49 protein-coding genes (1 of these 49 running past the window's edge) are annotated in these 57,671 nt (G+C 59.8%); 19 read left to right on the top strand and 30 right to left on the bottom strand.

What is annotated here, in order from left to right; all coding sequences use genetic code 11:
• The 7 genes from FJ320_04055 to rpsB all read right to left on the bottom strand — a co-directional run.
• Nucleotides 1-185: the 5' end (the start) of a 1-deoxy-D-xylulose-5-phosphate reductoisomerase gene (locus tag FJ320_04055; protein ID MBM3925148.1), read on the bottom strand. The gene continues 955 nt to the left of window position 1, outside the view; the window shows 185 of its 1,140 coding nt (coding positions 1-185); it begins with the start codon at nt 183-185; its stop codon lies beyond the left edge, outside the window.
• 76 nt (nt 186-261) lie between these two features.
• Nucleotides 262-1,077 carry a phosphatidate cytidylyltransferase gene (locus FJ320_04050; GenBank protein MBM3925147.1) on the bottom strand — a complete coding sequence of 272 codons (816 nt, stop codon included), beginning with the start codon at nt 1,075-1,077 and terminating at the stop codon, nt 262-264.
• A 3-nt stretch (nt 1,078-1,080) separates the two neighbouring features.
• Nucleotides 1,081-1,773 (bottom strand): di-trans,poly-cis-decaprenylcistransferase, encoded by a 693-nt coding sequence (uppS, locus tag FJ320_04045; protein ID MBM3925146.1) that lies wholly within the window; start codon nt 1,771-1,773, stop codon nt 1,081-1,083.
• Between the two features lie 90 nt (nt 1,774-1,863).
• Entirely contained in the window at nt 1,864-2,451 is a 588-nt protein-coding gene (locus tag FJ320_04040) for a ribosome recycling factor (protein MBM3925145.1), read from the bottom strand.
• 3 nt (nt 2,452-2,454) lie between these two features.
• The gene (locus FJ320_04035; protein ID MBM3925144.1) at nt 2,455-3,180 is read right to left on the bottom strand and encodes a UMP kinase; all 726 of its coding nucleotides are present in this window, start codon (nt 3,178-3,180) and stop codon (nt 2,455-2,457) included.
• Nucleotides 3,181-3,186: 6 nt separating this feature from the next.
• Nucleotides 3,187-3,690 (bottom strand): elongation factor Ts, encoded by a 504-nt coding sequence (locus FJ320_04030; protein ID MBM3925143.1) that lies wholly within the window; start codon nt 3,688-3,690, stop codon nt 3,187-3,189.
• Between the two features lie 31 nt (nt 3,691-3,721).
• Nucleotides 3,722-4,555, bottom strand: a complete 834-nt coding sequence (gene rpsB / locus FJ320_04025; GenBank protein ID MBM3925142.1) for a 30S ribosomal protein S2 — start codon at nt 4,553-4,555, stop codon at nt 3,722-3,724.
• Between the two features lie 179 nt (nt 4,556-4,734).
• Between rpsB and FJ320_04020 the strand changes: the two genes are divergently transcribed.
• The 3 genes from FJ320_04020 (at nt 4,735) to FJ320_04010 (ending at nt 6,980) form a co-directional block, all read left to right on the top strand.
• On the top strand, nt 4,735-5,937 hold the full coding sequence (locus tag FJ320_04020; protein ID MBM3925141.1) for a PLP-dependent aminotransferase family protein: 1,203 nt from the start codon (nt 4,735-4,737) through the stop codon (nt 5,935-5,937).
• A 182-nt stretch (nt 5,938-6,119) separates the two neighbouring features.
• Nucleotides 6,120-6,671, top strand: coding sequence for a redoxin domain-containing protein (locus tag FJ320_04015; GenBank protein ID MBM3925140.1), 552 nt, complete (start codon nt 6,120-6,122; stop codon nt 6,669-6,671).
• Between the two features lie 36 nt (nt 6,672-6,707).
• Nucleotides 6,708-6,980: a hypothetical protein gene (locus FJ320_04010; GenBank protein MBM3925139.1), complete on the top strand. Its 273-nt coding sequence runs from the start codon at nt 6,708-6,710 to the stop codon at nt 6,978-6,980.
• A 402-nt stretch (nt 6,981-7,382) separates the two neighbouring features.
• Here FJ320_04010 and FJ320_04005 read toward each other — a convergent pair whose 3' ends face one another.
• Nucleotides 7,383-11,744 (bottom strand): DEAD/DEAH box helicase, encoded by a 4,362-nt coding sequence (locus FJ320_04005; GenBank protein MBM3925138.1) that lies wholly within the window; start codon nt 11,742-11,744, stop codon nt 7,383-7,385.
• Between the two features lie 226 nt (nt 11,745-11,970).
• On the bottom strand, nt 11,971-13,257 hold the full coding sequence (locus FJ320_04000) for an MFS transporter (protein ID MBM3925137.1): 1,287 nt from the start codon (nt 13,255-13,257) through the stop codon (nt 11,971-11,973).
• Nucleotides 13,258-13,337: 80 nt separating this feature from the next.
• Between FJ320_04000 and FJ320_03995 the strand changes: the two genes are divergently transcribed.
• The 5 genes from FJ320_03995 to FJ320_03975 all read left to right on the top strand — a co-directional run bounded on the left by FJ320_03995 (nt 13,338) and on the right by FJ320_03975 (nt 17,917).
• Nucleotides 13,338-13,787, top strand: coding sequence for a nuclear transport factor 2 family protein (locus tag FJ320_03995; protein MBM3925136.1), 450 nt, complete (start codon nt 13,338-13,340; stop codon nt 13,785-13,787).
• Between the two features lie 120 nt (nt 13,788-13,907).
• Nucleotides 13,908-14,783 carry a xanthine dehydrogenase family protein subunit M gene (locus tag FJ320_03990; protein MBM3925135.1) on the top strand — a complete coding sequence of 292 codons (876 nt, stop codon included), beginning with the start codon at nt 13,908-13,910 and terminating at the stop codon, nt 14,781-14,783.
• 7 nt (nt 14,784-14,790) lie between these two features.
• Nucleotides 14,791-15,273, top strand: coding sequence for a (2Fe-2S)-binding protein (locus tag FJ320_03985; protein MBM3925134.1), 483 nt, complete (start codon nt 14,791-14,793; stop codon nt 15,271-15,273).
• A gap of 2 nt (nt 15,274-15,275) precedes the next feature.
• On the top strand, nt 15,276-17,651 hold the full coding sequence (locus tag FJ320_03980; protein ID MBM3925133.1) for a xanthine dehydrogenase family protein molybdopterin-binding subunit: 2,376 nt from the start codon (nt 15,276-15,278) through the stop codon (nt 17,649-17,651).
• Between the two features lie 2 nt (nt 17,652-17,653).
• Nucleotides 17,654-17,917, top strand: a complete 264-nt coding sequence (locus tag FJ320_03975; GenBank protein MBM3925132.1) for a MoaD/ThiS family protein — start codon at nt 17,654-17,656, stop codon at nt 17,915-17,917.
• A gap of 60 nt (nt 17,918-17,977) precedes the next feature.
• Here the strand turns inward: FJ320_03975 and FJ320_03970 are convergent, their stop codons facing one another.
• From FJ320_03970 to FJ320_03935, 8 genes are all read right to left on the bottom strand, one after another.
• Nucleotides 17,978-19,093: a hypothetical protein gene (locus FJ320_03970; protein MBM3925131.1), complete on the bottom strand. Its 1,116-nt coding sequence runs from the start codon at nt 19,091-19,093 to the stop codon at nt 17,978-17,980.
• 92 nt (nt 19,094-19,185) lie between these two features.
• Entirely contained in the window at nt 19,186-19,629 is a 444-nt protein-coding gene (locus FJ320_03965; GenBank protein MBM3925130.1) for a type II toxin-antitoxin system VapC family toxin, read from the bottom strand.
• A 2-nt stretch (nt 19,630-19,631) separates the two neighbouring features.
• The gene (locus FJ320_03960) at nt 19,632-19,940 is read right to left on the bottom strand and encodes a hypothetical protein (GenBank protein ID MBM3925129.1); all 309 of its coding nucleotides are present in this window, start codon (nt 19,938-19,940) and stop codon (nt 19,632-19,634) included.
• Nucleotides 19,941-20,010: 70 nt separating this feature from the next.
• Nucleotides 20,011-21,219, bottom strand: coding sequence for a CoA transferase (locus FJ320_03955; GenBank protein ID MBM3925128.1), 1,209 nt, complete (start codon nt 21,217-21,219; stop codon nt 20,011-20,013).
• Entirely contained in the window at nt 21,216-22,517 is a 1,302-nt protein-coding gene (locus FJ320_03950; GenBank protein MBM3925127.1) for a CoA transferase, read from the bottom strand. Before FJ320_03950 ends, FJ320_03955 begins: the two co-directional genes overlap by 4 nt.
• 211 nt (nt 22,518-22,728) lie before the next feature.
• Nucleotides 22,729-23,859 (bottom strand): acyl-CoA dehydrogenase, encoded by a 1,131-nt coding sequence (locus FJ320_03945; protein MBM3925126.1) that lies wholly within the window; start codon nt 23,857-23,859, stop codon nt 22,729-22,731.
• A gap of 2 nt (nt 23,860-23,861) precedes the next feature.
• Nucleotides 23,862-25,304, bottom strand: coding sequence for a hypothetical protein (locus FJ320_03940; protein MBM3925125.1), 1,443 nt, complete (start codon nt 25,302-25,304; stop codon nt 23,862-23,864).
• A 74-nt stretch (nt 25,305-25,378) separates the two neighbouring features.
• Nucleotides 25,379-26,380 (bottom strand): enoyl-CoA hydratase, encoded by a 1,002-nt coding sequence (locus FJ320_03935; GenBank protein ID MBM3925124.1) that lies wholly within the window; start codon nt 26,378-26,380, stop codon nt 25,379-25,381.
• A 347-nt stretch (nt 26,381-26,727) separates the two neighbouring features.
• Between FJ320_03935 and FJ320_03930 the strand changes: the two genes are divergently transcribed.
• Nucleotides 26,728-27,861, top strand: a complete 1,134-nt coding sequence (locus FJ320_03930) for an amidohydrolase (GenBank protein ID MBM3925123.1) — start codon at nt 26,728-26,730, stop codon at nt 27,859-27,861.
• A gap of 496 nt (nt 27,862-28,357) precedes the next feature.
• Here the strand turns inward: FJ320_03930 and FJ320_03925 are convergent, their stop codons facing one another.
• The 3 genes from FJ320_03925 to FJ320_03915 form a co-directional block, all read right to left on the bottom strand.
• Entirely contained in the window at nt 28,358-28,981 is a 624-nt protein-coding gene (locus tag FJ320_03925) for a hypothetical protein (GenBank protein ID MBM3925122.1), read from the bottom strand.
• 316 nt (nt 28,982-29,297) lie between these two features.
• Complete coding sequence (locus tag FJ320_03920; protein ID MBM3925121.1) at nt 29,298-29,903, bottom strand: cytochrome c; 606 nt, start codon at nt 29,901-29,903, stop codon at nt 29,298-29,300.
• Entirely contained in the window at nt 29,731-30,561 is an 831-nt protein-coding gene (locus FJ320_03915; protein MBM3925120.1) for a hypothetical protein, read from the bottom strand. The genes FJ320_03920 and FJ320_03915 overlap by 173 nt, the downstream gene beginning before the upstream one ends.
• A 494-nt stretch (nt 30,562-31,055) precedes the next feature.
• Between FJ320_03915 and mftG (FJ320_03910) the strand changes: the two genes are divergently transcribed.
• The 4 genes from mftG (FJ320_03910) (at nt 31,056) to FJ320_03895 (ending at nt 38,067) form a co-directional block, all read left to right on the top strand.
• Complete coding sequence (mftG, locus tag FJ320_03910) at nt 31,056-32,579, top strand: mycofactocin system GMC family oxidoreductase MftG (GenBank protein MBM3925119.1); 1,524 nt, start codon at nt 31,056-31,058, stop codon at nt 32,577-32,579.
• A gap of 279 nt (nt 32,580-32,858) precedes the next feature.
• The gene (gene mftG, locus FJ320_03905) at nt 32,859-34,376 is read left to right on the top strand and encodes a mycofactocin system GMC family oxidoreductase MftG (GenBank protein ID MBM3925118.1); all 1,518 of its coding nucleotides are present in this window, start codon (nt 32,859-32,861) and stop codon (nt 34,374-34,376) included.
• 420 nt (nt 34,377-34,796) lie between these two features.
• Nucleotides 34,797-36,314: a mycofactocin system GMC family oxidoreductase MftG gene (gene mftG, locus FJ320_03900; protein MBM3925117.1), complete on the top strand. Its 1,518-nt coding sequence runs from the start codon at nt 34,797-34,799 to the stop codon at nt 36,312-36,314.
• A gap of 229 nt (nt 36,315-36,543) precedes the next feature.
• Nucleotides 36,544-38,067: a mycofactocin system GMC family oxidoreductase MftG gene (locus tag FJ320_03895; GenBank protein ID MBM3925116.1), complete on the top strand. Its 1,524-nt coding sequence runs from the start codon at nt 36,544-36,546 to the stop codon at nt 38,065-38,067.
• Nucleotides 38,068-38,171: 104 nt separating this feature from the next.
• Here FJ320_03895 and FJ320_03890 read toward each other — a convergent pair whose 3' ends face one another.
• The 4 genes from FJ320_03890 to FJ320_03875 all read right to left on the bottom strand — a co-directional run bounded on the left by FJ320_03890 (nt 38,172) and on the right by FJ320_03875 (nt 42,908).
• Nucleotides 38,172-38,939, bottom strand: coding sequence for a response regulator transcription factor (locus tag FJ320_03890; GenBank protein MBM3925115.1), 768 nt, complete (start codon nt 38,937-38,939; stop codon nt 38,172-38,174).
• A gap of 644 nt (nt 38,940-39,583) precedes the next feature.
• Nucleotides 39,584-40,756, bottom strand: coding sequence for an LLM class flavin-dependent oxidoreductase (locus FJ320_03885; GenBank protein ID MBM3925114.1), 1,173 nt, complete (start codon nt 40,754-40,756; stop codon nt 39,584-39,586).
• 333 nt (nt 40,757-41,089) lie between these two features.
• Nucleotides 41,090-41,872 carry an SDR family oxidoreductase gene (locus FJ320_03880; protein ID MBM3925113.1) on the bottom strand — a complete coding sequence of 261 codons (783 nt, stop codon included), beginning with the start codon at nt 41,870-41,872 and terminating at the stop codon, nt 41,090-41,092.
• 265 nt (nt 41,873-42,137) lie between these two features.
• The gene (locus FJ320_03875) at nt 42,138-42,908 is read right to left on the bottom strand and encodes an SDR family oxidoreductase (GenBank protein ID MBM3925112.1); all 771 of its coding nucleotides are present in this window, start codon (nt 42,906-42,908) and stop codon (nt 42,138-42,140) included.
• Nucleotides 42,909-43,354: 446 nt separating this feature from the next.
• Between FJ320_03875 and FJ320_03870 the strand changes: the two genes are divergently transcribed.
• The 5 genes from FJ320_03870 to FJ320_03850 all read left to right on the top strand — a co-directional run bounded on the left by FJ320_03870 (nt 43,355) and on the right by FJ320_03850 (nt 48,482).
• Nucleotides 43,355-44,104 carry a glucose 1-dehydrogenase gene (locus FJ320_03870; GenBank protein MBM3925111.1) on the top strand — a complete coding sequence of 250 codons (750 nt, stop codon included), beginning with the start codon at nt 43,355-43,357 and terminating at the stop codon, nt 44,102-44,104.
• 278 nt (nt 44,105-44,382) lie between these two features.
• Nucleotides 44,383-46,188 carry a hypothetical protein gene (locus tag FJ320_03865; protein MBM3925110.1) on the top strand — a complete coding sequence of 602 codons (1,806 nt, stop codon included), beginning with the start codon at nt 44,383-44,385 and terminating at the stop codon, nt 46,186-46,188.
• A gap of 240 nt (nt 46,189-46,428) precedes the next feature.
• Complete coding sequence (locus tag FJ320_03860; GenBank protein MBM3925109.1) at nt 46,429-46,902, top strand: emp24/gp25L/p24 family protein; 474 nt, start codon at nt 46,429-46,431, stop codon at nt 46,900-46,902.
• Between the two features lie 404 nt (nt 46,903-47,306).
• On the top strand, nt 47,307-47,801 hold the full coding sequence (locus tag FJ320_03855; protein MBM3925108.1) for an emp24/gp25L/p24 family protein: 495 nt from the start codon (nt 47,307-47,309) through the stop codon (nt 47,799-47,801).
• Between the two features lie 171 nt (nt 47,802-47,972).
• On the top strand, nt 47,973-48,482 hold the full coding sequence (locus FJ320_03850) for a hypothetical protein (GenBank protein MBM3925107.1): 510 nt from the start codon (nt 47,973-47,975) through the stop codon (nt 48,480-48,482).
• 90 nt (nt 48,483-48,572) lie between these two features.
• Here FJ320_03850 and FJ320_03845 read toward each other — a convergent pair whose 3' ends face one another.
• The 3 genes from FJ320_03845 to FJ320_03835 all read right to left on the bottom strand — a co-directional run bounded on the left by FJ320_03845 (nt 48,573) and on the right by FJ320_03835 (nt 53,231).
• Nucleotides 48,573-49,796, bottom strand: a complete 1,224-nt coding sequence (locus FJ320_03845) for a Glu/Leu/Phe/Val dehydrogenase (GenBank protein ID MBM3925106.1) — start codon at nt 49,794-49,796, stop codon at nt 48,573-48,575.
• Between the two features lie 744 nt (nt 49,797-50,540).
• On the bottom strand, nt 50,541-51,782 hold the full coding sequence (locus FJ320_03840; GenBank protein ID MBM3925105.1) for an LLM class flavin-dependent oxidoreductase: 1,242 nt from the start codon (nt 51,780-51,782) through the stop codon (nt 50,541-50,543).
• Nucleotides 51,783-52,121: 339 nt separating this feature from the next.
• Nucleotides 52,122-53,231, bottom strand: a complete 1,110-nt coding sequence (locus FJ320_03835; GenBank protein MBM3925104.1) for a zinc-binding dehydrogenase — start codon at nt 53,229-53,231, stop codon at nt 52,122-52,124.
• A gap of 312 nt (nt 53,232-53,543) precedes the next feature.
• On the opposite strand from FJ320_03835, the gene FJ320_03830 reads away from it, so the two are divergent.
• Entirely contained in the window at nt 53,544-54,431 is an 888-nt protein-coding gene (locus tag FJ320_03830; protein MBM3925103.1) for an MBL fold metallo-hydrolase, read from the top strand.
• Between the two features lie 437 nt (nt 54,432-54,868).
• On the opposite strand, the gene FJ320_03825 is transcribed toward FJ320_03830, so the two are convergent.
• The 3 genes from FJ320_03825 to rpsU form a co-directional block, all read right to left on the bottom strand.
• Complete coding sequence (locus tag FJ320_03825; protein MBM3925102.1) at nt 54,869-56,164, bottom strand: hypothetical protein; 1,296 nt, start codon at nt 56,162-56,164, stop codon at nt 54,869-54,871.
• 214 nt (nt 56,165-56,378) lie between these two features.
• On the bottom strand, nt 56,379-57,074 hold the full coding sequence (locus FJ320_03820; protein ID MBM3925101.1) for a haloacid dehalogenase type II: 696 nt from the start codon (nt 57,072-57,074) through the stop codon (nt 56,379-56,381).
• A gap of 268 nt (nt 57,075-57,342) precedes the next feature.
• Entirely contained in the window at nt 57,343-57,534 is a 192-nt protein-coding gene (gene rpsU, locus FJ320_03815) for a 30S ribosomal protein S21 (protein MBM3925100.1), read from the bottom strand.
• Between the last annotated feature and the right edge of the window lie 137 nt (nt 57,535-57,671).

Here is a 57,671-nt window from a genome sequence, read left to right as displayed (position 1 = left end):
CTGGCGCAATAGACCATTGACGGCTTGAATTCGGCGATTTGCTGCTGGAGGAGGTCGACGTTGTTGCCGGCGGCAAGGCCGGCCACCTGAAAGTGGTCCGGGAAGGCGCGGACAGTGTCTAGGGTCTGCCGCCCAATGGAGCCTGTGGAGCCGAGGACTACAAGACCCTTTCTAGCGCCGGGCAATAGTCACCCTCCAGATTGTTTGAGTCATATTACGAATAAAAGGCATGGAAATTGTTAAGGGCAGGGATTCAGGTCACTAATAGATTATAAGGGCTGGGAGGTAGTACGTGATAGGAATTGTGACGAGCAGCGAGTCTAGACGGTCAAGGAGGCCGCCGTGGCCGGGGAGGATGTGGCTGGCGTCTTTGGCTTTGGCGCGTCGTTTAAACCAGGACTCGGCCAGGTCACCGATTTGTGCGCCGAGGCCGAGCATAGCCCCGACGACGGCTTGCCAGCCCAACGAGATGTTTAAGTCTAGGATGGCGGCCAGGCCAAAGGATGCGCCGAGAGCGCCGAGCATCCCGCCAACGGCGCCTTCCCAAGTCTTGTTGGGGCTTATGGAGGGGGCCATCTTGTGGCGTCCGATGGCCTTGCCGGTGAAATAGGCGGCAGTGTCGGTGGCGAAGGTCACGAAGATAGCGTAGAGGAGCCAGTCGCGGCCGTCATAGAGGGCGTTGCCGGCCTCTCGAAGCATGAGGCTGTGGGAGAGGAGGAGGCCGACGTAGAGGGGGCCGAGGGCGGTCAGGAGGAGGTTTTTAGCGAAGCCTGCGTTACCTTTAAGTTGAAGCCAGAGGGCCCAAGAGAGGGACATGGCTAAAGTGACAATGATCAGCTCGATGGCGAAATTGCTTTCGTCTGCGGTAAGCTGGCCGTTGATGATAAAGAGGATGGTAAGGATGACGCCCAGGGGCAGGGAGACGCGGGCACCGGCATCTCGGGCGAGGCGGTGGAACTCCCAGAGTGACCAGAGGGACGCAAGACCGACCAGGATAGGAAGAAAAGGAGAACCGGCCCAGACAATCGCGAAAAGCAGGGGTGCGCCTATGACCCCGACGATGATCCGGGGCTTCACCTCTTAGCACCCAGGTTTCACGGCTCCAAAGCGCCTCTGACGGCTGCTGTAGACGTAAATGGCCTTTTTTATATCGTCTGGGCCAAGGTCGGGCCAGTTGGTGGGGGTGGAGAAGAACTCGCTGTAGGCGGACTGCCAGAGGAGGAAGTTGCTCAAGCGCTGCTCGCCGCCGGTGCGGATGATGAGGTCCGGGTCCGGGATGCCGGCGGTGTAGAGATACTTGCTGAAAGCAGCCTCGTCAAGATCATTGAGAGAGATGCCATTTTTGAGGATGGCTTTGACCGCCTCCAGGATTTCGCTGCGGCCACCGTAGTCGAAGGCTACGCATAGAGTCATGCGATGGTTGTTTTTGGTGAGTTCCTGGGAGCGCTCGACGGACTTCTTGAGGTGGCCGGGAAGACGGTCAGTCCGGCCAAGATGGACGATGCGCACGCCTTTTTCGTGCAGGGCCTGGCTCTCGACTTCGATGACTTCGCCGAGGATTTCCAGTATGCCCGAGACCTCTTCGCTTGGCCGTGACCAGTTCTCTGTGGAGAAGGCGTAGAGGGTGACGTACTGGACGCCGTGCTCGCCAAGGCATTGGAGGATGGTGCGGGTGCGCTCGACGCCGGCGCGGTGGCCGCTGAGGCGGGGGAGGCCGCGCTGGGTGGCCCAGCGCCCGTTGCCATCCATGATGATGGCGACGTGGCGCGGGATGCTGAGGGATTGTTCTTCCGATGGGCGCTTTGGGGTCAAGTAAATGCTTTTAGCCAGCCAGACTTGTGAAAGGCGATGAGGTACAGCGGCCTAAACCCGCATAAGATCGGCGGTCTTGGCGTTCCAGACTTGCTCTATGGAGGCGATGTGATTATCCGTCATTTTTTGGAGTTGGTCCTGGGAGCGTTTGCTTTCGTCCTGGGAAGCCTGCTTGCCGCGCTCCATGCCGCGGACCTTATCGACGGCGTCGCGGCGGACATTCCGGACGGCGACGCGGCTTTCTTCGACGGTGCGGCCCAAAGATTTCACCAGGTCCTGGCGCCGTTCCTGGCTCAAGGGAGGAATGGGGACGCGGACTATGACACCGTCGTTGGAGGGGTTGAGGCCTAAAGAGGACTTCTGAATCGCTTTTTCGATGTCCTTGATAGCCTGCCTGTCCCAGGGTTGAATTACGAGAAGCTGGGCTTCAGGGGCGGTGATGGTAGAGAGCTGGTTCATGGGCGTGGGCGCGCCGTAGTAGTCCACCAGCACGCTTTCCACCAGGGACGGAGTGGCCCTGCCTGTTCTGACCGAGTTAAGCTCTCGTTTAAGGTGTTCCACAGCCTGGGCCATGCGGCGGTTGGCGTCTTGAAGGACCTGGTCGAGTGTTAAGCCGTCTTCAGAGCCTTTAGGAGTCATAGTTTATACCCTCTCAGCTATAGTGGTCCCAACCGCCTGCCCCTGGAGGATTCTAGTCAGGGTCCCGGCGTGAAAGATGTCAAATACTACTATAGGGAGGCGGTTGTCCATGCACAAGGATAGGGCGGTGCTGTCCATCACTTCCAGGCGGCGGTTCAGGGCGTCGAGGTACTCCAGCTTGTCGAAGCGCTTGGCGTGGGAGTTTTTGTGGGGGTCGGAGTCATAGACGCCGTCCACGTTGTTCTTGGCCATGAGCAAGACGTCGGCGCCGATTTCGATGGCGCGGAGGGCGGCGGCGGTGTCGGTGGTCATGTAGGGATTGCCGGTGCCGGCGGCGAAGACCACCACCCGGCCTTTTTCCAGGTGCCGAATGGCGCGGCGGCGTATGTAGGGTTCAGCGACGGCTTGCATCTGGAGGGCGGACTGGATGCGCGTCATGACCTCCTGCCGCTCCAGGGCGTCCTGCAGAGCAAGGGCGTTGATAACGGTGGCTAACATACCAGCGTAGTCGGCGGTGGCGCGGTCCATGCCTTGCTTGGCGGCGTCCATGCCGCGCCAGATGTTGCCGCCGCCTACCACCACGGCCAACTCCAGTCCCATGTGGGAGGCTTCTTTGATTTGACCGGCCAGGTACTTGGAGGCGGTGGGGTCAATGCCGAAGGAGGCGTTGCCCTTAAGGGATTCGCCGCTGAGCTTCAGTAGCGCCCTGCGATAGATTGACTTGGTCACGGGGAGTTACTCCCCCAGGGCAAATCTGGTGAAGCGGGTAACCCGAATGTTCTCCCCAGTCTTGGCAATGGTCTCCTGGATGATTTCCTGGACGCGCTTGCTGGGGTCTTTAATAAAGGTCTGGCGGAGGAGACAAACCTCATCAGCGGGGCGGGTTTCCGAGGGGTCCATGTCTTCCTGGGAGATGTACTTTGGAGACATGGCGGCGATCTGCATGGCGAGGTTGTGGGAGAGGGCTTTCATCTCCGAGGTGCGGGCTACGAAATCTGTCTCGCAGGCTACTTCTACCAGGGCGCCAATGCGGTTGCCGCTGTGGATATAGGATTCTATGAGACCGTCTTTGGTAGCGCGGCTGGCCTTTTTTGCGGCGGAGGCCAGACCGGCATTCTTAAGGATTTCCTCAGCTTTGTCCAGATTTCCCCCCGCTTGAGTCAACGCCCTTTTACAATCCATGATGCCGGCGCCGGTACGTTCGCGGAGGGACTTAACTAAATCTACACTGACCTCCAAGGGTATTCTCCTGATAGATACTTAGATTGTTTTAGTTAGAGGAGGGAAGGGCTTCCATGAGCTTCTGAGTCTCTTCCCCAGGCTCTTCAGCCTGAGGGGCAGGGGACTCAGGGGCGGCCTGGGCCGCCTGCTCCTGGGCCTTGGCGCGGCGCTCCTGGAGGCCTTCCAGGGCCCCGTCCGCCATTCGCGAGGTGATGAGCTTGATGGAGCGGATGGCGTCGTCATTGCCGGGGATGTAGTGGTCGATGAGGTCGGGGTCGCAGTCGGAGTCGACGATGGAGACCAGCTTGATGCCGAGCTTTCGGGCTTCGGCGACGGCGTTGGACTCTTTGCAGATGTCGATGACGAAGATGGCGGCGGGGAGCTTCCGCATGTTCTTGATGCCGGTGAAGTACTTCTGAAGCTTGCGAAGCTCCTCCTCAGCCTTGAGGGCGTCCCGCTTGGAGAGGGCGTTGAAGTAACCGGCCTCTTTGCGCTTCTCGAGTTCGATCATGTAGTCGACGCGCTTGCGGATGGTGGGAAAGTTGGTGAGGGTGCCGCCGAGCCATCGCTGATTGACATAAGGCATCTCGGCGCGGGCTGCTTCGAAGGCGACGGCTTCCTGGGCCTGCTTCTTGGTGCCGACAAAGAGCATGTCGCCTTCGTTGGCGACGATGCCGCGGACGGACTTTACGGCTTCCTCGAGATAAAAGAGGCTTTTGGCCAGGTCTATGATATGGATGCCGTTTCGCTGAGTGAATATGAAGGGTTTCATCCGGGGGTTCCAGCGGCGCGTTTGGTGGCCGAAGTGGACTCCTGACTCCAGGAGGGCCTTCATAGTGATGGGTTCCGGCCCCGCCGGCCGCTGCTCTACTGTTTGGACCATAAGACCTGCCTTTTATCCCTGCCTTTGTACTTATTATTGCCAGCTTTGCGCAAAGTGGGAGTATAACATAGGCGAATATAACGAGCAACGGCGGAACGAGCGTCGAACAAGGCAGAGGTAGCGGCACTTATTTTGCGGTGTTATACTGCAACCGCTTCAGCTAATATTCAGGAGGAGTTATGGCGAAGGGTTCCTTTGATTTTTCCACAAAAGTAGCAAAGAACGTGCCGCCCATACCATCGGGCGGGCGCCCGGCGCAGGGCAGGGTGCGGTATGACTTCACCACAGCTTTCATGGACCCGGAGACGTTTCCGACCGAGGGTCTAGTGGAAGGGCTGAAAAAGGGCCTGTCTAAAGAAGGTAAGGAACTCGTTTTTTACCCGAGCAACCTAGGCCATACGGGGATGCGCCAGTACATTGCCGATAAGCTGGCAAAAGAGCGGGGGATGAAGGTGTCGCCGGAGCAGATAGTTTTGACCACGGGGTCGGGCCAGGCGGTGGCGCGGTTCGCGGAGCTGCTTCTCAACCCCGGGGATACGGTGCTGGCGGAGCAGTTCACATATAACGGCACTATGCAAATCATGCGCCGCCACGGGGCTAAGATTAAGGGAGTCTCTATGGACAAGGAGGGGCTTATCCCGGAGGCGCTGGACGAGGCCCTGACTGACCTAGAGTCTAAAAAGACGCCGGCCAAGATGATCTATGCCATTCCTACCTTTCAGAATCCCACGGCGCGCACTATGGGACTGAAGCGGCGCAAGGAGGTGCTGGCGGTTTCGCAGAAGCACAGCACGCCGCTTTTTGAGGACGACTGCTATGCCGACAACTGGTTTTACGAGCCGCCGCCTCCGGCCATCCAGTCGATGGACCAGGAAGGGAACGTGCTGTACTGCGGGTCTTTCTCGAAGATTGTGGCGCCCGGGATGAGGCTGGGATACATGGTGGCGCCTCCGCAGGTTATCGAGTACGTAAAAGGCATCCACCTGGGGGCCACGCCCAGCCAGTTCTCGGTGCTGGCGACGCTGAACTTCCTGCAAGAGCATGGGAAAGAACACATAGAGTTGTGTCGAGGTGTGTTCCGCAAGAAGAAGGATGTGGCCTACGCTTCCGTCCGCGAGTACATGGGGAACAGGGTAGAGTGCGACGACACTAAGGGTGGCCTGTACCTGTGGGTAAAGATGCCGGAGGGCACCAACACCGCCAAGCTGCTGGCCAAGGCGAGGGAGCAGGGACTGAGCTACAGCATCGGGACCAACTTCTCGGCGGAGCAGGATGCTTATAACTACCTGCGCTTGTGCTTCGCGCACCTGAACAACGAGGACATACGAGAGGGGATTCGTCGGATTGCGCGGTTCTTTGAACAGGAGGGCGTGCTGAAATAGAAGCGTATCTATAGACCCACAGATGAGGATAAAGCGGCCCCCGATTCGTCGGGGGCCGCTGTTTTAGGAACGTTTTTATTAAGCTTTTCTTACAGTTGCTGCTAATTGGCCTGTAAGTATCGTTATGCGGCTAAGGTTCATCTATAGTTTTATACAGAAGATTCTTGTTAAGCGGCGCGAGTATGACTATTAGAGGATACCTGCGAAGGCGGATAGGGCTAGGCATTGTTATCGGAGGGCTAGTGCTTGTTCTGGCGGCGTGTTCCGCGGAGGGGCTGTCCGCGACTCAGCCGGCTACTGAAACCCCGACGGCTCAGCCGACGCCAAGCTCTACTCCGACTTCAGCTAATAGCGGCACCGTTGTCATATCCTCCGGGTCGATGGCCACATCAACGGCGTCGCCGACGGTTGCGACGGGCAGCCCACCTCCGGCGGCGACGGCTACACCAAGCCCGGTTATTGTCGGCAGCGCCACGCCGGGCGTGACACAGACACCGGCGGCAACATCAACCCCAACGCCGACAACGGGGGCTACACTTCCAACCCCGACTCCCATTCCTACGCCGTCGCCTACTTCTACTACGGCGCCTTCGCCTACACAGCGGCCGCCGACGGGGAGCAAAGTTGGCAATTCGGCGCCGGATTTTGAGGTTATTACGGTGGATGGAGAAAGGCTGACGCTGGCGAGCTTTGAGGGTAGGCCGCTGATACTGTATTTCTTCGCTAGTTGGTGACCGCACTGCCGTGCCGAGTTTCGGCACATAAAGGAGATGTACTCGCAGTACCAGGATAAGGTATCAGTGCTGGCGATAGACACGGACCCCAGCGAAAGTGAATCGAAGATTAGGGAGTTCAGGGACGCCAATGGCTATTCATGGCCTATGGCGACGACGCACAGGGACGTTGTGCGGGACTATAACATTACGGTGCAGTCGTCCAAGGTGGCGGTGGACCACCAGGGGGTGATTGCGTTTCGGAGCGGCTATGGGACGCAGTCGGAGGGTAAGTGGAGGGAGTGGTTTGAGGAGTTAGCTGAGTATTAGGGGCGACTAAGTCGTTTAGAAAAAGACAGCCTTGGTCTTAATCGGGTGGCCCTCATCACCCTTTATCCCTCTTCTCCCGACTACGGGAGAAGAGGGAAAGTAAAAAGAAATACCACAACCCCCTCTAACTCCCCCTTCGCCTTTCAGGCCGAAGGGGGAGAACCGGACGGAAAACCCTCCCACCCCGCCTGTTCAAAGGAGATGGTCGTAATTCATAAGCCAGGCCCTAAATGCGCATCGCGTGCCTGCAGAGAGAGGAAGAGAAATTTAGACACTTCATCACCCCACCTAAGGAGAAGATGGAGCGCCCCACATACTAGAAGGTGTTCAAGCAAGCGACCAGATCAGGATGTGCTGGGGCCGTTTAGGAGAGTTGGAAGACTGGCGGCGCTTGTTGCGGAGTTAGCGTTTGAGGGCGGCTTCCAGGTCTGGGGTGAGGGGCGCTCCGAAGGCTTCCAGGTAGCTGATTTTGCCGCCGACTTTGACGCCTACGGGCACGCCGTCGCGGTAGAGGATGCGATTGGTGGAGAGGGAGGGGACGCGCTGGCCGGGGGTGAGGATGCCGACGAGGTTCAGAGGGTCGGAGCCGGTAACGGTGGTGAGGCCGCCGTCGGGTTTGGCGCGTCGGGTGGCGCGAAGCTGGTCGACGGCCTGGGGGAGGGCGTACTGCTCACCGGAGAAGCCAGCTACAAATCGTCCGCCACGGATTTCGCCTCGAGCTTCAAGGCGTCGATAGACGCGGACCAGGTCACGCCAGGGGGGCGCGCCGTTCTCTCGGAGGAGGAGGCGGTGGAAGACGATGCCGTAGCGCTTTAGAAGCTGCCGGGCGGAGAATTCGACCAGTTCGGAATTACTGATTGAGGAAGGAGGGGCCTGGATTCCGGCCTCCGCCGGAATGACCAGAGGCGAGGGTGGTAGAGTGCGGTTGAGGATAGACCAGCGGCCTGAGGCCATACGGTCGGCAGGGCGGATGCCCATGCGCCACACTCGGGACTGGCGCAGGCGGTGGGTGCCGGCGCTTTTGACGGGGGATACCAGGGCGCGGAGGCCGGCGAAGCCGTCGCAGGTGATAAGGCCCCAGGACACAAGCTCGCTAAGGGCTTCCTGGACGGTGCCTGGGAGCTGGCGTGTGTTTTGGACAAGCTCCTGGAAGAAGCATGCGCCGCGGGTCTGGAGAAGCTCCATTATCTGTCGGGCGATGCCGCTGAGGGGGACCGCAGCGGGGTCGATATGGGGAGAGAGGGCGAGGTAGGAGTCCAAGTGGTCGCGGAAGAGGAGGGAGACGGGGAGGGAACGGGTGACGCCGGACTTGGGGGACTCGGTGTCGGGGCCGGGATGGAGGCGCGCCCAGGCCAGCTCGCCGGAGAGGCAGAGGTTATCCAGCCAGGACTGATTGAAATTTCGCATTCGGGAGGGGAGGATGTGTCTCTCCCATGTGAGGGCTGGGGCCTCGTAGCCTTCCAGCAGTTCCAACAGTCCGATGAGGCCGGTGGGGCCGTCCAGGCGGTGGTCGGGGTGGATGTGGTGCCAGTTGAAGAGGAATCGCAGGAAGTCGGAGGCGGAGACAGGCTCGATCTCCTGGCGGAGGCGGTCGAGGGTGTAGCGGTGGATGCGGGCGAGGAGGCGGCGGTCGCACCACTCCTGGCTGCCGTTGGCGCCCGGGGAGAAGCGGCCTCGGAGAGCAAACCCCTGGGCTTCCAGGGCGACAAGGGCAGGCATGACGAAGCCTTCCTCCACGCCAAGGCTAGCCGCGATTTGATGAGTGGCTAGAGGGCCGAGGCCTTCCAGCCGGCCACGGACGATTTCGCGGAGGGCGTCCTCGGGCGTCCAGGCGACGGCGGCCTCACGGGAAGGCGCCTGGATAGGGGGCTGGATGTGCGCCCCAGGGAACACAGCCTGGAACTGGGGTAGACGCTCGGCGGCGACCCAGAGGCTGTGATCGGGATTGGTCCAGAATCGAGTTGCACGCTTTTGCTCAAGGAGGGAAGCGAGATGTTCTTGCCAGGGTGGCATTTCAGATAAGGTTATAAAGCCAAGGAGCAGCAAGGCATCGTGAAGTTCGTCGGGGTTGTTTACGTCGGGCCAGGCCTGCTCGCGGACGCGCTGGATGGCCTCGGGGTCGAGGCGGCCCACGTCGTCGGAGGACTGGATGTCAAGGGTACGGCGAAGATAGACGGCCTGGGTGCGGCGCTCCTCCAGGGGGGCGTCGTCCAGGTAGGCGTAGGGGCGGGCGGTAAGGATTTCGTGGGCCATGGGGGAGGCTTCGATGGTGTCTACCGCGGACAGTTGAAGCCGGCGGTCGTGGATGGCCTGGATCAGGGACAAGAAGCCGTTCACATCCATGGCTTCGGTGAGGCAGTCGTTAACGGTCTCATTGATCAGGGGGTGGTCGGGGATCTGGATATCGCCGCCGGCGAGGTTTTCCTGGCATGCCATCTGGTCGGGGAAGACGGCGGATAGGAGGTCGTCGGAGCGCATGCGCTGGATAGGCATGGGGACTTTTTTGCCGCCCTCCATTCGCAGGATGGCGAGGGCGCGGCTGGCGTCCCATCGCCACCGGGTGCCGAACATGGGGGCGGCGAGGAGGGCCTGGACCAGGACATCGCGGGCGGTGGCTGGCTTCAGATAGTCGAAAACGTCCTGGAGGGGGAAGCTGTGCTGGGGGCCGAGGGAGAGAACGATGGAATTGTCGTTGGCCGCGGCCTGCAACTCGAAGTTGAAGGTGCGGCAGAAGCGCTTGCGGAGGGCGAGGCCCCAGGCCCGGTTGATGCGGCCTCCGAAGGGGGCGTGGACGACAAGCTGCATGCCGCCGGACTCGTCAAAGAAACGCTCGAGGACGATGGACTGCTGGGTGGGGACGACGCCGAGGGAGCTTTTGTTGGCGGCGATGTATTCGACGATAAGACGAGCGGCGGGTTCCTGGATGCCGACCTCTTTTATCAGCCAGGATTGGGCGGCTTCGAGGTCTGGGAGCAAGCCGTCGATGTGATGGCGGAGGTCTGAGACGGCTTTGGAAAGCTCGTCGGTGCGGGAGGGGGCTTCTCCAAGCCAGAAGGGCATAGTGGGCGGCATGCCGTGGGCATCCTCGACACGGACTTTGCCCTGCTCGACCTTGAGGACGCGCCATGAGGAGATGCCGAGTTGGAAGATATCGCCGGCCATACTTTCGACGGCGAAGTCCTCGTTGACGGTGCCGACGGGGATGTTCTGAGGCTCGAGGATGACCTGATAGTCGGCGGTGTCTGGGATGGCGCCGCCCGAGGTGACGGCGGCAAGGGACGCGTTGCGGCGAGCGCGGAGTCGGCGGCCAACGCCGTCGTAGTGGATGTAGGCGGAGCGCCGCCCGTTCTTGGTGGCGAAGCCCTGGGAGAGCATCTGGAGGACCTGGTCGAAGTCGGAGCGCTGGAGGCTGCGATAGGGGTAGGCGCGCCGGCACAGGTCGAATAGCTCGTCCTCGTCCCATTCGTTGGTGGCCACGGCGGCGACGATCTGCTGGGCGAGGATGTCCAGAGGCTTTTGAGGAATATTGAGCCTGTCGAGATTACCGGACTTAACAGCTAGAAGAATGGCGACGCACTCGAGAAGGTCGTCGCGGGTGAGAGGGAAGATGCGGCCCACGGGGACGCCGGTGGTGTGGTGGTTAGAGCGGCCCACGCGCTGGAGGAGGGTTGCGATGGAACGGGGGGAGCTTAGCTGGCAGACGAGGTCGACGGCGCTGATGTCTATGCCGAGCTCCAGGGATGCGGTGGCGACCAGGGCCTTTAGCTGGCCGGATTTCAGGCGCTCCTCGGCCATGAGGCGCTGCTCGCGGGAGAGGCTGCCGTGGTGAGAGGTGATATTGCCCTCGCCGAGGCGCTTGGTGAGGTTGAAGGCGACTCGTTCGGCCAGGCGGCGGGTGTTGACGAAAACGAGGGTGGTACGCTGCTGCTGTATAAGCTGGGCGAGACGGTCGTAAATCTCCTCCCAGGTCTTGTTGGAGAGGACAGCTTCCAGAGGCGAGCCGGGGAGTTCCAGTCGCAGGTTCATAACGCGGCCATGGCCCTGGTTGACGATAAAGCAGTCGGGCTGGCCGGAGGCATCGATGTGCTGAGCGCCGACGAGGAATCGAGCGACCTCGTCGATAGGCTTCTGGGTGGCGGACAGGCCGATGCGGGCAGGTCTATGGCCTGTGAGGGCGTCGAGGCGCTCCAGGGTGAGGGCGAGGTGAGAGCCGCGCTTGTCGCGGGCGACGGCGTGGATTTCGTCGACGATGACGGTGCGGACGGTCTTGAGCATCTCGCGGCCCTTTTTGGAAGTGAGGAGGATATAAAGGGACTCGGGAGTGCTGACGAGGATATGGGGCGGCTTCCGGGTCATGGCCTGCCGCTGGCTCGCTGGGGTGTCGCCGGTGCGAACGAGGACGCGGATTTCGGGGACTTCGATGCCCATTTCAGCGGCGCCCTGGCGTATTTCATCGAGGGGCTGGGCGAGGTTTTTCTGGACGTCGTTGCTGAGGGCTTTGAGGGGAGAGACGTAGAGCACCTGGCACTCGTCGGCCAGCGAGCCGTCGAGGCCCTGGCGGAGGAGGGAGTCGATGGCCCAGAGGAAGGTGGCGAGGGTCTTGCCGGAACCAGTGGGGGCGGCGATGAGGGTGTCGCGGCCGGAGGCGATGGCAGGCCAACCCTGGGACTGGGGTGGAGTAGGGGACGAGAAGCGGCCCTGGAACCAACGCTGGATGACAGGGTGGAAGAGGGAGAGGGAGTCTTGTATGGCGAGGGCGTTCATGGCATAGGCGTAGTGTAATAGTAAGAACTTATGTTTTCAATAGGTGCAAATCAGATTTAAACATTGAATTGTTTTGTTTGGAATAGGCCAGGCGTGTCAAACAAAAGGCTAGGCGGGACGCAATCATAACAGATTCCCTTCGACCAGGCTCAGGACAGGCTTGGACTTTGGGCTGAGTACAGCCCTTCGTTCAGAATGACAGGTTCACTTCTTATAAAGTATCAGCCTAGCGTTTACCACCTGCAATAGCGCTGGACTCGGGAAGGGTGCGCAGCCAGAGCATGGAGGCTGTGCCGAGGGCAGGGCCGATGGCGAGGAAGGCGAAGGCGACTCCCCAGCCTGCGGTGTCTTCGATGATGGGGACGAGGCGGATGGTGAGGATGGTGAGCAAGAAGCCGACGCCGGTCTGGAAGGTGAGGGCTGTGCCGCGGTAGGCGCTGTCGGTGACCTCGGTCATGGCGGTGGAGAACTGGCCGGAGTCGGCGATGACGCTGACGCCCCAGACTAGCGCTGCGACGGCGACGGCCAACTGCCAGTCGGAGGAGATGAAGCCGATAAAGAGGGCGGTGCCGCCGCTCATGATCATGGCGACGCCGGTGACAAGGCACCGGCCCCATCGTTGAGCGAAAAGGCCGGCGGTGACGCATCCGACAGCGCCGGCGATAAAGACCAGGAAGGCCATAAGGCTGGCGAGGCTGAGGGAGTCGCCGACGAGGGGCCTGTCGCTGTAAACAGTACCAAGGAAAACGGGAAGCCAGGCCCACATGGCGTAGAGCTCCCACATGTGACCGAGGTATCCGAAGAGGACAAGTCGAGAGGCGCGGCTTTTGAGAGTTTCGATGACGTAGCGGGGGTTAAATCGGACGGCGGGAACGTCGAAGGGGCCGTCCTTGACCAGGAAGTAGACGATGGCGCCGCCGATGGCCGCCAGGGCGGAGCTTACATAAATAGTCGCCTGCCAGTCGGAGACAAAGATGGAGCGGAGAAGGTGGGGCGAGCCGGTGCCAAGGGTCAGGGCTCCGATCATGGTGCCGATGGCGATGCCGCGGCTGGCGCGGAACCAGCCGCTGACGATTTTCATGCCGGGCGGATAGACGCCGCCAAGAAAAACACCAGTGAGAAATCGCACGGCGAAGGCCGAGGCGAGGTTGTCGGGGATGGCGATGAGGGTGAGGTTGGCGGCGGCGGCTAGGACAGCGCTTATCGCGAAGACGGTACGCGTGTTGACGAGGTCGGCGAGGTTGGTGAAGGCGATGGTTAGAGTGCCAACGACGAAGCCCAACTGCACGGCGACGGTGAGCCAGGCGATGTCGGCGTCGGTGAAGCCTTTGTCGGTCTCCAGGGCGGAGGCGATGGCGTTGGTGCTGTACCAGACGCTGAGGCTGAAGAGGGTGGCGAGGGAGATGAGGGCTAGGACGCGCCATCGTTGGCGGGGTTGGGTGATGGTCTGGGGGCTAAGGAGGGTCATGGTTGGAGCAGTGTAACGAAAGGCGGACGCTGCGCCAAGTAACATGGGTTACAGTCGAAGGCGAGTCTTGCATGGAAGGGTTGAGTGTGTGAGTATTTGGACACTAAGGGGAGAGGAGCCTAGTAATGACCACAACAACCAACGAGAAGAAGGCAGTCGAGGCTGTGATCAAGGAGTGGCTGGCCGCGCTAAACAAGAACGACGCCAAGCGCGTCAGGGCGACATGGGATTCCACGTATCCGCATTTGACATACATCGCCGAAGAGAGCAACGACGCGATACACGGCTGGGCTGGGGTGGAGGGTTATTACGGTGGGCTGGAGAGGGACGTGTCGAAGGCAGACTGGAAGATGGACAACCTTAAGATTGATGTGCTGGGAGACGTGGCATGGGTGTACTTGACCTTTGTGGTGGAGGCGCACATCATTCCGTTCAAGCGCACTATGGTGTTTCCAGGGCGGAACACGTTTGTATTGCGAAAAGCGAAGGGGCAGTGGAAGTTTATCCATTACCATGAGTCCCTATCGAGGGATAACTCGCGCAAGACCTGGGACTGGTTCTTTCAGAAGAAGTAGACAGGGCTCAGGTTAACCCTTTTGGTGGAGCGCGGCTTCACTAAACCACCATTGCTAGACTCACTAGCGTTACTATAAAATGCCTTTGCTCGTGCGTAAGAACGCTGAAGGAGGCCTCCCCTGAAAGATTTTGAGTACGTATCCCCAAAGTCGTTAAAAGAGGCGGTGGCCTTGATGGCTGAAAAAGGCCCCAAGGCAAGGTGCCTAGCCGGCGGCACCGACATTTTGGTGCAGCTTCGAGGCGGACGTTTTCAGATAGACCGGCTGCTGGACGTAAAGAACGTCGCAGAGCTTAATGAGCTTTCTTATTCGCCCAAAGATGGCCTCACTCTAGGCGCCGCCGTACCTTGCTATCGCATCTACGAGGACAAGACGGTCCAGAAGATGTACCCGGGGCTGGCGGACTCGGCGTCGCTAATAGGGGGGACACAGATACAGGGGCGGGCCAGCGTGGGCGGCAACCTTTGTAACTCGTCGCCCAGTGGCGACGCCATACCTACGCTTATCGCCCACGGAGTGACGTGCGTCATTGCCGGGCCCAAGGGGCAGAGGACGGTGCCGGTAGAGGAGTTCTGCACGGGACCGGGACGGAATGTCTTACAGCCCGGGGAATTGCTAGTGTCTATGAAATTCCCATCGCCGGCCAGGAACTCGGGGGCCAATTACCTGCGGTTCATACCGAGGAATGAGATGGACATCGCAGTGGCAGGCGTTGGGGCCTGGGTGCAGTTGGATGCTTCCAAGCGGAAGGTGGCGTCGGCGCGGATAGGTTTGGCGGCGGTGGGACCGACGCCGATATTCGCGAGGGAGGCCGGTAAGTTCCTGGAGGGGAAAGAGGCCAGCCAGTCCAACGTGGAAGAGGTGGCGGAGATGGCCAAGAAGGCGGCCAAGCCCATCGACGACATGCGCGGGACGACAAAGCAGCGGGTGCATCTGGTGGGTGTGCTTACTAAGCGAGCCCTGACCAAAGCAATAGAACGAGCGAAGGAAGGTTAGATAAATAATGCCTGGCAAAATTCACGTACAGACAACTATCAACGGGGCGTCCACCGAGTTCCTGTGCGAAGCCCGACAGAGCCTGCTGGAAGTGCTGCGAGATGTCTTAGAGATGACGGGCACTAAAGAGGGCTGCAACGACGGCAACTGCGGCGCGTGCAGCGTGATCGTCGATGGGAGGGTGGTAGACTCCTGCCTGGTGCTGGGTGTGGAGGCGCAGGGGAAGAAGATAACGACAATTGAGGGCGTGGCGTCGCCGGACAAGCTGCACCCGGTGCAGCAGGCGTTCCTAGAGAACGCGGCGCTGCAGTGCGGCATTTGCACGCCGGGATTTATCGTCGCGTCCAAGGCCTTGCTGGAGAAGGAGCCAAACGCGGACGAGGGAAGAATACGTCACTGGCTGGCGGGGAACCTGTGCAGATGCACGGGTTATGACAAGATTGTTCGCGCGGTGATGGACGCAGGCCAAAGGATGAAAGCCAAGAGGTAGACATGACAACAACATCTAAGCCCAAGACGAAGACCAACGGGAAGTCGAACGGCGCGACTGAGTTTAAGGTGGTGGGGACGAGGCCTATCAGGCACGACGGCCTGGAGAAGGTCACGGGCCAGGCGCGGTATGGCGCGGACATACATCTCCCCGGAATGCTGCACGGAAGGGTGCTTCGCAGTCCCCATGCCCACGCCTGGATAAAGAGCATCGACTATAGCAAGGCCCTGGCGCTGCCAGGAGTGAAGGCGGTTATCACAGCGGACGATTTCGCGGCGCTTTCGGGGAAGGCTATCGATTTGGGCGAAGGGGCTATGACCAACCCTCGCTTTTTAAGCAACAATATCCTGGCCAAAGACAAGGTGCTTTATAAGGGGCATGCGGTGGCGGCGGTGGCGGCCATCAACCCGCACATCGCGGAGGAGGCCCTGGGGCTTATTGACGTAAAGTATGAGGTCTTGCCGCCGGTGCTGGACGGCAAGGAGGCGATGAAGCCCGGCGCGCCCATTCTCCACGAGCGCCTATTTACTGCCAACAATCCGTTTGTCCGCCCGGGCGGGCTGAAGGATGATAACGACAAGTCGGCGTCAAGCAACGTCGCTAGCCATTTTGTCTTTGAAATCGGCGACCTGAAGAAGGGGTTTGCTGAGGCGGACATAATCATCGAGCGGGACTTTGAGACCAAGGCGGTACATCAGGGGTACATCGAACCGCACTCGGCCACTGCGTCGTGGAACAAGGACGGGCGTGTAACGATATGGTGCAGTTCTCAGGGCCAGTTCACTATGCGGGACCAGACGGCGCAGCTCCTGGGGATCCCCAACTCGCAGATTAAAGTTATACAGATGGAGATTGGCGGTGGCTTTGGCGGGAAGACGCTGGTGTACCTGGAGCCTATCGCCACAGCGCTTTCTAAGAAGACCGGCCTGCCAGTGAAGGCATCGATGAGCCGGAAAGAGGTGTTTGAGGGAACAGGGCCGACGTCGGCTTCGCACATACGGGTGAAGATGGGTGTGAAGAAGAACGGCAAGATAACGGCGGCGGACGCTACACTGATTTACGCGGCGGGGGCGTTCCCCGGCTCGCCGGTGAACCCGGGCGTCCAGTGCATGCTATCGCCCTACGATATTCCCAACGCGCGTGTCGAGGGATATGACGTGGTGGTGAACACGCAGAAGACGGCGGCGTACCGCGCGCCCGGCTCGCCGGCGGCGGCGTACGCCTGCGAGTGTGTCGTCGACGAGCTGGCGGAGAAGGTGGGGATGGACCCGCTGGAGTTCCGGCTGCTGAACGGGGCAAAGGAAGGGACGCGTCGAGTGACCGGTCCTATTTTCCCCAAGATTGGCTATATCGAGATGGTCAAAGCAGGCAAGGCGCACGCCCACTGGAAGGCGCCGATAAAGGGGCCGTGGCGGGGCCGCGGTGTGGCGACGGGGTTCTGGTTCAATGGGACGGGACCGGCCTGCGCCATCGCGTCGGTCAACTCGGACGGCACCATTAAGCTGGTGGAGGGGTCACCGGACATTGGAGGCACCAGGGCAGTGGCAGCGATGCACGTGGCCGAAGTCCTGGGCCTCAAGGCTGAGGATGTACATCCATCGGTGGGGGATACGGATACGATAGGCTTTACATCGAACACGGGCGGCAGCAGCGTGGCGTTCAAGACCGGCTGGGCGTGCTACGAGGCGGCCCAGGATATCAAGCGTCAGATGATCGCGCGGGCGGCGAAGATATGGGACGTGAAGCCTGAGGACGTGGAGATGAAGGACGGGAAGTTTGCGCACAAGTCGGACCCGGAGCTAAAGTTTACATTCAAACAATTGGCGTCGAGGCTGCTGAACACGGGCGGGCCAGTGGTGGGCCGGGCGGCGATAGACCCCAAGGGCGCCGGCGGGGCTTTCGCGATGCACATCGCGGACGTGGAGGTGGACCCGGAGACGGGGAAGGTGCAGGTGCTTCGGTACACCACCATACAGGACGCGGGGAAAGCTATACATCCGAGCTATGTGGAAGGCCAGATGCAGGGCGGCGCGGTGCAGGGCATCGGCTGGGCGCTGAATGAGGAGTACTTCTTCAACAAAGACGGTGCGATGATTAACTCCAGCTTCCTGGACTATCGCATGCCGACGAGCCTGGACCTGCCGATGATCGACACGGAGATCGTCGAGGTGGCGAACCCTGGGCATCCCTACGGGGTGCGGGGAGTCGGAGAGGTGTCGATAGTGCCGCCCATGGCCGCTGTCGCCAACGCTATATACCATGCCACCGGCGTGAGGTTGTATAGGCTGCCGATGACGCCCGGGGTAATTCAGGAGGCCCTAGCCGCTAATTCGGGCGCCAAGAACGGTCCGGGGAAGAGGAACGGCAAGAAGGGCTAGCCGTGCCCAGGGTCTTCATACCCACCTTGCTGCTGCCCCTGACTAAAGGGGTCAAAGAGGTGGAGGTGGAGGCCAGGAACGTGAGGCAGGTTGTGGAGGCCCTGGAGGCCAGGTTCCCAGGCATCAAGGAGAGGCTGGTGGAGGACGGGCAACTGCGGCCAAACCTGGCGGTGTCGGTGGATGGGGAGATTGGCCGGATGGGGTTGATGGAGAAGGTTGCGACGGAGTCCGAGGTGCATTTCATACCGGCCATTGGCGGCGGGTGACGCACCAACTTAAGAATAGAAAAGGCGGGCCGATAACCGGCCCGCCTTTTTGTTTATAGCTTACTTGACGCCGAAGACGCGGGCGCAGTTTTCACCGGCGATGAGGACTTTTTCGTCTTCGGGGACGCCTTCAAGGATTCGGTCTACGATTTCGCGGGACTTGGGGAAGGTGGACTCGGCGTGGGGGTAATCGCTGCCCCACATGAGGGTGTTGACGCCGACGTAATCGCGGAGCTGGATGCCCAGGTCGTCCTCCTGGAAGCTAATGTACATGTGTTCCTTAAAGATGTCGCTGGGGAGGGCGCCGTTGGGGTGCCGGTAGGGAAACTTGGCGGGGCGCTCCTGGTAGATGTGGTCGGCGCGGTTGAGGAGGTAGGGCGCCCAGGAGATTTCGTACTCGACCACGCCGATTTTGAGTTTGGGGTGGCGGTCGAAGACGCTGGAGTAGAGGAGGGCGCAGATGTTGTCCTTCATGTGGTATTCCTGGTTGGTGAACTCCACCAGGCCCTTGTCGGCGCCGAAGGTGGGGACACCGCCGGGGACCCATCGGGAGGTGCCGATGTGGATGGCGAGGGGCATGTCCAGGTGTTCGGCGGCGTTCCAGAGGGGCTCGTACATGAGGGCGTCATAGCGGCCGAAGACGGGGCGCTGGGGTATCATGGCGCCGGCCAGGCCGATTTTGCGGGCGCGTTTTAGTTCTTTGACGCCTTCATCGACGCTATCGATATTGAGCATAGCGAGGCCGCGTAGGCGGTTGGGGTAGGGGCGGCAGAAGTCGGCGAGCCAGTCGTTATAGGCTCGGAAGACGGCGGAGAGGAGGTCGCTGGAAGGGATGACCCAGGTGGTGAGGCCCATGGAGGGGTAGACGACGCCGGCATAAACAGTGTCGACGTCCAGGTCTTTGACGTGGGCGTGGGGGTCGTAGCCGCCGGGGAGGACGTCCTCGTAGCGGCCCTCGGTGCGGATGGTCTCGGGGGCGGTAAATCGGCGGCCGGCCTGGGTGTTGGAGCCGACGACGCCAAATTTTACATCACCGTCGGCATACCACTGGTCGAACTCGCCTTCGCGGCGTACTCGAGGGGCGCGGTCTTTGAAGGCGGGGTCTATTCGCTCCAGCCAGAGGTCAGGGGGCTCCATGATGTGGGAGTCCGAGGAGACCAGCTTGAAGGTGGACATTATTTATCCTCCACGAGCTAACTAGAGATAAGTTAGCGAAAGGGGGGACTTGATGTCAATGAGGAGATGGCAGGGTGAGAGAACGAGTGCGCTTAGGAGTTAAGGTTTGGGTCTCCTATCCATTTGACGTTAGGGAATACTGAGACCGCTGCTTTGTAAAAACGCTGGTCTGCGGTCCAGAGTTCGCTATTCAGGTGTTGGGCTAAGGCCAGGTACAGAGAATCATAAATAGTGCTTTGCTTAAGTTGACTGGACAGTTGAACTGCATGGGTATAAAGACTGGGAGGCGTCATTAGTTGGATCTTTGCGGCATGTAGGTTATCAATCAGGGTTAGAATCTCAAGTTGCGACAACTCACCCCCGAGATGTTTTCTATATAGGGCATTAGCTACCTCAGCGAACATGAAGTGGGGCGCAACAGTGTCCTTACCCTCAACTGCCCATTGAGCAGTTAATGCGTATGCTAGATCTGAGAACGGCTCGACCACTAGGAGCTTAACTGCAAAACTAGCATCCAGAACGATCCAACCATTCATTGCTACTGAGATCGTTCTTCTAGGTATTTGGATCGTTCTTCGCGAGCCTGACGGATAATTTCTGTTGAATCATTTTTCAAAGCTTTCCCCTTAAAAACTTCGTCTCTGACCTTGCGCATTCGTTCGATGGCCTCCAGGGTTAAGCCTCTAGGTTTTGTTCGAAACTCCTCGTCCTTCTCCAACTCGTTAGAGATGGCGGCGAGGCAGTATTCACGCATGGAGACGCCTTTGAGGGCGGCCATAACTTTCAGTCGACGTTGAAAGCTGGTGTCCATGTCTAAGGTAAAACGGGTCTTGGTTTCTTGGGCCATAACAACACCTCCGGGGGTACAAACAGCATAGCAGTATTGCAGTATTTACTGCAATACTTAGATTGTTAGTTTAGCTCAGGAGTCCGGACTCAGTCTCTCGCTTGATGCGGGCGTCGCCCCAGCCCAGGATTTCTTTGCAGACCCACTCGGTGTGCTCGCCGAGGAGGGGGGAGGGCTGGTAGGTAGGGTGGCCTTCGGAGAGCTTGAACTCGACGCCGTCATAGGCGTGGCGGCCTATCTCCTTGTGGTCGAGGAAGACGTAATGATTGCGGTGCTTAAACTGGGGGTCGTTGAAGAGGTCTTCGCAGGTCTGGACCACACCGGCGGGCACACCTGCGGCCTGGCATCGATGCATGACGTCGAAGGCGTCTTTGTCGTGGGTCCAGGCGCTGATGAGCTTGTCGATTTCATCCTCGTGCTTCTTACGGGACTCCTGGGTGGCGTAGCGTTTGTCCTTAGCTAGCTCTGGCCTGCCGATGACTTTGCAGAGGGCTATCCAGTCCTGGTCGTTCTGGCAGCCGATGGCGCACCACCGGTCCTCGCCCTGGCAGGGGTAGGCATTGTGGGGGGCGTGGGACACGTGCCGATTCCCCTGGCGCACGGGGACTCGATGGTTGCCGGCGTAGTCCATGAGGGCGTCGGCGACGAAGTAGAGGGAGCCTTCTAGCTGCGACATATCGATATAGACGCCCTGGCCGGTGCGTCGCCGGTGGTCGAGGGCGGCGCCGAGGGCGGCGACGGCGAGGCGGGGGAGGAGGAAGTCGGTGTAGGCGCCGTAGGGACTGGTGGGGGTACGGTCGGGCCAGCCGGTAAGGTGGGTGTGGCCGGAGAGGGCGGTGAGGACGGGGCCAAAGCCCGGGTGATTAGAGAAGGGGCCGCCTCGTCCCTGCATGGAGGCGCTAAACATAATGAGGTTGGGGTTGACCTTCTTGAGGTCTTCATAACCCAGGCCCCACTTCTCCATAACGCCGGGCGTAAAGTTCTCGGTGACGATGTCAGCCCATTTGGCGAGTTCCAGGGCGACATCTTTGGCACGGGGGTCGCCCATGTTGAGGGCCATGCTATGCTTGCCGCTGTTGTAGTTGGCGAAATAGGCGCTGTGGTTGGTGCCGGGGGTGTTGTTTTTGAGGGGCGTGGCGGTACGGATGGTATCGATGCGGTGGATGGACTCAATGCGCACGACCGTGGCGCCGAAGTCGGCGAAGTAGCGGGTAGTCATAGGGCCGATGGCGACCCAGCAGAAGTCGAGGACTTTTACGCCTTCAAATGGGTGGGTCATATCGCCTTGGCCTCTTTCAGTTTCTTCAGTTCCCGCGAGGTCAGACCGAACTCTTTTTGGTAGACCTCGTCGTTATGCTGGCCGATGCGGGGGGCACGGCGGATGGCCTCGTTGGGGCTGAGGCCAGTTTTGATGAAGGGGCCGAGGATGGGCATGGTCTTCTGGCCGTCGGGGCCCAGGGGAGGCTCGACCTTCTGAAAGAAGTCGCGGGCGATAAGCTGGGGGTACTCGAAGACGTCCTTGGGGTCGTTGACGGGGAAGAGGAGGATGCGGCGTTTGAGGGCGCCGTCGGCCAGTTCACGTTTGGTCTTGGTCTTGAAGAAGCGTTCCAGGGGCGGCGTCATTTCGTCTAGAAGCTCCTTGCCGAGGCGACCAAAGCCGATTTCACCCCAGTTGGTCTCGCGGAGGACGCGATGGCCCATCTCCTCCTCGTCCATCCAGTTAGATAGATTCATCATGCTGCGTCCGCCAGTATGGCCGCCGGGCTGTATGAAATTGACATAGCCATCCTTACATTCCCAGTTGATGCGCAGATTGACCTGGCCGACGGGGCGGAAGGGGCCCTGGCGCTTCATGTTGTAGCGCTCCATGTCCCAGATCATGGGGGCGTGGGAGAGGGCGCGGGCCACGGCCTGCTGGCAGGAGACATCGACGTGCTGGCCCTGGCCGGTTAGGAGTCGGTGGTAGTTGGCGATCATGGCGCCCGCCGCGCCGGAAGCGCCGCCAGCGACCCAGAACTGGGGGGAGGTGACGCGGACGGGAGGCCGGTCGGTATCACCGGTGAGGTACATCATGCCGCTGAGGGCCATGCCGGTGAGGTCCAGGGCGCGGTAGTCTTTGTAGGGGCCGTCCTGACCGAAGGCGGTGATGGATACAAATATGAGGGCGGGATTTATCTTCTTGATCTGCTTATAACCCAAGCCTAGCTCATGTAGATAGCCCGGGTTAAAGGACTCGATGAGGAAGTGGCTGTCTTTGACGAGGCGCTTGAGGACGGCCTGGCCTTCGGGCTTTTCGATGTCGAGGGTAACGCTGCGCTTGTTGCTGGCGTTCAATGCCCAGAAGAGGCTTTTTTCGGGGTCGGGGTCGTCCTGGTAGAAAGGGCCGGCGCGCCGGGAAGGGTTGCCCCAGGGAGGCTCGACGGCGATGACGTTGGCGCCGAGGTCGGCGAGGATTTTGCCGCACATGATGCCGCGGCTATCGGAGAGGTCTAGGACGCGGTAGGGGGAGAGCATGTTAGTGGGGCCGGCCTCTTGAGATTCCGGACAGTGGGTTATGAAGAGCCAACGTGTCTTCAAGCGGGGCCACCATCCCCTGGCCCCTTCCTTTTAGGAAGGGGAAGAAAAAAGATTGCACCAATTCCCCCTCTAACTCCCCCTTTTCCTCACGAGGAAAAGAGGGAGAACCTGATGTGACTTCACCTTCCCACTCGTCCCTACAGGCAAAAGTGGAGTGAACAAATTCGGAGGAATTGAGGGCTCGTGGCATGAGTGTGTTTAAGGCCAAAGTCTAGATGACGCCTTGGGCTTCCAGGGCGTTGGTGAGGCGGCGCTTGTGGAATTTGGGGTCGCCGAGGTAGTGGTAGAGGGTGCGGGACATTTTGGTGTGGAGGTAGAGGCCGTACTCGCGCATGATGCCGAGGCCGGCGTGGACTTCGTGGGCGGCGTTGCACACCTGGTAGTAGGCCTCGCTGGCGAGGGCTTTGGCCATGTGGACGCTGGCGGCGGCGGGCTGGCCGGTATCGAGCTTCCAAAGGGCCTCGTAGGTGGCCCATCGAGCGGCGTCCAGCTGGTTGACCTGCTCGATGACATGGTCCTGGACGCGCTGGAACCGTCCGATGACCATGCCGAACTGGACGCGGGTGTTGGCGTATTCCAGGGACATTTCGAAGACCTTCTCGCTGCCGCCGACCTGGTAGGCACATAGAATGGGGATGGCTTTTTGGAGCGTTCGTTCCAGGATAGTCCAGCCGTCCTCGCGGCCTTCGCCGAGGAGGTTGGACTCGTGGATGATGACGCGGTCGAAACGGACTTCGCCGACGCCGGTGGTGAAGCCCGGGAGGGGCCGTAGGGACACGCCGGGGGTCTTGGCGTCGACAATGAAGAGGCCGATTTTGCCGCTGCCGAGGCGGGCGGCGCAGAGGATGTGGGTAGCGCCGATGGCGTCCTGGACGAAGAGCTTAGCGCCGTTGAGGGTGTAGCTGCCGTTTCGCTTGGCGGCTTTCATCTGGATCTGGCTGGCCGACCAACCGTAGTCGGACTCGGTAATGGCGGGAGCCAAGACAACCGTTGCGCCGACGGCGAGACGGGGGAGGAGGCTCATCTTCTGCTCGGGGGTAGCGCCTTCCAGGACAGTGAGGGTGCCGAGGACAGCGGAGGAGAAGTGGGGACCGGGGACGGGACCTCGGCCCAGCTCATGGAATATGACAGCGGCGTCGGTGAGGGAGCCGCCTTCGCCGCCAAACTCGTCGGGGATGAGGAGGCCGGCCCAGCCAAGGTCGGCGATCTTCTTCCAGTCGGAGGGCTGGAAGCCGCCGTTGGTGTCCTTCTTAACGAGGTTGTCTTTGGAGAACTCGCGCTCCACCAGCTCGCGGGCGGAGGCTTTGAGCATCTCCTGGCTTTCGGTAAGAGAGAGGTCCATGGCTAGCGAAGCACCCCCGCCTGTTCTTTGACGGCGCGTCCAATACCGAGACGGCGGGCGATAATGACCTTCTGTATCTCCACGGTGCCGCCCGGGTGCTGCGCGACGATGCCGCCGCGCTGCTGGACTTCGATGTGGCCGTCCTCCAGGCCGCGCTCTTTATCAAGGGTGAGGGCGTAGGGGCCGAGGATTTTGTGGAGGGACTTGGAGGTGCGGAGGGCGGCGCGCTTCATGTGGAGGTAGGCCTGGGGGCCTTCGTAGGTCATCGGCTTTTTGGCGGAGCGCATCCAGTAGTTGCGGAGGTGGAGAAGGCGGGTAAGCTCGGAGTCGATATAGAGGTCAGCGAGTTCTTCGCGGACGTCGTCGTGCTCAAGGAGATGTCTGCCTTCGCGCTTCAAGTCGCGGCAGACCTTGAAGACCTTCTGAAGGGTGCGGTCGCCGTTAAGAGAGCCTTGCATAAGGCCGTGCTCCAACTCAAGGTGGGTGCCGGCGACTTTCCAGCCGTTGTTCTCGCCGCCGACGAGGTTGAAGGCAGGGATGCGGACGTTCTCCAGATAGACGGTATTCTTGTAGCCGCTGAGGGCGCCGGACTCGTTGCCGGCGAAGATGAGGTCCATGTGGGTCCAGGTGACGCCGGGGAGGTCCATGGGGAGGACGAACCAGCTAAGATTCTCGTGGCGCTTGCCGTTGGGGCTGGTGTTGGCGATCATCCAGGACCATTCGGCGCCGTGGGCGCTGCCGACGAAGATTTTCTGGCCGTTGACGACATAGTGGTCGCCGTCACGGATGGCGGTGGTCTTGACGTTGGCGAGGTCGGAGCCGGCGTCGGGCTCGGTGAGGAGCTGCCAGCTTCGGACTTTGCCGGTAAGGATAGGAGGTAGGAAGGCGCGCTTCTGCTCATCGGTGCCCCAGACCATGATGGTGGCGGCGGCCAGCTTGCCGCCGGAGTCGTAGTAGGGGGGCAGAAGCTGGTCGTAGCGGTCAAGCTCGGTCTCGATGATGATGGCCTCGTCATCGGAGAGGCCGCCGCCGCCGTACTCTTTGGGGTAGGTGGGGTAGAGCCAGCCTAGCTCGGCCATTTTGCGGCCAAGGGCGCGCTGTTTGTTGTAGCCTTCCAGGGTGAGGTCAACGGGGTCGGCAGGGTTCTCCATGCCGTCGGGGATGTTGGCTTTGAGCCAGTCCTGGACTTTTTTACGGAAGCCTTCTAATTCCGGGGTGAATTTGAGTTCAAAGTCCATAAAAAGTAGTCTTTCTAGAGTGGTGAATGGGCATGAAAGGGATGGACCATCTTCTATCCTGGCGCCCGAAAGGAGAGAAAGAATAAGCGCAGCGCGATAGGCGGCATTGATAAAGCATCGTATCCATAGGGTTTCACCCCTCATCCTGCACCTTCTCCCACAAGGGGAGAAGGAGGGGCATGTTAGCCTGCAACCAACCTTGGACATATCCAAGACGGGGCGCGAACACGGCGGTCAGGTATGAGTTTAGGGGATTTGCGGGCATTTTGAGGTGATGGTAGTTATTTTCCTTTGAAGTTTGGGGGGCGCTTTTCCAGGAAGGCGCGGACGGCCTCTCGGTGGTCTTCGGTGTCGCGGACTTTCTCCTGGACGGCGTTGGCGAGTTCCAGGCTTTGCTCAAGGTTGGTGTCCAAGGACTTGTGCACTAGATATTTTATCAGAGAGATGGCGAAGGTAGGCCCCTGGGCTATGCGCAGCGCCAGGGCTTCGGCTTCACGCATCATCTGGTCGTGGGGGTAGAGCTTGCTGACGAGGCCGATGCGGTAGGCCTCGGCGCCGTCGATGCGGTCGCCGGTGTACTGGAGGAGGAAGGTGTGGCTGAGGCCGATGAGTCGGGGGAGCTGCCAGCAGGAGCCGTCGCCGGGGACGAGGCCCATGCGGACAAAGGCTTCGGAGAAGGAGGCTTTCTCGGAGGCCACACGGATGTCGCAGGCGAGGGCGAGGCCCATGCCGACGCCGATGGCGTGGCCGTTGACGGCGGCGATGGATGGCTTCTGAAGCCGATGGAGGCGGAGGGGCATGAGGGCGCCGGAGTTAGGCTCGATTTCGGAGCGCTTGCCGAGGGAAGCTTCCATGGCGCCCCAGGGTAAGGTGGGCCCGGCGGTCTGCTCCTGACGCTCTTTGGCCTGCTGGTCAAATCGGCGGACGTTGGCGCCGGAGCAGAAGGAGGGGTCCTGGCCGGTGAGGAGGAGGACGCGGTCGTTGGGGTCCTTCTCGAATCGGTCCAACTCATCGAAGAGGGCTTTGACCATGTCGGGGCCCAGGGCGTTGCGGGTAGTAGGGTCGTTGAGGGTGAGCTTCAAGACCCCGTTATGGCGTTCGACTATGACGTAGGGTTCAGGCATGGGTACTCCGGTCTTGCCCTCAAGAAGCTTGGTGCATATTACATTCCTGGTCATACGCGGGATACCATCCCCTGGCCCCTTTCCCGACTGCATCGGGACTGAGTACAGCCTGCTGGAAGGGGAAGAGAAATAAAGTACCACAACCCCCTCCTTCGGCATACTCAGGACGGCGTCTAACTCCCCCTTCGCCTTCCAGGCCGAAGGGGGAGGACCAGAATGGAAAGCTCCCAGCACCGTCTGCACAAAAGGCTCGTGGCTCAGATTGCATCACGCGTTCATGAGAGGAGAAGGTGGAGCGGCAGGCAATGTGCAGCCTAGCTAATATTGAAGTGGTCATGACAGGTAGGGGTAAATATAGGGTAAGGGACGTTGCTGGGGCAAGGTGGCGCTGGGTTTGCATATTGGGGAGGGTTCCTTGACTGGGGGTTCGGCATCTGGTAAAAGCAGGGGGAGGGCTGCCTGCTATCGTCGGGATTGGAGAGAATTTAGATGGAAGGAGCTATGGGATGAAGTACGACGTTATTTCCGGGGACTCGCACATCGATATGACGTGGATGCCGGGGACGCTGTTTGTGGAGATGGCGCCGCCGAAGTTCAAGAAGGACGTGCCGCAGATAGTCCAGAAGCCGGACGGGCCGCACTGGGTGGCGGAGGGGAAGGACCTGGGGGTGTACGGCGGGCTGGGGTTTGGGTTTACGAAGCCTGAGAGGGGACACTCCAAGCACGTCGACAAGATGTACGAGTACGGGTTCTACGAGGGCGGGCCGCATCCGACGACGCCGGAGCTTCGGTTGAAGGATATGTCGGTGGACGGGATTGACGCGGAGGTTATCTATGGGATTCTGGGTGTGGGGATGAGGTTCCAGAACAAGGAGATGACGCAGGCGGTATATGAGATATACAACTCGTGGGCGGCGGAGTTCTGCAAGAAGGAGCCTGGCCGCTGGGCGGCGCTGGCGTGCATACCGAACCACGACCCGAAGATAGCGGCCAGCGAGTTAAGGCGGGCGGCGAGGCTGGGGCTGAAGGGCGCGGACTTCGCGGTGGCGACGGCGGTGAAGCCGGTGTGGCATCGCGATTGGGATGTGTTCTGGGAGGCGGCGGGGGAGACGGGGCTGCCGATATCGTTCCACACGACGGGGCCGAACGTCCGGGAGCCTAACGACCCGGCCATGGCAAAGGAGTACGACGAGGCGTTCAGGATGGTGAAGATAAGCCTGTTTCAGGTGTGCGGGAGCGAGTACCTGGCCAGCGCGATATTCGGCGGGGCGTGCGAGCGATACCCGGACTTCAAGTTTGTGCTGGGCGAGTGCGGGATAACGTGGCTGCCGCACGTGCTGAATCGCATGGATGAGGAGTTTATAGACCGACGGGCGCAGAATAAGGGGCTGAGCATGAAGCCCAGCGAGTACTGGAGCCGGCAGGGGTACAGCACGTACCAGCATGAGGTGGGGCTGGCGGACTTTGTGCCGATGGTGGGGGAGGACAGGGTGATATGGGGGAGCGACTACCCGCACCCGGACGGGATATGGCCGGAGTCCAAGAAGTGGATTGAGGAGGACCTGGAAGGGGTGAGCGCGAAGGCGCGGAAGAAGATAACGAGGGATAATGCGGGGAAGCTGTACGGGTTTTTGAAGTAGCCTTCCTTCAAACTAGGATTTCAGAGCCCGTCCTTCGGCTGAAGGACGGGCTTTTTGTTGGGGGCTAAAGAGCCCCCAACAAAAAGGGAGGTGCTAGTTATCCCGGTAAGTTTTAGAGATGGAAAGTGATGGCAGGTAGCCTTAATAAAGGATTGTTGAGCCAGGGTTTCACCCTCATCCTACGCCTTCCCCCATCAAGGGGGAAGGAATTTTCTTGGAGGCTGCTAGTCGTTTCATGCGTATCGAACCTCAACTAGCACCAGGCCTTCAATGGGGAGAAAGGAGGGCCAGCCAAAGGCTTATTCTCATGCAGCCTCCTTTACCCAATTCAGTTGTTAAACTTCGGCTGAAGGACGGGCTTTTTGTTGGAGTTAGAGTGGGAGGACTGTACCGCCGACTTCAGTCGGCGGCATTGGCCCTATTGGCAACATTGTAGAGCACATCGGAGTGGGGATTCGTTTTGGGGAGTCGATTTGCAATTTTTTTCCAAATCGACTCAGGTTTTCAGGCGTGAATCAGGCGTGGAGTCGTTTTCGTTGTTTTCTTCGTTTTCTTCGAGGGGGTGATAGATTTTGTCGATGAGGGCCTGAGTCTTAAGCATGCTAGTCATGGCATGGACGAGGTAGGCGATTTCTTTAGGGCTAGCGTCGGGGTCGACAATAAGCTGGAGGTAGCGAACTCGCAGGAGGGAAATCTCTTCTCGTAGGTCCAAGTTTTCATTGGCCATATACTCTTGCACCATTGCCCACTCCTTGGGGGCGAGGCGCCTGGGGTGGAGGTCATATTTGCGGGCGTTCTGGTTGCCGGGCTGGCCGCCGGGGCGGCGCTTTTTGGCCTGTTCCTCTTTCTTAGCGGCATTTTTAGCAGCCTGCCACTGCTCCAATTGGTTAAGAATGTTGTTGGCCTCCTCAAAGAAACGCTTTCGGCATTCGCCGTCGCACTTACCTGTGGGAGGATTTTGCATCGAGAGGTGGGCGCATTCATTGGAACACAACAGCGCGGGGTCTATAACGTTGAGTGGAGCCTCAGGGTCTTCGTCGGTGGGCATGGGGACAGGTGGCAGGGTGTCCGTGGCGAGGTGGGAACTGATAGGGTGGGACGGCTGGGGATTAGATTCCATGAAGGGCCTCCACGGGTTTGGTGTGTAGGGAATAATAGAACATATGTATTTATTAAAGCAAGCGAAAGTTGTCACAAAAGGGGAGAAGGGAACAAGGGTGGGCTAAATGGGAGGTCGGTGGTGGGCATAGATCCTTCGCCAGGCTCAGGTCCGATTACATCGGACTGCCCTGAATAATGAGATATTGTGGGGAGATGACAGAACTCTTTCTATCGCGCACCCTTAGAATAATTATCCGACGCTTGGAGAGGGCAGGTCACAGACCTGCCCCTACGAAGAGAACTGGATTCCAGCTTCCGCTGGAATGACGGGAGGGTCAGGGGGATGGGGTGGAGAACTGGGCATCCCAGTTGCGGGAGACTTCGGCCTGGAAGTCGCGGTTCTCCTGGGTCCATAGGGTCTTGAAGTAGGCGAGGATGTCATCAACGTCATCTTCGGTGAGGGTGGCGGCGAAGGAGGGCATACGGCGGCCTGGATAGTCGAGGCGGCCGAGGATGATGCCGGCGAGCTGTCCGTCGGCGTGGTGCCAGGTGTGGCCGCCGGGGCCGTGGATGGGAGCGCCCTCGATGCGGCCCTGTCCGGAGGAGGCGTCGCCGTGGCAGGACTGGCAATTCTGGTTGTAGAGGGCGGCACCGCGCTGGGCTTGGGCGGGGTTTGGGGAGGGGGCGGGAGAGGGGGCGTTGCCGCCGCAGGCGGCTAGCGAGAGTACCAACGGAAGACCTACAGCCAGAGCGAGCCGGCGTAGAAGGTTACAAGGCAAAAGTCTTTTTGAAGAAGCCTGAGACGACCTGGGCGGCGGTGTCGCCGAGGGCGTAGGTGGCGTGGCCGACGCCTTTGAAGGTGTGGAAGGTGAATCGAGCGCCGACGGGGCTGAGGGCGTGGGAGAGTCGGACGGGGTTTTCCTGGTAGAGCATGTTTTCATCGAGGTCGCCGTGGATGAAGATAACCTCGGGCAACTGGGAGGCCAGGCTTTTGCCCATTTTGTCTTCCAGGAGGCGGGTGCGGGTGACGGGGTCGTTGAAGGAGAGGGTGGCGAAGGCGGCGTCGTCGGGGGTGTCGGCGGGGATGCCGTAGGCTTCCAGGAGGTGGCCTTTGAACTTGTGCTGCCGGATGACGCTTTCGTAGGAGAGGGTGGCCTGCTGGAGGGCGGCGGCTTTGACTTTGCCGAGGAGGGGGCCGGTGACGGAGTTCCAAACGAGGGCGCCGCCGAGGCCTCCGCCCCAGATGCCGATGCGGGCGCGGTCTATGTTGGCGTTCTGGGTGATGGCGGTGTGGAGGGCGGCGTTGGCGGCGACGGCGTTGGGTCGGCCCCAGTGGTTGCCGGTGGCGTGGGTGCTGGCGACGGCGATACCGGCCTCGGTGAGCCGGTTTATAAAGGTGGTCTTGCCTTCGTCCTTGAGCCAGTCGGCCTCCCCGTCCTTGACGTAGCCGGTGTTGCCGTGGCACTGGATGACGCAGGGGGTGGGCGCGCCGGAGGCTTTGAAGCTGGCGGGAGTGCGGAGGAAGCACCATTCGCCGCCGGCCTGGAAGAATACGGTCTGGGCGGCGTCTTTGAGTTTGGGGAGAGGTCTATCAGCCATAGTTCCCTCCAGGGACGTAGAAAGAAGGTGGAGTTATATTAACATGGCGCTAGTTTTTGCCATAGGGCGACTTTATAATGCGGGGTTATTCTGGGGTGGATCGTATTTGACATGACGGCTTGACTCTGAAAATGGGAACATTCCTCGTTCGGGGCCACCATCCCCTTTATCTCGCCACGGCGAGCTTGCAGCCCCTTCCTCTTCGGGAAGGGGAAAGAAAAAAGACACCACAACCCCCTCCTTCGGCCAGGCTCAGGACGGCGTCTAACTCCCCCTTCGTCCCTCGGGGGATACTCGGGACAGGCTCTTCCAGGCCGAAGGGGGAGGACCAGAATGGGAGGGCCCGCCCTGTCGCTAGTTGCAGCGGGGAAAGGCGCAAATTGCCTGCGCTCTCGGTTAGGAAAGATACTAGGCGGAGGCGGGTAAACTATATAATTCTGTTTTTCCGATAAACGAGAATTGGTCAGCACTGAATTGAAACTTTAGGAGATGAGATGGGATACGACGTGATAGTTGTGGGGGCGGGAGCGTCAGGGGCGGCGCTGGCGGCGCGGCTGTCGGAGGACGCGAAGCGCAGCGTGCTGCTGCTGGAGGCGGGAGCCGACTATTCGACGGTGGACCTCCTGCCGGAAGACGTGAGGGATGGCAGCGACGCGATTAAGGCGTCGCGGGGAGGCAGCCTGTGGGACTATATGGCGGTGGCGAATCGACATCAGGGGATGCCGATGACGCTGCAGCGGGGCAAGGTGGTGGGCGGGTCGAGCTCAGTGAACGGGATGGTGTTTATTCGAGGCGTGCCGGAGGACTACGACTACTGGGCGAAACTGGGGAACAGCGAGTGGTCGTACACCAAGGTCTTGCCGTACTTTCGGAAGCTGGAGACGGACCTGGACTTTGGAGGGGACTTTCACGGGAAGGAGGGGCCGATACCGGTGCGTCGTTTCAAGCCGGAGGAGTGGAGGCCGAGCCTGCGGGCGTTTTACCAGGCGTGCCGCAGCGCGGGGTTTCCGGACAATCCGGACCATAACGCGCCGGACGCTCACGGTGTGGGGGCGAGGCCGCTGAACCAGGTGGGCGGCGTGAGGATGAGCACCAACCTTTGCTATTTGAATCCGAACCGGCATCGAATGAACCTGACGATTCGGGGAAATGTAAACGTGAGGCGGGTGTTGTTCAAGGGCCGGAGGGCGGTAGGTGTGGAGTGCGAGAGCGGAGGGTCCGCCTCCGGCGGATATAAGGTGGAGGGGGACGAGGTGATCTTGAGCGCGGGGGCGATAGGGTCGCCGTTCATTTTGATGCACTCGGGGGTAGGGCCGTGGGGCAAGCTGGAGTCGCTGGGGATACCGGTGTCGCACGACCTGCCGGGGGTGGGAGAACACCTGACGGACCATCCGTCGGTGCTGGTGTACTTCAAGTACAGGTCGGGGTGCGAGGAGCCGGCGACTATCAGCCAGGTGGGTATGAGCTACACGGCCAGGGGGTCGAAGATTCGCAACGACATGTTTCTCAGCCCGTACCCAGGGGAGATATACAAGGGCCAGCCGCACATGGGGGCGAGGGTGATTCTGGAGATGGCGCACAGCTATGGGAAGGTGTCGCTGGTGTCGTCGGACCCGAGGGTGAACCCCCGGATAGAGTTCAACTACCTGGAGGACGCGCAGGACGTGGCGAAGATGCGGGAGGGGGTGAGGCTGTTGGACAGGATATGCTCAGACAAGGCGTTCAAGAAGATACTGGAGTGCCGGAGCCAGCCTACGGACACAGATATGGCGTCGGACGAGGCGCTGGACAGGTGGATAGTGAGGAACGCGATTACGTCGCATCACGCGTCGGGGACGTGCAAGATGGGGGCGGAGACGGACGCGAAGGCGGTGGTGGACCAGTACGGGCGGGTGCACGGGCTGGAGGGGATTAGGGTGGCGGATGCGTCGATTATGCCGGAGATTGTGCGGGCGAACACGAACTGCACGTCGATAATGATTGGGGAGAGGGTGGCGGACTGGGTGAAGGGAGGGTAAGGGGGCTGGCCCCCTTGGGAACCCCGAGGTATCTTTGACTCCTGGTACTCGCGAAGATGCCTGAGTAGCACTATGGGATACCATCCCCTGACCCCTTCCTGCTGGAAGGGGAAGAGAAATAAGAAACCACAACCCCCTCCTTCGGCATACTCAGGACGGCGTCTAACTCCCCCTTCGCCTTCCAGGCCGAAGGGGGAGAACCAGAATGGGAGAAGCGCATTAGCCGCCTTATAATGAGCCGCTACCAATTCCGTCGGGACAGCCAGGTGAGATAAAGCTATGAAATATGATGTCGTGATAGTGGGGGCGGGGGCGTCAGGGGCGGCGCTGGCGGCGCGGCTGTCGGAGGACGTAGGGGTGAGGGTGCTGGTGTTGGAGGAGGGGCCGGACTATCCGACGCTGGAGGCTACGCCGCGGGACGTGAAGCATTTTTATGGGAAGCTGTCCACGCTTCAGGGCGAGTATGTTTGGCGGTGTTCAGCGTATGTGAATGAGGAGCAGGGGCTGTCCGACGCGGTGATGCGGGGCCGATGTGTGGGCGGGTCCAGCGCGATTAACGGGGCGGTGCTATTCAGGGGGCTGCCGGGGGACTTTGACGGGTGGACGTCGTTGGGGAACAGCGAGTGGTCGTTTGAGAAGGTGCTGCCGTATTTCAAGCGGATGGAGTGTGACGAGGACTTTGGAGGGGAGTTTCACGGGCGGGACGGGCCGATGCCGGTGCGCCGGGCGGGGTTTGAGGAGATGCTGCCGGTGGCGTCGGCGTTCTACCAGGCGTGCTTGGCGAAGGGGTTCGCGGAGCGGGCGGACTTGAACTCGCCGGAGGCGGTGGAGGGGGTGGGGCCGCACTGCGTGGCGGACAGGAACGGGCTGAGGGTGAACACGTCGATGGCGTATTTGTGGCCGGCGAGGCAGCGCAAGAATTTGACGATTATTGGTAACCGCAAGGCGCAGCGGGTGGTTTTGAAGGGGAGCAGGGCGGTGGGAGTGGAGGTGGTGTCGGGGAGGGAGGTGTCGGTGGTGGAGGCGGGAGAGGTGATCCTGAGCGCGGGGGCGATAGGGTCACCGTTTATTTTGATGCATTCGGGGATTGGGCCGAAGGAGGTCTTGGAGTCGAAGGGGATCAGGGTGCGACATGACCTGCCGGGGGTCGGAAGGCACCTGATGAACCATGTGAGCGCGCCGGTGGCGTTTAAGAACGGGCCGGGGCTGAGGCGGGATGTTTTAATAAGCCAGGTTATTTTGAGGTGGACATCGTCAGGGTCGGCGGTGAAGGGGGATATGAGCCTGGCGGTGGACGCGCGGTATGACATCGACGGCGCGCCGCACACCCGGCTGGGGGTGGGGTTACAGTCGCCGAAGAGCGAGGGGTATATCGAGCTGGTGTCGTCGGACCCAGAGGCTGCGCCGGTGCTGCATTATCGGGCGCTGTCGGAGGGGGAGGACATGAGGCGGATGAGGGAGGGGGTGAGGATGGCGGTGGATATGAGGCGCCGCGCGGAGTTCCAGGGGTTGTTTGCGGGGCTGACGGCGCCGGGGCCTAGGGACCTGGAGTCGGAGGGGGCGTTGGAGGAGTGGATTCGGCTGAATGTGAAGGCGTCGCAGCACTATTGCGGGACGTGCAGGATGGGGACGGGAGATGAGGCGGTGGTGGACCAGTGGTGCCGGGTGAGGGGGATGGAGGGGCTCAGGGTGGTGGACGCGTCGATAATGCCCGGGATTACGAGGCCGGCGATATATGGGACGTGCGTGATGATAGGGGAGAGGGCGGCGGATTTGGTTAAGGGGACGATGAGGTAGGGAAGGGGACGAGGGTGCGGGGGCTATTCTAGACCCTCCATCCATCCCTGACCCCTCATCCTAGCCCCCCACGATGGACATTGGGACCTCATATCGATATGAATCAAGGCGTTCGACCTCAAGGGGGGAAGGGATCAGAGGGGAGGCCCCGCCTTTCCCACGCTAGTGCGGGGTAGCTTAGCCTGGCGGACGGAGCGTGGAGCCAGGGTTTCACCCTCACCTTAATCCTCTCCCATCAAGGGGGAGAAGGTGAAAAAAGCGGACTAACCATGGTCGTTTTCGGTGGAAGCGAGGCTGCCGTGATAACAGATTCTTCGACTACGTCGGAGTACCGACTTCGCTCAGAATGACAATACGGTTTCTTTGTTGTTAGACTCAGTGCCTTTAACTGAGTAATCGGAAGGGCGTTAATAAAAGAGCATGAAATACGATGTGATTGTTGTGGGTTCCGGGGCGGCGGGGGGGATTGTGGCGTCGAGGGTGGCCGAGGACCCGAACATATCGGTGCTGCTGCTGGAGGAGGGGCCGGATTTCGGGGGGTTGGAGAGGTACCCGGAGGACGCGACAACATCGTGCCTGAACCTGCGGGGGGTGGTCACGCCTTTTATGGAGGGCTACCCGGCGATTTATACCAAGGAGCAGCGGGGGGAGAGGAGGACGTATAGGGGGAAGATTTTGGGAGGGGGGAGCGCGATTAACGGCGGCGTGTTTATTCGGGGACACCGGGACGATTTCGACAGGTGGGCGGCGGAGGGGAACGACGAGTGGTCGTATGTCAAAGTGCTGCCGTACTGGCGTCGGATGGAAACGGACCTGGAATTCGGCGGGGAGTATCACGGGAAGGAGGGGCCGATATTTATTCGGCGGGCGAAGCTGGGACAGATGCTGCCGATGGAGAAGGCGTTTTACGAGGCGTGCAGGGTCAGGGGGTTCGCGGACTGCCCGGATATGAACGCGCCGGACGCGTCGGGCGTTGGGCCGCATCCGGTGAACAGCAGGGGCGAGATGCGGATAAGCACGGCCATTGGCTATTTGGAGCCGGCGCGGCATCGTGTGAACCTGACGATTCGAGGCGGGACCAGGGTGACGAAGGTAGTGGTGAAGGGAGGGAGGGCGGTGGGAGTGCGGGCGGTGAGCGGGGGGGAGGAGTTTGAGGTGGAGGGACGGCAGGTGGTGCTAAGCGCGGGGGCCATCGAGTCGCCGCGGCTGCTGATGCTGTCGGGGATTGGGCCGTCGGAGGAGCTGCGGAGGCTGGGGGTGAAGGCGGTGGTGGAGTCGCCGGGCGTGGGGCAGAACTTGTACAACCACGCGACGGCGTATCTCAGTTTTCATAACGACGACAGGCTGCCGACGTACAACATTACCAACGAGGTGTTTTTGCGCTACACGGCGTCAGGGTCGGAGGCGCCGAACGATATGGCGATGACGCTGGAGTCCAAGCCGGCGACGATTGATGGGAGGTCGTACTATCGAGTGGCGGTGACGCTGGAGTACCCGCACAGCGTGGGGAGGATGACGTTGACATCGTCGGAGGCAGAGGCGGCGCCGAGGCTGGACTATGGGATGCTGTCGGACAAGAGGGATATGAAGCGGCTGGCAGAGGGGGTGAGGCTGGCGGTGGAGCTGTCGAAGCACAAGGCGTTTAAGGGGATTATGGGGAGCCGGCTGGCGCCGGGGGATGGAGACTTGGCGTCGGAGGCGGCGCTGGAGGGGTGGCTGAGGCGGGAGATTGTGTCGTATTACCACAGCAGCGGGACGTGCAGGATGGGGAGTGATGAGATGTCGGTGGTGGACCAGAGGTGCCGGGTGCGAGGGGTGGAGGGGTTGTGGGTGATTGACTCGTCGGTGATGCCGCATATAGCGCGGGGGAATATTAACGCGACGTGCTGTTTGATTGGGGAGAGGGGGGCTGATTTTGTGCGGGAGGCGCTCAGGTAATCATGAAAGACGGAGCGTCTCTTCAATCGGAGCCACCATCCCCTGACCCCTTCCTTTCAGGAAGGGGAAGAGAAAAATTTCACCAATCCCTCTCTATCTCCCCCTTTCCTCACGAGGAAAGGGGGAGGACCAGATGGAACACCCAAGCCCTATTAGGCAGGTCTAAGTCCGTCGCTCGACCTTGTCCTTGGAAACGCCACTTTAAAGAATTGGGGGGGGTAACAAGAGTATGAAGTACGATGTGATTGTTATAGGGTCCGGGACGGCGGGGGCGGTGGTGGCGTCGAGGGTGTCCGAGGACCCGAACATATCGGTGCTGCTGCTGGAGGAGGGGCAGGACTTTGCCGACGCGTCGGAGATGCCAGCGGATATTTTATCGGGGTATGGGAACAGGGCGGGGCAGGAGAGCCCGCATATTCGGAACTACGCGGCGAAGGCCAACGGGTATAAGAAGGAGCCGATGCTGATGCCGTCGGGGCGGATCATCGGCGGGACGAGCGCGATAAACGGGTCGATATTTTTGAGGGCGCCGCAGGAGGACTTTGACGATTGGGCATCCAGAGGTAATCCGGAGTGGACGTACCAGAAGGCGCTGCCGTATTACCTGAGGGCAGAGCAGGATGTGGACTTTGGCGGGGACTTTCATAACAAGAGCGGGCCGGTGCCGGTGTGCCGTCTGGCCCCGAGCACGTGGCTGCCTAACAACAGGGCGTTTTACAAGGCGTGCCTGTCGGCGGGGTTTCCGGACGGGCGCGATATGAACTTGCCGGGAGCGTGGGGAGTGGGACCGTACCCGCATAACGACTACAAGGGCGTGCGGGTCAACAGCGCCATCGCGTACCTGGCGGCGGCGAGGGAGCGTCTGAACCTGACGATTCGCGGGGGCGCGCTGGCGAGCCGGATACTTTTCAAGGGGAAGCGGGCGGTGGGCGTGGAGGTGAACAGCGGCGGGCAGACTTTCCAGGTAGAGGGACGGCAGATTGTATGCTGCGCCGGGGCTTTTGGGTCGCCGATGCTCTTGATGAGGTCAGGGGTGGGTCCGGAGGAGGAGTTAAAGCGGTTGAAGATAAAGTCGACGCAGATTTTGCCCGGGGTGGGACAGAACCTGCGGAACCATCCGGTGGCGTGGGTGTTGTATTTGGACGCATCGAAGGAGCCGAAGGCGTCAGTAATAACGCAGGCGTTCCTGAGGTTCACAGCCAAGGGGTCCAAGACGCCAGGAGACCTGACGATAAGCCCGGACAATCGATGGGTCATAGATGGCAGGCCGTACACTCGATTCAACGTGACGCTGGAGAAGGCGCGGGGCGCGGGAAGGCTGCGGCTGGCCTCGAAGGAGCTGCCGTCGACGCCGGAACTGGAGTACGAATACCTGGAGGAGCCGTGGGACAGGGAGCGGCTGCGGGAGGGGGTAAGGCTGAGCGTGAAGCTGGCGGAGAGCGGGGCGTTCAAGGGGATTTTTGAGAGGCGAGTGGCGCCGACGGAGGCGGAACTGGCGTCGGACGAGAAGCTGGATGCGTGGATGAGGTCGACGGTGACGACGGGGCATCATTCGGCGGGGACGTGCAAGATGGGGCCTTCGTCGGACGAGATGGCAGTGGTGGACCAGTACGGGAAAGTGCACGGATTGGAGGGGTTAAGGGTGGCGGACGCGTCGATTATGCCGGATGTGGTGAGTGTTAATCCGAACGCGACGTGTTTCATGATTGGGGAGCGGATGGGGGAGTGGGTGAGGGAGGCGGCGATGGGGTAGGGGGAGAGGGAATGAGGCGAGGTTAATTGCTTGGACGGCTAATTGAGGTTGGCAGAGGGCACAGATTCTTCGACTACGTCACGACGAGTACATCGCGACTTCGCTCAGAATGACAATTCTTGTTTAGCACTATGGCTAAGCATCTTTAGGCGACGTTTAGGAAAGCGTCGATAGCAGGAAGGGAGCGGCAGACAGCAAGGGGTTATTCGTGGGGGGCGGTAGCGGTAGCCGAACTCGCGGACGGTTTCGATGAGGTCGCGGCCTTTGACGTCGCTGCCGAGCTTGCGCCGGAGGTAGGAGACATAGACGCGGACGTTGTCGGGGCGGCCGATGCCGTCTTCCCAGCAGGTGTCCAGGAGTCGCTCCACGCTCATTACGGTGCCTTTGTGCTTAACGAGGGTGGTGAGGAGGCGGAACTCGGTGGGGGAGAGGTCGATTTCCTGGCCGCTTTTGAGGACCATGTGGCGCTCGAAGTCGAGATGGAGAAGGGAGTCGCGGTAGCTTTCGACGAAGGAGGCCTTTTTGTTGCGGCGGAGGACGGCTTCGACGCGGGCTAGGAGCTCGCCCTGGGAGACGGGCTTGGTGAGATAGTCGTCGGCGCCGCCTTTGAGGCCGCGAACTTTTTCGTGCTCCATGCCGAGGGCGGTGAGCATGATAACGGGTACGTCGGAGACCTCGCGGATACGCTCCAGGAGCTTCCAGCCGTCCATTTTGGGCATCATGACGTCCAGAAATACGAGGTCCGGCTTCCATGAGAAGAAGGCGCGGAGGCCTTCCTGGCCGTCGCCAGCGGTGCGGACGGCGTAGTTCTGAGGCTCCAGCATAGCTTCCAGAAGCTCGCGAATGGTGGCCTCGTCTTCGACGACGAGGATGTTACCTTTTGAGGTTTTGGATTCCACGCAAAGGCACTCCCGCGCGCTGGGGTAAAGGATACAAGGGATTCTAGCAAAGTAGAGGTTACTTTCCTACAAAAAATTATTAACAATTAAGCAAATCTGAGGGCATGAAGGCAAAATGTTGTGTGTTGTGGTGGTTGAGGATGGGCATGCCGCCAGTGATGCGCAATTCATTCCTGGTCATTATTGGGATACCATCCCCTGATTGATAACACAATTCTGATTATAAGCGCGACGACCTCATCACCCTTAATCCCTCTTCTCCTTTCTGAGAAGAGGGAAAGAAAAATGGGAACCACAACCCCCTCTAGCTCCCCCTTCGCCTTTCAGGCCGAAGGGGGAGAACCTGAGGAGACACCCGACCTCCCCCTCCAGCTCTCCCTCCCGATGCTATTGGGGCCGATGAATTGAGCCTCCCAGATTGGATAGGAATTAAAGATGGGGAGATTTCGCGATTTAGATAGCATCAAGGCGCTCACCTCAAGGGGAGAGGATAAGACGGGAAGGGGCCATGCAAGGCTGGGTTATCTTCCTCAACATCCCGCAGCTTTATTCCCGCCTCTATTCTACCGATTTGGTATTACGCCGGAGTGAAGGAGAGGGGAGGATGCGGTGAGGGGCTAGCGCCTGTGGGAGGGGGTCTTGATGAAGGCGGGCATGACTTCGGCGGCGAAGTGCTCCAGCTGCTCCATGTAGACTTTTTTATGGGTGGAGACGCCGATGTTGATGAGGACGTGCTCAAGGCCGGGGTACTTGCTTTCGATGTCTTTGAGCTTGGCGATGGCGTCTTTGGCTGGGCCGCAGGTCCAAACGCCTTCAGCCACTTCTTCTTCCAGGGAGGGGAAGAAGTCGGAGCCGTAGAGCTTTGGGTTGATGATGGCCTTACGCTGGTCTTCGGTCAGGTTGGGGCTGAAGCCCAGGGGGCCGCTGAACTTCATGCCTTCTTCGTGGAAGATGCGGGCTTTTTGAATGCCTTCCTCCTGGGATTCGGCCAGGTAGAAGCGGAGCCCCAGGCAGAGGTCTTGTCCAAGCTCCAAGTCTTTGCCCATCTGGGCGCCGACATCTCGGAAGGAACGGAAGGTCTTGTCGATGGTGTCGTCATCGACGCCGCTGACCATGCCTTTGATGCCGTGCTGGTGCATGAACTGGATGCCTCTGGCGCTGCCGCTGACGATGGGCTGCCACACCTGAATGGGGTGGTGGACGGGACGCGGCACCAGGGTAAGGTCCTGGAGGGTATAGCCCCGGTAGGGGACCTGGGGAGGGAGCTGGTAGTGGCGGCCCTGGTGGGTGAAGGAGTCGTTGTTCCAGGCCTTGAGGATAAGCTCAATGGACTCTTCGAATATGGAGCGGTTGGCTTCCTGATCCAGGAGGGGTCCGCCGAGGGTTTCGACCTCACGGGTGTGGTAGCCTCGACCGACGCCGAAGATGACGCGGCCGCCGGTGAGGATATCGGCGACGGCGTAGTCCTCGGCGAGACGGAGGGGGTGCCAGATGGGGATGATGTTGAAGGCGCAGCCGAACTTAACGCGTTTGGTGAGGCTGGCGAGGTGGACGCTGAGCATGAGGATGTTGGGGATGCATTCAAAGCCTTCGCGCTGGAAGTGGTGCTCGGCCATCCATAGGATGTCGTAGCCGAGGCGGTCGGCGAGCTTGGCGATGTCAGCGGCGTCGGTGAGGGCGCGGGCGACGGCGGCGTTGTCGAAGCGCCGCTCGTTGGCGGGGGTGGCCTGGAAGCCGATGTGTTGGGAGTCTATGTGGCCGGCGTAGAGGATGCCGAAGCTTTTTATCATGGGCGGGGTGTTGTCTCCAAAGTCTTTATTCGTTTGCCTCGAGAAGAGGTGCAAGCCTCGTTCTCATTCGGGATACCATCCCCTTTATCCCCTTCCTGCTGGAAGGGGAAGAGAATATAAGGGACCACAACCCCCTCTAACTCCCCCTTCGTCCCTCGGGGGGTACTCGGGACAGGCTCTTCCAGGCCGAAGGGGGAGAACCTGATGGGATGCAGAAAAATCCCAGGCTGGCTTGCAGCCGATGAATGGTAGATAAAGCCACGTAATGTGAAAGAGCAAATCGGAAGATTATGGGAAGGTGCTTAATCTAGAGTATTTTAGCTTTATGGCGGGTTACATGCCACCCGCGACTTCCAGGATGACGCCGGTGATGTAGGAGGCGTCGTCAGAGGCGAGGAAGGCGACGGCTTTGGCGACTTCTTCGGGCGTACCGCGGCGTCCCAGGGGGACGCGTTCGAGGGACTTCTGTTTGGCTTCTTCGGACAGGGTGGCATATCGCTGGGCGATGCGGGTGCCGGGTTCGGTGAGGATGAGGCCGGGCATGACGGCGTTGACGTTGATGCCGAAGGGGCCGAGGTCTTTGGCGAGCTGGAGGGTGAAGCCGACGACGCCAGCCTTGGCGCCGGCGTAGGGGAGCCGGGCGGCGGCGGCGCCTCGACCGCCGAAGCTGCCGTGGGCGGCCATGGAGGAAAGGTTGACGATTTTGCCGCAGCCTTTGGCCTTCATGGAGGGCGCTACGGCGCGGCTGCAGAGGAACATGCTTTTCATGTTGAGGTCCATGATGAAGGACCAGAGATCGTTAGTGACCTCTTCGATCTGGTCGACGCCCTGGGTGCCGCTGCCTCCCACGTTGTTTACCAGGATATCGATTTTGCCGAAGGAGCCGAGGGCGACGTTTACGAGGGAGTCCACTTGCTGGGGGTTGGTGGCGTCGCAGAGGAAGGAGGCGGCGGTGCCGCCGGCCTTTCGGATTTCAGAGACGACGGCGTCGACGCCCTGGGGCCGGAGGTCGGAGACGAGGACGTGGGCGCCTCGGGCGGCGAGGTCTTTGGCGATGGAGCGGCCGATGCCCTGGCCGGAGCCGGTGACGATGGCGGACTTGCCGCGGAAGTCCATGGGGAGCCTCCTGGGGGTTAGTTAAGTAAGAGTCCTGCTAAGATCTGAAATTCTCTTATCCAATTCCCGCAGACACGAGACGGGAGGGAAGAGAGTGCGATGGAAGGTGTGGTTATGCCTGTCGGACGTATCGTAGCGCCAGTGTTTCACCCTCACCTTAATCCTCTCCCATCAAGGGAGAGGAAAGAAGAACAGATGCATATGGCAAGGCGTTCGTCTACTAAAGCAACGTTGAACTGCTCGAATTGCATGGGACTTGCCTAATTTAGCCGCGGACCTGGGTTTTGCCGGCGGAGTAGCCGCCGTCTACGTGGATGACTTCGCCGGTGATGAAGGCGGCTTTGTCGGAGGCGAGGAAGAGGACGGCCTGGGCGACTTCCGAGGCCTGGGCGGCGCGGCCCAGGGGGACTTGCTTGATGAAGGCTTCTCGATAGGCGGGGGTGGACTTGGGGTTGGGGCCGGTGGAGAAGTCGGTCATGGCCGGGGAGACGGCGTTGACGGTGATGTTGTGGGGGCCCAGCTCCAGGGCAAGGACTTTGGTGAACTGGACCATGCCGGCCTTGGAGGCGCTGTATGCGGAGGCGCCGGGGCGGGCGTTGTCGGCGGCGGTGGAAGCGATGTTGACGATTCGTCCGCCGCGGCCCTGTTTGATAAAGGCGCGGGCGGCCTGCTGGGAGCATAGGAAGGCGCCTTTGAGGTTGGTGTCCATGACCTTGTCCCACTGCTCCTCGGTCTCGTCGATGAGGGGTTTGCCGCCGCCGATGCCGGCGCAGTTGACGAGGATGTCCAGTCCGCCGAAGGTGGCGGTGACGGTGGAGAAGGTGAAGTCGACGCTGGCGGGGGAGGAGACGTCGCATCGGAGGGGGAGGCCTTCGGCGTGGAGGGCGGCGACCTCGCGGAGGACGCCTTCGCCGGGGAGCATGGCGATGTCGGTGACGGCGACTTTAGCGCCTTCCTTGGCCAGGAGGAGGGTGATCTCTCGGCCGATGCCGCTGGCGGCGCCGGTGACCAGGGCTTTTTTACCTTTGAGTTCCATAGTTACCCCACGGTTTGCGTAAATTGAGCGTGGCTTATAGTATCAGAGAACTTCAGAGGGGGGAAATGAGGGAGAGGATTTTGCTTGACTGGAGTGCTCATAATCCTCCCTATCTTAATTCATGACGCTCATGTCTAAGTCTTCCCATCAAACGTGTGATCCACAATACACAAGTTGTTCGTAGTCGGGATACCATCCCCTGGCCCATTCCTGCTGGAAGGGGAAGATAAAATAGGAACCACAACCCCCTCTAACTCCCCCTTCGCCTTTCAGGCCGAAGGGGGAGAACCTGACGGGACATTGGCCCAGTCTGTGCAAATGGCAGGCGGGTAGTTTAATTTGCATCAAGCGTTCAATGGGAGAGGATAAGATAAGCTGACGCTGAGGGAACATTACTCGGAAGCATTCTGTAGAATATTGCCTAGCGTATGAAAGTGGAGCGAGATATGAGGCTGGCCGGCAAGGTGGCGTTGATTAGCGGTGGGGCTAAGGGGATGGGGGCGGCGGAGGCTGGGCTGTTTGCCAGGGAGGGGGCGTGTGTGGTGATTGGGGATGTGCTGGAGGAGGAGGGGAAGTCGGTGGCGGAGGGGATACGTCGGGAGGGAGGGAAGGCGAGTTTTGTGAGGCTGGACGTGACGGTGGAGGAGGAATGGCGGGCGGCGGTGTCGAAAGCGGAGAGGGAGTACGGGAAGCTGAACGTGCTGGTGAACAACGCGGGGGTGTTCTGGAAGGAATCGCTGGAAAAAATCAGCGTGGAGAGGTGGGAGAGGCTGATGTCGGTGAACGTGACGGGGGTGTTTTTGGGGACGAAGGCGTGTATACCGGCGATGCGCCGAGCGGGAGGAGGGTCGATTATCAACATATCGTCGACGTCAGGGCTGGTGGGGAGCGCGGAGACGTCGGCGTACCACGCATCGAAGGGAGCGGTGCGGATATTCACCAAAGCGACGGCAGTGGAGTACGCGCGGGAGGGGATCAGGGCGAATTCGGTGCATCCGGGGCCGATTGAGACGGATATGATCGCGGAATTGATGGGAGACGCGGGGTACAGGAAATCGCAGATGGAGGCGGTGCCGCTGAAGCGATTCGGGAGGGTGGAGGACGTGGCATACGGGGTGCTGTACCTGGCGTCGGACGAGTCCTCGTACATGACGGGGGCGGAGCTGGTCATCGACGGGGGGAAGACGGGGCAGTAGGCGGGGTCTCGCGGCGGCGGCAGGGAGGGGCCAGCGGTCCGTTGGGACTATTACGATGGGCGAATTATCCGCGAGGACACATCTGTGATAGTTCGTAAGTCGTACTAATAAATACAGCTATCTACGAAATAAATAGATTACTAATGACAACTATTTAGTGTCGTGTTGACAAAAATATATTTATAGCTTACAAGAGAGTCAAATATTGGAGGAAGGAGGGAAAGCAGAAATATTGGTCTAGAAATAATGGTTAACGTCTAATTTAGAAATAGAGGTTGATGAATATGGAACCAGGAAACAGGCGCACGTATTCAAGGCTGCTTCTAATAGTATCTGGACTCGCGATTCTAACCCTATTCATCCTGGCCTGCGGCGAAGACGAGACGCCGGGCGCAACTTCCACAGCGACATCGCGTCCGGGCACCACTGCTACCGCCACTTCCGCACCTTCGCCCACGCGCACGACGACGGCCGGCAGGGTGCCAGTATCACCTCGATTGAAGGTATCAATGGTGGCCCCGGCGGGGCAGGTAACGGGGCACTTTCAGACCTTCCAGAGCGCCGGCGGACACCTGCATAACGTCCATGAGTACCTGGTGGGCATGGACATAATCACCGACGAAGAGAAGCCTATCCAGCTCGCCACTTCCTGGAACGTGGACAACACAGGCAGGAACTGGACTTTCAAGCTCCGCCAAGGGATCCCGTTCTGGCTGGACGGCAAGGCCTCCGACAAATACAAGCAGTTCACCTCCAAGGACGTGCGGCACACCTGGGAGATTATGGCAGGAAAGAAGAATAAGGCCGAATCTCCCGCCGACTGGGTGAGAATTGCCGACGACGCCAGCGCCATTGAACTGAGAGGCGACCATGAGGTGTATATCCGCCATAAGCTAATAGACCTGGAGATGCCTTTCGTTCTGTCGGAGGAATGGACCTTTGGCATCACCAGCCTGGACTACTGGAACGACGTGGGCGGCCAGGACGGCTATCTGGCTAAGCCTATGGGCACCGGGGCCTTCAGCTTTGTGGAGAAGGTCGTCAACCAGCACATGCTTTTCAAGGCCAACAAGCCCCACTGGCGCAAGTCGTCGGACTTTGACGAGCTGCAGTTCCTGTGGGTCCCTGAGGCGGCAACCCGCGTGGCCCAGATGATCGCGGGGGAAGCGCATATAGTGGACGTCCCGAGAACAGCCCACGAAGAACTGATTGGCCGCGGAATAAAGATTTACAAATCTACGCTGCCGGGCTTTCACGTTTGGATCCGCGTTCCTTACTACCAGAACCCAACCTTTGACGGACGGCAGGTGCCTAATCACAACCCCAACGATCCTGTGCGAAACGTTAAGGTGCGGGAGGCGATGAACCTAGCCATCAACCGAAACGCCATCAACGACAGGTTCCTAAAGGGTAAAGGTATGCCAGACCCGGTGGAGTATTTCCCGCCCTGGCGCGAAGACTGCAAAGATGCCTGGGCGCCGCATCCGGGTCCACAAGGTAAGACAGGCTGCGCGGGAGGCTGGCCATATCCGGGGAACGGTGATCCCGTAAAAGCCAAACAATTGTTGGCGGAGGCCGGGTATCCCAACGGGTTCAAGCTGAAATTTGAGACTACATTGGACACCGGCGGTCTGCCTGAGATGCCTGACATAGCGGAGGCTATGGCAGCCATGTGGAAGGAGATTGGGATTGACATAGAGTTCAAGATTATCGAAGCCGGACTTTCACGGCAGGAGCAACAGGAAAAGAAGTGGACGGGAAGCGTGAACCTGACGCGCTACTCGTTAGACCCCATTTCCCTGTCTCTGAGCTTCTCCTGGTTTGAGAACCCCAGAGGGTTTATTGAGCACCAGTTTGTCACAGACTGGAAGCGCAAGTACGATAACACGATAGACCTGAAGGAAAGGCTCAAGATGTCCAAGGAGCTGGGGGACTGGTGGAAAGCCAATCACGTCACCGTGCCGCTGTTCTGGGTGATTCCCGAAGTGGGGGTGGACCCGAAGGTGGTGGAAGATTACACCGTGAACCAGCTTCACTTTGGCCCTGTTCGCTACCACGAGTACACCAAGGCCGTTTTTAAGTAGATGGGATGGTGTAGTCGAGGAGAAAACTGCCACGGCCGGCCTCTCAGGCGGGCCGTGGCAGCAGGAGTTACGACGCTCCCTTATTCGCAACGGAGAGTGAAGAGGGTGTATGAGGCGGAAAGACTGGTTCTTTATGAACTCTCCTGTTGAGGTGTACTTATGAGATCCTTTGATGAAACGCGCCATTTGCTGCGTGGAAGCAGGGGTTTAAATGGCAGGGCCAGGCTGGGGATAGCTCTGATGATATGGACGGTTTTTACAGCGTCGATGGCTGCGTGCGGCGGCGCCAGCCAACCTTTGAATGTTGATGGGACGGGAACAGACGGAACAAGCACACCCGCAGCGACCACGGCGTCGCAGGGAGACCAGGCGGCAACAGGCAGCCAGGAGATTTACGTGCCGCCGTCTCAGTTCAAAGACTTTAACCTTTCGCTTAATGGGGGCGATGCGGTCCGGCTGCATTTTGTAGCCAGGAGCCAGGTTGTGGGAAGGTCAGCACTGGGGACGGGGGGGAGCCAGCAGGGCCAGGTGGAGAGTGAGGTGACGCTGGCGGTGACGGACCCGCTAGGGAACGTGATTTATGAGGGAAAACCAACGAAAGAGGACACGGTAAATTTTACCGCTGAGTCCGCCGGCAAGTATACGTTTACTTTCATAAATTCCTTTCCATTCCAAGGCGAGTCAGTTAAGCTGGACTACGTGATAAATCCCTGACGCCACGGCTGGCGTTGGGAATGGCGCCAGGGTCCGATAGCGATGGCGGGGTGGCTACTGCTGTATCAAATGTATGATGCGCGATACATACCTGGTCATAAATTAGGGGACCCTCATCACCCCCTTCGACAAGCTCAGGGCAGGCTCTATCCCCCTTCTTCTTCCCTCGGGGGATACTCGAAACAGGTCCGATTGCATCGGACGCCGCGATATATGCTTTAAGGCAGCGGAGCTCTTTGCGATAGGAGAAGAGGGGGCGCCAGAGAGGGAGACCAGATGGGCGGGTTTGCGGCCAGGCTTGACAATGTTTACGCGCAGGGCTGACACTTAGAGTCTGCGTCGCGGGGATTTAGCCGGTACTGCTTGCGGAATGCTTAGCAGGAATGGAGGCTGAGGGCGCTCATATGAACATTGGATACGTTCATGGCAGGGGCTGGATGCTAAGGATGATGGGCGCGCTGCTCATGGCAGCCATGTCTGTGGGGCTGGCGGCGGGGTGCGGAGGCGGAAGCGAGAATGGAAATGGCGGGCCAACGCGGGCGCCGACGCAGCAGGCGGAGTCCACGCCCCAGCCGTCTTCAGGAAGCGCGACGCTTTTCTTGACGGCAAACAATTTCGACACGATAAAGGTGTCCCTGAAGGCGGGCGATAAGCTGAAGGTCAAGTATGTGGCGCAGTCGGTGATTGTGGGGGCCGGCGACGTGAGCAACCTGGCGCAGGCCGGGGCGATTATGGCTATCAACGATCCGTCGGAGAATTCGGTATATCGTGGGGAGCAGGAAAAAACGGACGAGATTGAATTGACGGCAGACGCAAATGGCGAGCACGAGATAATCTTTCAAAATCCCTTCCCGCTGCAAGCCCAGAGCGTGACGGTAACGTATTCTATAAATCAGTAGAACGGGCACCAACTCCGCGACCGGAAGTGAATTAGTTGATGGCAGGCTTGCTAATTTGGGCGTTTTCGTCCATGATATTCATACTCGCACTGTATCAAGAATGGGCCTGTGTTGTTTCCCTGACGGAGTTCTCTCACGAAAGTTATCCAAATGTTTAGCGGAGGCTCAAGTATGTTGAAGAGCAGAAATATCCTGGGGGCGCTGGCGGCGGCGCTTCTGGCGCTTTTGCTGGTGGCGGCTTGCGGCGGCGACGGCGGCTCCGTGGCGACCAACACGCCCACCAGGTCCGCGAGCGGCACTGTAAACCCCGGCACTACGCCAGCCTCAGGCGGCGGGGGCAAAACGGAGGCTTACACTAAAGAGGAAGTTACGTTTATCCCGCCCTCTCAATTTGGCCAGCTATTAGTGCCGCTAAAGATTGGAGACACGCTGAAGGTTAGCGTAAAGGTACGCTCTTCCGTGGTGGGCGCGGGGGACACGCAGGGGCAGAACAGGGGCGACGCCGGGATAATTATGGCCATAAACGACCCGCTGGGCTCCCAGCTTTTGCTGACGGGCCAGGATATAGAGCATACGCAGGAGATCACGGCGGACGTAGAAGGCGAGCATGTTATGGCCTTCCAGAACTCGTTCCCACTGGCAGCTATGATTGTGACGACCAAGTATAGCGTGAATCAGTAAACTGACAGTAGTTCCTAAGATCGCGTTAAAAGGTACGGCCCCCGATTCATCGGGGGCCGTACCTTTTAACGGTTGGGTTAAAGGGGCGTTTTAGGGGTAGATGCCGCGGATGGTGGTGGCCTCAGCGACGCGCTGGACGGCGAGGACGAGGGCGGCGGTGCGCATGTTGGTCTTGTGCTTGGCGGAGAGGGCCATGACCTGGTCAAAGCTCTTGGTCAGAACGGCTTCCAGCTTCTTGTCTACATCATCCTTGTCCCAGAAAAAGCGCTGGAGGTCCTGGACCCATTCGAAGTAGGAGACGACGACGCCGCCGGCGTTGGCGAGGATGTCAGGGACGACGACGACGCCTTTGCTGTCCAGGATGGCGTCGGCCTCGGGCGTGGTGGGGCCGTTGGCGCCTTCAACGATGACCTTGGCCTTGACCTTGGAGGCGTTTTTCCCGGTTATCTGGCGCTCCAGTGCGGCGGGGACCAGGATGTCGCAGGGTAGCTCCAGGAGCTCGGCGTTGGTGATGCTGTCGCCGCCTTTGTAGCCAGAGACGGAGCCGGTCTTGACCTTGTGGGCCTGGAGGGCTTCGGCGTCCATACCTTTGTCGTTATGAACGCCGCCGCCACTGTCGCTGGCTGCGATGATCTTGGAGCCTTGGCGCTGCAGCAGGGTGGCGCCGTAATATCCAACGTTGCCATAGCCCTGGACGGCCACTTTGGCGCCCTGAAGGCTGAGGCGCTGCTTCTTGGCGGCCTCTCGCGCCGTGATCATGACGCCGCGACCGGTAGCCTCAGTGCGGCCCAAGGTGCCGCCGATGCTAATGGGCTTGCCGGTGACGATGCCGGGCTGGGTGTAGCCGCTGTGCATGCTGATGGTGTCCATGATCCAGGCCATGATCTGGCCGTCGGTGTTAACGTCGGGGGCGGGGATGTCGGAGTCGATGCCGATGAGGGGGGAGATTTCGGTGGCGAAGCGGCGGGTGAGGCGTTCGAGCTCAGATTTGGATAGGTCTTTGGGGTTGACGGTGATGCCGCCCTTGCCGCCGCCGTAGGGGATGTTGGTGACGGCGCATTTCCAGGTCATCCAGCTGGCGAGGGCTTTGACCTCGTCAAGGGAGACGTCTTGGTGGTATCGAATGCCGCCTTTGGCGGGGCCGCGGGTGACGTTGTGCTGGACGCGATGGCCGGTGAAGACTTTGACGCTGCCGTTGTCCATTTTGACGGGGAAGTTGACGGTGAACTCGCGTTTACATGAACTGAGGACGGCGCGCATGCCTTTGTCTAAGCCGAGCTTGTCGGCGGCGGCGTTGAACTGCTGGACAGCCATGGCAAATACGGAGTCGTTCTGGGCCGGGGCCTTCGTTTTTAGAGTTGCCACTATAAGTTCTCCTTCAAGATTTTCCGTTTTATAGACTGAGTGTGATTGTTTTTGGTTTTCCAGGGCGCGGCTATCCGCAAGGCGGCAGGGAGGTGTTGAAGGGGATCCCTTGGATATAGTAGCCCTTACAAGGAGGTTTTGGAAGGGCGCCAGGAATGAGTTGGAGGTAAAAGCGAAGTATGAGAGGAAGCGTTTTTTGGAGGTTGTGAGAGACGCGGGACAAAGACTTTTACCTTGATGTTATCCTTATGGGCAGTCCACAGAGTAGAATCTATTCCTGACGATAAGGGGTGTCAACTAAGACGGATAGCCGCTGACGGTTAAATGTTAATGGAAGGTTAACGCTTTCGCCATTTCAGAAGGGACAAATGGATTGATACCTTTAAGGATACTACGAAATCTTGACGACTAAGGAGAAGTGGTTCCTTTTGGGGAGTCCGATTAGGCGTATTGGATTAGGTGAGTGATTTCGTTCAGTCTAGGGGCGAACCTTGGTTTTAAGCGGGGGACCCTCATCACCCTTTGTCCCTCTTCTCCCGACTACGGGAGAAGAGGGAAAGAAAAATAGGATCACCTCATCATCCCCTAGCCCCTTCTTCTCCTTTGCAATAGGAGAAGAAGGGGTACCAGACGGGGGAAGAGCCATGCGAAGCGTGGCAGCTAGATTAAGATGTAGGTAGAGAACGGCACGCTTCAGCCCTTGAATTCGGGCATGATGTGTTTTTCGAAGAGGGCGAGCTGGTCTTGGGCTTCGGGCCAGGTTAGGAAGCCCTGGCCGAAGCTCCAGCCGAACCATTCCAGGCTGCCGTTGGAGTGGCATTTGGATAAGGATTCGATTTTGCGTTTGACCTGATCGACGGTGCCGCAGATGGCGAAGTCGTGGTCGACCATGCGCTGAAAGGTCTGCCGCTCGGTGGGGAAGGTGAGGGGTCTTGGGGACTCCTCGCCGGGGTTGCGGAAGGGTTCGACGAAGCCGAAGCCGCCGAAGTAGTGGTGAAAGCCGATGCCGTGGGCCTTGAGGCCAAGTTTGAAGGCGTCCTCGTAAGTCTTTCCGAAGTAGACGGCGCGGATGGCCCCGACGTTCTGGCCCAGCCGATGCTCTCGGCCTTCCTTGGCGGCTACTTCCTGGTACACCTGGCACAGTTGGGTGAAGTTGGGCGGCAGAGAGGTCATGATCCAGGGGACGATGTCGCGCTGGGCGCAGCGTCGGATGGTGGTCTCGCTGACGGCGAAGGGCTGCCAGAAGGGAGGGTGGGGGTTCTGGTAGGGCTTGGGGATGACGGAGATTTTGCGGATGACGCCTTCGCTGTCCATCTCGCCGGGGGCGCCGTAGCTGGCGGTCCACTGGGTAGGAGGCCAGCGACGTATGCCTTCTTCGTAGGGGACAGGCACCGAGTAATATTTGCCTTTGTAGGAGAGGGTGTCCTGGGTCCAGGCCAGCTTGATGATCTCGAAGACCTCTTCAAAGACCTCGCGGTTGCGCTCGTCGATGGCGGAGCCGTCCATGGTGGCGGCGGTGACGTGGTACTGCTGGCCGAGGACGTTGGTCCATCGGTCCTGGTAGCCTCGCGCGAAGCCGGCGATGACTCGGCCCTTGGTGAGGTGGTCGAGGATGGCTAGCTCTTCGGCGCATCGGATGGGGTCCCAGGAGGGGAGGACGAGGCCCAAGGGAGCGAACTTGATGTTTTTGGTGCGGGCGGCGAAGTCGGCGTAGAGGAGAAGGGGAGCTACCGAGGCTTCGTAGCCTTCGGAGTGGAAGTGGTGCTCGGTGGTGGAGAAGGCGTGGAAGCCGGCCTTGTCGGCGAAGACGACGATTTTGCGGAGCTCGTCGAGCATTTGCTGGTAGCGGTCGTTGTTGCGGCCGATGGGCCGGAGGCGGGCGCGGTCTTCCAGGGTGCCTGGGATGGTGGGGAGGCAGAAGAGGTCAAATTTCATGGAGTGGCTCCTTCAGTATGCAGTAGGAGGACAACCCCCCCCGCCAAGACCCCGACCCCCCATTCCTTCGGCATACTCAGGACAGGCTCTAACCTTCCCCCTTAAGGGGGGAAGGGACCAGAGGAGGAGGCCATGGAAGGTGTGTTTATGCCTGGCGGACGGTGCGTGTTCATAGGGTTTCACCCTCACCTTAAATCCTCTCCCATCAAGGGAGAGGAAAGAAGAAGGGATCTCCCATGTGAGGCGTGTTTTTGTGATGGCGAAGGAGGCAATTGACACGGCGATAAAGTCCTTTGACTACATACGAGCGTGGACTTCGCTCAGGATGGCAGGCATGGTTTAGGGCACCAGGACGGCGCGGGTGACGGCGGTCTGGCGGGCGTTCCATTCGGCCTGCTCGAAGGCTTTATTGACGTCGGCCAGCTTGAATTTGTGGGATACGATTTTGTGGAAGGGGCGCCGGCTGACGTTGCGCTCCAGGAAGTCGAGGGCGAGGGGAAGGATTTCGGCGGGGTACATGAGGGAGCCGACGATGCGCTTGCCCTTGAGGAGGGTGGAGGGGTCTATGGCGACGGTGCGGCCGGGAACGATGTCGCCGATTTCCAGGAACGTGCCGGTGTTGTCCAGCATCTGAAGACCTTCCGCCATAAGCTCTGCGCGGCCTACCAGCTCCATGACGATGTCGGCGCCGCGGCCATGAGTCAGCTCCTTGACTCGACCGACGCGGGCCTCGGGGGTGTTGAACTCCTCGACGTTAATAGTGTGGTCGGCGCCAAACTCTTCGGCGAGCTGAAGGCGGTTTTCCAGGCGGTCGAGGACGATGACCTGGTGGGCGCCCAGGTCCTTGGCGACGGCGGTGGCGGTGAGGCCGAGGCCGCCCGCGCCCTGGATGACGACGGTATGGCCCTCTCGTGCGCCGGCGGAGCGTAGGCCTTGCATTACAGTGCCGGTGGCGCAATTGACAGGGGCGAGGACCTCGTCGGGGAGGCTGTCGGGGGCTTTGAAGATGGGATGTCGAGGCGGGAGGTACATATAGTCGGCGTAGGTGGCGGTGAAGTAGGGGTAGACGCCGGCGACGGGGACGGGGCGGTCCAGGCAGAAGGCGGTGTTGCCTTTGAGGCAGTGGCGGCAGTGGTAGCAGGGGAAGAGGGCGGAGTAGACGACGCGGTCGCCTTCATGGAGGGGCTGGCCGAGGGAGTCGGTCTTGACGCCTTTGCCGAGGGAGTCGATGGTGGCGAAGCCTTCGTGGCCCATGAGCTTGCCGGCTTTGGGCAGGGGGGCTTTTTCCTGGTCGCCGCGCCAGGTGTGAAGGTCGGAGCCGCAGACGCCGGACTGGGCGGTGCGGAGGAGGATGGCGCCGGGATCCAGGGGCGGGACTTCGTATTCTTCGATGTCGAAGGGCTTGCGGTACTGGCGGCAGACGACGACTCGACCCTTCATGGCGGTCACCCCTGATGGTAGTTGGGATAAAGTTAATGGACGGGGGAGGGTGATGTCAAAGGAAGGGGGGACCAACTGCGTTCGGTGATGCTGAAAAGCCAAGCCTTCTTCTTAAGTGGGATACCATCCCCTTAATCCCCTTCCTGCTGGAAGGGGAAGAGAAAAAGATACACCACAACCCCCTCTGGTTCTCCCCCTTCGCCTTCCAGGCCGAAGGGGGAGAACCAGAGGAGACAAGAACGCTCCATTCCATTGCAAGCGAGTGTTACTTTGTGGAGAATGCTCGGGAGTTAGGAAGATTTTCTGAGAGGGGGGCGTTGAATGGCTATGGATAAGATGACGGTGGGGAAGGTGGAGGTTGTTTCTTTTTCCGATTGTGTGGCGGAGATTGACGCGTGTAATTTTTTTAGCAACAGGTCGGTGAAGGATTTTGGGGCGTATGGGGAGCATATCGATGAAAACTGCAAGGTTAAGGGCGGGATAAACGTGGCGGCGTTCCTGGTGGTGTCGGGGGGACAGAGGATACTGGTGGACGCGGGGGTGGGGCCGGGGCCGGTGGCGGCGATGGGGAACGTGGAGGGGAGGCTGCCGCGGGTGATGAAGGAGCGGGGCGTCGATCCGGAGTCGATAGACGTTGTAGTGGCGACGCATTTGCATTTCGACCACATCGGATGGATGGCGGTGACGTCGGGCGGGAAGGTGAGGCGGACGTTTCCGAAGGCCAGGTATATAGTGCCGAAGGTTGACTGGGAATTGCTTCGGAACCCGTCGAAGAAGCCGGCGGGGGCGAGGCCGTACGCGTTTTCGGAGGAGGCGATAGGGTTGTTTGTGGACAAGTCGAAGGAGTTGGGGGAGGGGCTGGCGAAGGTGGGGGATTTGGAGCTGGTGGAGGGGAAGAAGGCGGTGACGGCGGAGGTGGAGACGGTGCCGACCCCGGGGCATACGCCGGGGCATCAGAGCCTGATGATAACCTCAGCGGGGGAGCGGGCGTTTATTTTGGGGGACGTGGCGCACTTGCGTGTGCAGTTAGAGATACCGGACTGGGAGGCGCACGCGGACGTTCAGCCGGAGCTAGGAAGGAAGACTCGAAGGGAGACGGTGGAGTGGCTGGAGAGGGAGGGGATTAAGGTGGCGGCGGGGCATTTTCCGGCGCCGGGGTTTGGGAGGGTAGTGAGGGGGAAGGGGAGGCGGTACTGGAGGGCGTTGTAGTTCCATAGTCCATCATCGCCTTTGTCCATGTGTGATGCAAAATTACCAAGTAGTGATTGTAGCAAAGGAGTGGAAGGGGCGTTGGAATTGATGATTGATCCTGATGCCAAAAAGGTAGGCTGATAATTTGGCAGCCACGGGGGTAAGTAAGCCTTCCATACCTTTGGAGCCATGGTCTTCCAGGGCGAACTGCCTTCTGAGCACCCGGTATACCACCTCAACTATCTGTCTAAGGCTGGAGTGTAAGCGCCTTTGGGCCTGGGGCCAGGGACTCTTGCTCTGCCTAAGGGACGGGGCTAGGACCCTTACACCATAGCTCTACTGCCAGTAAGCCTCACCCTCCTTGGAGCTAAAGCCCCTGTCCGCCAGGTATCTAAAGTGGCCGCCCTGGGCAAGGAGAAGACCAGCGGAAGGACGGTCTCCTTAATTAGCAGGGACTAAGGCGGCGCTGGTGTGGCGAGCCCTGTGATGCCCTGCGGGCCGAATACCACAATCATGGAGTTTGAACTGTCCACAACACAGATTGATCCGAAAGCATCCGCAATAATGCCGCGGGGCCCCCTCAGCGGAGAATGGCAGCCGTCGAATCGGTAGCCGTGCGTGATGGCTCGCTCAGGAAAGGTGTCACTGGATGGAGAGCCCTTTACCCAAACGATCCCGAAGTCAGTAGTAATGATCACCCTACCATCAATAGTAACGGCAATGCCATCAATAATCTCTGTGAGGGAAACGCCTGCCACGGGGCTGGTGTATGCTCCCACGCTGCTGGTGAATTCTTGGGCTACCACTCCTCGACTGTCCAACTGGAGCACTCCCTTTTGACCACCCACCCAAATCTCGTTTTCGTTTGCAATGTGGATCGCCCGCGGGTAGAACTCCGGAAACACCCATTCATCCAGAAACCTGCCTCGGTCATTAAACGTTTGGATTCTGTTATTCCCAGTATCCGCCACATAGATAATTCCCTTTGGATCAACTGCTATCGCCAATGGCTGGCTAAGTTGACCATTGCCTGTCCCGTACCCACCCAACGCAAATATTTTGCCACCATCCGGCCCTAATTTTCGGACCCAATCCCCATCGGTCACGTACAGGAAACCCAACATGTCAGTGGCAATTCCTTTTAGGTGGCTCCCTGGCAGGTCGATCTTTGAAAGGAATTTACCATGGGTATCAAATCTTTGAATCCGTTCATTGTCGGAATCTACTACGTTGATGTCACCACTGGCACCCAAAGCGATACCCCAAGGGTTACGGAACTGTCCATCGCCTCGCCCGCGCTCTCCCCACACCAATTTCGTCGGCGTTTCGTACCCGGGGTTTAGATCGAATACCTTTTGGCAGTCCGCAAGAAAGAGTTCATCCCGTCCGAGTTTGCGATAAGCGATAGCCCTAGCGCTGTACACAGCTTGGAGGGAGATGTCGTTTTCGCGACGATGCTTTGCTATCGAGAGCGTGAATTGCAGTTCGGCTTCGGTGTGTCTCCCTTCCTCGGAACATAAGAGACCCCACTGGTAGTGGAGTGCAGAAGGTGTTGGTGTTGACGAAAATCCGGGTAGGGGGAGGAGGCCAGGACACGGCTGTTGGGATTCCGAACGGTCCTGCTTAGTGGCGCACGCAGAGACTAGCAAGAAAAAGGTCAGGATCAGGCTCTGGGTGGTACGGCTGACAATTCCCGTTCGAGTCATCCCTGGCCATGTATCACGCATCGGTCTATTGTCTACCTCCAACATTGGGGATGTTAGTTCAATGGTCTTTCGTTTGCAAGCGAGTTACGTGGTGCCGTTCTGCCTTTATCGTCACCCATTCGGATACCCTCAGGACAGGCTCTTAATCCTCTCCCATCAAGGGCAAAGGGACTAGAAGACAGTTGCGCCTAGCGTGGCCACCTGGATGAAGGTGATGGCAGCAAGCACGGCGTTGCGACTCCAGGATTGTGAATGGACATCACCGGGCTTTGCTCAGTAGGAGGCGGGAGGCCTGGGTGAGGTTGGGGGCTAGCCAGTCGGGTTCCGCGTCCACGTCGGGGGTGAGGGTGGTGTCGCCGCGATTGATCCAGAGGGTGGCGATGCCGAGTTGGCGGGCGGGGGCGATATCGTGGTACATGCTCTGGGCGACGTGAAGGACCTGCGTTTTGGGGAGGCCGATGGTCTTGAGGGCGTAGTGGAAGTTCTCGTGGGAGGGCTTGTAGCGGCCTACGTCCTGGGAGGTGATGAGCCAGTCGAAGTCGATTTCAAGCTTCTGGAGGGTTAGGGCCAGGAGGTCGCGGTCGGTGTTGGAGATGATGGCGAGCTTAAATCGCTGCTTCAGGGCTTTGAGGGCAGGGACGGTATCTGGGAAGGGGGGCCAGCCGCCGAGGGAGTCGGGTAGAGAGGCGGTGTCGTCGGCGGTTGGGTGGAAGTCGAGGGTGTGGCCGAGGCGGAGGACGATGGATTGGAGGATGGAGCGGTAGTCGCGGAAGGGCTGTTCTGATTGAAGTTCTCGCTCGAACTGGCCGTAGAGTTGGAGGAGGCGTTTGAGAGAGATGGCGACGCCGTGGCGCCGGAGGATGGGGATGAGGGCGGAGCGGAGGCCGGACTTCCAGTCGATGAGGGTGCCGTAGCAGTCGAAGGTGAGGACCTGGAATTGGGAGAAGTTGTTCATGGGGGGATGTGGCCTTAGAAAAGGGCACAGAGAAAATCATTGATGCGGAGCCGACTAGCGGAGACGGCAGCTGAGATGCAAGCATGACAGATTCTTCGACTACGTCGGAGTACCGACTTCCCCTTCGGCATACTCAGGGCTAAAGGCTCACCAGAATGACAAGTACGCTCCCTGTTCATTTGAGCCCAAAGCTTATTTCATGGCAAACAATTACGCCAGACCATTATGGCCTGGCGTTTTTATGGAAGTCTATAAAGGAAGGGACGGGCTAGCGCATGACGCGTCGTCGTCGGGCGCGGCGGGCGGCGCGCTGGGCGGCCTCGCGAGCCTTCTGGCTCTTGGTCTTGTGGTAGCGGCGGTTTTTGAGTTCGCGCAGGATGCCGGAGCGCTGGACTGCCGACCGGAACCTGCTTATAAGGCTCTCTGGCGATTCGCCATCGTTCAGGGATACATAGGCCATCTAGTTCACCCCCCTTCCAAGAATATTAGGCTCCAATCCCAAGGGACGATTTGAAGCTGGGCTGGAGCCTGGGTTGGTATAACTATACCAGATGGAGCAATAGGGGGATAGGGAGGGTAATGGGGGGGGGGGGGGGG

It is taken from the genome of SAR202 cluster bacterium, assembly GCA_016872285.1.
Lineage (GTDB): Bacteria > Chloroflexota > Dehalococcoidia > Lucifugimonadales.
This window is presented reverse-complemented; position numbering and strand designations above follow the sequence as displayed.

Coding starts and splice junctions, on each gene's coding strand:
- FJ320_04040 (MBM3925145.1), bottom strand. CDS start 2,451: ATGACTCCTAAAGGCTCTGAAGACGGCTTAACACTCGACCAGGTCCTT.
- rpsB (MBM3925142.1), bottom strand. CDS start 4,555: ATGGTCCAAACAGTAGAGCAGCGGCCGGCGGGGCCGGAACCCATCACT.
- FJ320_04020 (MBM3925141.1), top strand. CDS start 4,735: ATGGCGAAGGGTTCCTTTGATTTTTCCACAAAAGTAGCAAAGAACGTG.
- FJ320_04015 (MBM3925140.1), top strand. CDS start 6,120: ATGACTATTAGAGGATACCTGCGAAGGCGGATAGGGCTAGGCATTGTT.
- FJ320_04010 (MBM3925139.1), top strand. CDS start 6,708: ATGTACTCGCAGTACCAGGATAAGGTATCAGTGCTGGCGATAGACACG.
- FJ320_04005 (MBM3925138.1), bottom strand. CDS start 11,744: ATGAACGCCCTCGCCATACAAGACTCCCTCTCCCTCTTCCACCCTGTC.
- FJ320_04000 (MBM3925137.1), bottom strand. CDS start 13,257: ATGTTACTTGGCGCAGCGTCCGCCTTTCGTTACACTGCTCCAACCATG.
- FJ320_03995 (MBM3925136.1), top strand. CDS start 13,338: ATGACCACAACAACCAACGAGAAGAAGGCAGTCGAGGCTGTGATCAAG.
- FJ320_03985 (MBM3925134.1), top strand. CDS start 14,791: ATGCCTGGCAAAATTCACGTACAGACAACTATCAACGGGGCGTCCACC.
- FJ320_03980 (MBM3925133.1), top strand. CDS start 15,276: ATGACAACAACATCTAAGCCCAAGACGAAGACCAACGGGAAGTCGAAC.
- FJ320_03970 (MBM3925131.1), bottom strand. CDS start 19,093: ATGTCCACCTTCAAGCTGGTCTCCTCGGACTCCCACATCATGGAGCCC.
- FJ320_03965 (MBM3925130.1), bottom strand. CDS start 19,629: ATGAATGGTTGGATCGTTCTGGATGCTAGTTTTGCAGTTAAGCTCCTA.
- FJ320_03960 (MBM3925129.1), bottom strand. CDS start 19,940: ATGGCCCAAGAAACCAAGACCCGTTTTACCTTAGACATGGACACCAGC.
- FJ320_03955 (MBM3925128.1), bottom strand. CDS start 21,219: ATGACCCACCCATTTGAAGGCGTAAAAGTCCTCGACTTCTGCTGGGTC.
- FJ320_03945 (MBM3925126.1), bottom strand. CDS start 23,859: ATGGACCTCTCTCTTACCGAAAGCCAGGAGATGCTCAAAGCCTCCGCC.
- FJ320_03940 (MBM3925125.1), bottom strand. CDS start 25,304: ATGTCCAAGGTTGGTTGCAGGCTAACATGCCCCTCCTTCTCCCCTTGT.
- FJ320_03935 (MBM3925124.1), bottom strand. CDS start 26,380: ATGCCGAAGGAGGGGGTTGTGGTACTTTATTTCTCTTCCCCTTCCAGC.
- FJ320_03930 (MBM3925123.1), top strand. CDS start 26,728: ATGAAGTACGACGTTATTTCCGGGGACTCGCACATCGATATGACGTGG.
- FJ320_03925 (MBM3925122.1), bottom strand. CDS start 28,981: ATGGAATCTAATCCCCAGCCGTCCCACCCTATCAGTTCCCACCTCGCC.
- FJ320_03920 (MBM3925121.1), bottom strand. CDS start 29,903: ATGAAAACATGCTCTACCAGGAAAACCCCGTCCGACTCTCCCACGCCC.
- FJ320_03915 (MBM3925120.1), bottom strand. CDS start 30,561: ATGGCTGATAGACCTCTCCCCAAACTCAAAGACGCCGCCCAGACCGTA.
- mftG (MBM3925119.1), top strand. CDS start 31,056: ATGGGATACGACGTGATAGTTGTGGGGGCGGGAGCGTCAGGGGCGGCG.
- mftG (MBM3925118.1), top strand. CDS start 32,859: ATGAAATATGATGTCGTGATAGTGGGGGCGGGGGCGTCAGGGGCGGCG.
- mftG (MBM3925117.1), top strand. CDS start 34,797: ATGAAATACGATGTGATTGTTGTGGGTTCCGGGGCGGCGGGGGGGATT.
- FJ320_03895 (MBM3925116.1), top strand. CDS start 36,544: ATGAAGTACGATGTGATTGTTATAGGGTCCGGGACGGCGGGGGCGGTG.
- FJ320_03885 (MBM3925114.1), bottom strand. CDS start 40,756: ATGATAAAAAGCTTCGGCATCCTCTACGCCGGCCACATAGACTCCCAA.
- FJ320_03880 (MBM3925113.1), bottom strand. CDS start 41,872: ATGGACTTCCGCGGCAAGTCCGCCATCGTCACCGGCTCCGGCCAGGGC.
- FJ320_03875 (MBM3925112.1), bottom strand. CDS start 42,908: ATGGAACTCAAAGGTAAAAAAGCCCTGGTCACCGGCGCCGCCAGCGGC.
- FJ320_03870 (MBM3925111.1), top strand. CDS start 43,355: ATGAGGCTGGCCGGCAAGGTGGCGTTGATTAGCGGTGGGGCTAAGGGG.
- FJ320_03865 (MBM3925110.1), top strand. CDS start 44,383: ATGAATATGGAACCAGGAAACAGGCGCACGTATTCAAGGCTGCTTCTA.
- FJ320_03860 (MBM3925109.1), top strand. CDS start 46,429: ATGATATGGACGGTTTTTACAGCGTCGATGGCTGCGTGCGGCGGCGCC.
- FJ320_03855 (MBM3925108.1), top strand. CDS start 47,307: ATGAACATTGGATACGTTCATGGCAGGGGCTGGATGCTAAGGATGATG.
- FJ320_03850 (MBM3925107.1), top strand. CDS start 47,973: ATGTTGAAGAGCAGAAATATCCTGGGGGCGCTGGCGGCGGCGCTTCTG.
- FJ320_03845 (MBM3925106.1), bottom strand. CDS start 49,796: ATGGCTGTCCAGCAGTTCAACGCCGCCGCCGACAAGCTCGGCTTAGAC.
- FJ320_03840 (MBM3925105.1), bottom strand. CDS start 51,782: ATGAAATTTGACCTCTTCTGCCTCCCCACCATCCCAGGCACCCTGGAA.
- FJ320_03830 (MBM3925103.1), top strand. CDS start 53,544: ATGGCTATGGATAAGATGACGGTGGGGAAGGTGGAGGTTGTTTCTTTT.
- FJ320_03825 (MBM3925102.1), bottom strand. CDS start 56,164: ATGTTGGAGGTAGACAATAGACCGATGCGTGATACATGGCCAGGGATG.
- FJ320_03820 (MBM3925101.1), bottom strand. CDS start 57,074: ATGAACAACTTCTCCCAATTCCAGGTCCTCACCTTCGACTGCTACGGC.
- rpsU (MBM3925100.1), bottom strand. CDS start 57,534: ATGGCCTATGTATCCCTGAACGATGGCGAATCGCCAGAGAGCCTTATA.